The organism is Reyranella sp. GW821-FHT14A01, assembly GCF_058803965.1.
Genome location: NZ_JBXAPM010000001.1, coordinates 554,909 through 608,996 on the forward strand (window position 1 = coordinate 554,909; position 54,088 = coordinate 608,996).

Here is a 54,088-nt window from a genome sequence, read left to right on the forward strand (position 1 = left end):
CAGGCTCGGCAATTTGCTGATTTCCGTTTCCTAACCCAGATTGCGTTGTCATCCTGAGCGCAGCGAAGAATCCTTCGCTGCGCTCAGGATGACACTGAGTTTTGGGAGGAAAAGAAAAGTGAAAGTTACCGACGTCGTCTGTCACATCCTGAGCTGCAAGGTCGACAAGCCCTTCGTCTCGGCGCGCGGCTGGGTCTATGGCACGCGCTCGACGTGTCTGGTCGAGATCACGACCGACGAGGGCATCACCGGCTGGGGCGAGTGCTACGGGCCCGCCGCGGTTGCCAAGACCTTCATCGAGACGCAGTACAAGGCGCGGGTGGTCGGCAAGGATCCGTTCGACGTCGAGGCGATCTGGGAAGACCTCTACAACAGGATCAAGGATTACGGCACGACCGGCATGGCGATCTCGGCCATTTCCGGCATCGACATCGCGCTGTGGGACATCATGGGACGCGCCGTGAACAAGCCGGTGCACAAGCTGATCGGCGGTGCCTATCGCAGCGAGGTCATTGCCTACGCGACCGGCCTCTACTTCATCGACATGAAAAAGCTGATCGAAGAGGCTGTCGAGGAGGCGATCGAGTTCAAGCACGCGGGTTTCCAGGCCATCAAGATGAAGATCGGCCTGGGCGACCTGAAGCTCGACACCCGCCGCGTCACCGCGGTGCGCGAGGCGATCGGCCCGGACGTGAAGCTGGCGGTCGACGCCAACCACTGTTTCTCGGTGCCCAATGCGATCAAGCTCGGCCGCATGCTGGAGGACCAGGACATCCTCTGGTTCGAGGAGCCGGTCAGTCCCGAGGACCATGACGGTTATATCGAAGTGACGCGCGCCCTCGACATGGCGGTGGCCGGTGGCGAAAACGATTTCACCCGCTGGGGCTTCCGCGACATCATCGCGAAAAAGGCGATGGACATCGTGCAGCCCGACCTCTGCGCGGCGGGCGGCTTCTCGGAATGCCGCAAGATCGCGACGCTCGCTTCGGCCTTCGGTGTCGAATGCGTGCCGCACGCCTGGGGCTCGGCCATCGGCCTCGCCGCGACGGTGCAGTTCCTCGCCGCATTGCCCGACCAGCCGCCGGCCTTCCGCCCCATGCCGCCGATGCTCGAATTCGAGCAGACGCCCAACCCGCTGCGCGATCACCTGGCGCAGGTGCCGATCGAGCAGAAGAAGGGCATCGTGACGGTACCGACGGGCCCGGGTCTCGGCATCGAGATCGATCGTGAGGTGCTGAAGAAATACAAGGTCGCGTGACGCACTGACGATGCTCGCCGCACCTTGTCATCCCGAGCGTAGCGAGGGACCTTTGCGCGGCAGTTGTTAAGGGTCCCTCGCTTCGCTCGGGATGACAAAGATATGAAAATCGTCGACGTAAAGGCCTATCCGACCAGCTATCGCGTGCCGAAGGAACTGCAGGTGTCGCTCGGCATCGGCACCATGACCAAGCGCGACTGCGTGATGGTCAAGGTCACGACCGAGGACGGGATCGTGGGCTGGGGCGAGAGCCATCACGCGCGCTCGCCGGGCAGCATCGGGCACCTGATCAACACGACGCTGAAAGGCTTCGTGGTCGGCATGGACGCCACCGACACGGTCGGCATCTGGGCCAAGATCTACAAGTTCCAACTCGGCAGCCACGGCATGGGTGCGGCCACCGCCATGGCGATGAGCGGCCTCGACCAGGCGTTGTGGGACATCAAGGGCAAGGCCGTGGGATGGCCGCTCTACAAGCTGCTGGGCGGTTCCAACAAGCCGGTGCCGGCCTATGCCGGCGGCATTTCGCTGGGTTATCAGGCGCCGGAATCGCTGGCCGACGAGGCCGGGCCGATGGTCGCGGCGGGCTACAAGGCGCTGAAGCTGCGCGTCGGCGACAGCGTGAAGAACGACATCGCCCGCATGACGGCGGTGCGCAAGCGCTTCGGCGACGACATGGTCCTGCTGACCGACGCCAACACCGGTTACACGGTCGAGGATGTGCGACGCGTGATGCCGGCGATGGATGAGCTCGGCATCGCCTGGCTGGAGGAGCCGTTTCCGGCGCACGACCATCGCTCCTACGCGATGGCCAAGGGCTGGGGCGTGACGCCACTGGCAGCCGGCGAGAATCACTACACGCGCTTCGAGTTCCACCGCATCATCGAGGACGGCAACATCTCGATCCTGCAGCCGGACCTGTCAAAGAGCGGCGGCATCACCGAGGTGCAGCGCATCGCGGCCGCGGCCTCGATGTGGAAGCTGCCGATCCATCCGCACAGCTCGATGACCGGCCTGAACCATGCCGTGTCGATCCACTTCCTGGCGTCGATCGACAATGGCGGTTACTTCGAGGCCGATCTCTCCGTGGCCAACAAGTTTCGCGACGAGCTGGGCAGTTCGCCGTGGGAAATCGGCAAGGACGGCAACGTCCGCCCGCTCGACAAGCCCGGTATCGGCGTCGAGATCGACGAGAAATTCCTGATCGCCCACCCGGTCATCGAGGGGCCGGGTTACGTCTGATCCTTACGTCGCCGGAATGAGATCCGACGCCTTCTCCGCGATGGCGTTGGTCGCGGCGTAGGTGTTGCCCGACACCATCGTCGGCATGCAGGAAGCGTCGGCAACGCGCAGCCCCTCCAGCCCGATCACGCGCATGCTGAGCGGATCGACCACGGCCATCGGATCGGTGCCGAGCTTGGCGGTGCCGACCGGATGATAGGTCGTCGAGCCGGTGGCACGGGCATGGGCCATCCACTGCTCGTCGGTCTGGACGGCCGGTCCCGGCAGGTTCTCCTCGATCACGAAGCCGCTGAGCGGCGGCGTGGCGAGGAGCTTGCGCAGGTACTTCATCGCCGCCAGCAGCGCGTCGCGGTCGTGCTGGACGGCCAGGTAATTCGGCTGGATCTCGGGCTTGGCCGTGGGATCGGCGGTGGTCGCCTTGACGTGGCCCGTGCTCTCCGGCCGGAGCTGCGAGACGCCCAAGGTCATGCCCGGCACGCGATCGAGTTCCGAGGTGCCGTAGCGGCCGGGCATGTAGCTGGCCGGCGCGAAGTAGAGCTGCATGTCGGGTGTGGCAAGGCCCGGCCGCGTCTTGAAGTAGCCGCCGGCATGGCTGGGCGCGGCCGTCAGCAGGCCCTTGCGCGTGAAGGCATAGCGCAGCACCTCAGCTACCAGCGGCAGGCCGCGGCTCTTCTCGTTCAATGAGCCCGCACCCTTGACCAGCGCCGAGACGCGCACGGCGTAATGGTCGCGGAAGTTGCGGCCGACGCCCGGCAGCGCGTGCTTCACCGCCACGCCGATCTCGCGCAGGTCGTCGGCGTTGCCGATGCCCGAGATCTGCAGGAGCTGCGGCGTGTTGATGGCGCCGCCGCTCAGGATCACGTCGCGGCGGGCGCGGATCGACTTCGATTGGCCGCCCTGGCGATAGGTGATGCCGACGGCCTTCCTGCCCTCGAGGTCGATGCGCTCGACCAGCGCGTGGGTGATCACCTTGAGGTTCGCCCGGCCCATCGCGGGACGCAGATAGGCGTCGACCGGGCTCCAGCGCCGGCCGCCGTGCATCATGTTCTGGTAGAGCATGGTGCCTTCCTGGTCGCCGCTGTTGTAGTCGGCCGAGCGCTTGAGCCCGAGCGTCTCGTTGGCGTCCATGAAGGCGTCGCTCAGCACGTGCGGGTCGCGCTGGTCCTCGATGAAGAGCGGGCCCGAGCGGCCACGCGTCTCGTCGCTGCCGCCGGCGCGGCTCTCGGCGCGCTTGAAGTAGGGCAGCAGGTCGTTCCACGACCAGCCGCGGCAGCCGAGCTGCGCCCAGGTGTCGTAGTCGGCCGACTGGCCGCGCACATAGAGATGGCCGTTGATCGAGCCCGAACCGCCCAGCACCTTTCCGCGCGGGAACCTGATCTTGCGGCCGTCGATGTGCGGGCCGGGCGCGGTCTCGTAGCCCCAGTTGAGATTGTCGTTGTAGACCGTCTTGTTGAAGCCGGCCGGCACCTTGATCCAGATATGGTTGTCCTTGCCGCCGGCCTCGATCACCGCGACCGTGTTCTTGCCCGAGGCCGACAGGCGATTGGCCAGCACGCAGCCCGCGGCGCCGGCACCGACGATGACGTAGTCAAACTCTTCCATGGCGTTTCCCCTTAATTCTTAGGCGGCGACCACGAGAGTCGACGCCAGTTGGCGGACCGACTTCACCATCGCCATGGCGACCAGCTTGCCGGTCTTGCGGTTCTCTTCGCTGACGGTCACGTCTTCCATGAAGGTGAAGCGGCCGAACGCTCCTTTGGCTTCCAGCTCGACGATGTGCGTGGTGATGGTGGGATCGGCCACGATGACGACGCGGGTCTTGTCGAGGCCGAGGCCGGCGATCGCGGCGGCGGCCGAGATGTTCACGTTCTGCGGATAGAGGCGGGCGCCCTCACGCACCGGTCCGTCGAACACCGTGTGCGGCGCCTTCAAGGCGTCGAGATCGACCAGTGTCTCGGCAACGGTGCCCTTCCAGGCCGACGGATCCTTGCGCACCGTGACGGTGACGCTGTCCAGCCCGCCGACCGCGGCGCTGCTCAATATGTCGAGCGCGCCGATGCCGCCCGACGGCAGGATGAGGCGTGCGCCGTTTGCCTTGGCGGCGGCCAGCAGCCGATCGAACAGCGCCGTATCGGTGAAGGCGCCGACGGAGGTCACTAGGAAATCGGCGCCACTCTCGAGCACGCGCTGTCCGTGCGTGCGAACGGCCTCGTGGCCGGCGCATTCGGCCACGGCATCGAAGTCGTGGGCGAAGAACCGGTCGGGCTCGTGGGTCAGCACGCCTTCCGTTCGCGGCCGGCGCACGAGCACAGAGACCAGCTCAATGTTCTCGAGGCCGGCTGCTTCGACATGCTTGCCGATCGCGCCGTAGCCGATCATTCCGAGCTTCACGAGAGGCGGGCCTCCACCCAGCGGGCCCAGGCGATGAGCTGGTCGTCGCCGCGCAGCGGCGCGATCAACTGCACCGAGAGCGGCAGGCCGAACGGTCCGGCATTGAAGGGCAGGGCAATGCAGGGTGTGCCGAGCAGGGTCCAGAAGCGATTGAAGATCGGATCGCCGGTGTAGCCGAGACCTGCCGGTGCTTCGCCACGGGCGGTGGGCGCCAGCAGGAAGTCGAAGCGCTCCCACACCTGGGCGAGATCGGCCAGCGCCCGGCCCTTGCGCTTCCTGGCATCGGCGAGTTGGGCACGCGTGACGCCGTCGCCCACTTCGAGGCTCGCCGTCAGGCTGGGCGACAGGAGATGGGGGAAGCGGGCGCGTTCCGGGCCGTAGTGATGGGTCGCTTCCTTGGTCATCACCCGGTTGTGCGCGGTGATGAGCGGCCCCCAGCTCTCGGGCATTTCCCAATCGCGCACCTTGGCGCCGCCGGCCCGCAAGGTGCGGGCGGCGAGCTCGATGTTCTTCCTGTTGTACGGCTCGGCCTGGTCCCACCACAGGGTGCGGCAGAAGCCGATCCTCGGCGCGTGTAGCGGCGGGTCGGTCGGGGCATGGCCGTAGGCGGCGCGGATCAGCGCGAGGTCGTTGGCCGTGCGCGTGAAGAAGCCCAGCGTGTCGAGGCTCTTTGCATAGGTCTTGATGCCCGTCGTGTCGGCCCAACCGTAGGTGCCCTTGTAGGCCACGATGCCGTTGAAGGCGCCGGGCCGGATCACCGAACCCGAGGTCTGCGTGCCGTAGCCGACGGGCACCATCGTATCGGCGACCGCGGCCGCGGAGCCGGAGGAGGAGCCGGCCGGCGTGTGGCGCAGGTTGTGCGGATTGTGCGTCTTGCCGGCATGGGCGCCGGCGAATTCCGTCGTCACCGACTTGCCGAGCACGATGGCGCCGGCATTCACGAGCTGCGTCACGCAGGCGGCGTCACGGCCCGCGACGTGGTCGCGATAGATCGGCGAGCCGCAGGTGGTGGGCAGGGTCTTGGTCGAGATGATGTCCTTCACGGCGAGCGGGATGCCGTGCAGCGGCCCCACCGGCCTGGCGCGCTTGTCGAGCATGTCGGCGCGCTTGCGGGCGCCGTCGGCGTCGAGCGCCTCCCAGGCGTGGACCTGGCCCTCGCGCTGCTCGATGCGGTCGAGGCAGGCTTCGACGAGATCGCGCGCCTTCAGGCGCTTCTGCGACATGCGCAGGACCGCTTCGCTCGCCGACAGTCTGTTGGGCGATTTCGCCATGCGCTCGTTCCCCTTTCGGTATGTTGGGCGCATGATGGCCGAGCCCCGCCCGGAAAGGTAGCCGTTCATGCCCCAGGGTTTGCCCTTCAAGGTCCAGAAGCTCGGCCATGCGGTTGTGAACGTCGTCGATCTAGACCGGTCGCGGCGTTTCTATACCGAGGTGCTGGGCTTCAAGATTTCCGACGTCTATCCCGGCAACATGATGCCGGGCGGCATGGTGTTCCTGCGCTCCAACGGCGATCACCATTGCCTGGCACTCGTGGGTGGCGCGCCGGCCACGGACGCCCAGGCGCGCACGTTGCACCATCTCGCCTTCGAACTCGCGACGCTCGACGAGGTGTTCCGTGCCCGCGATCACCTGAAGGCGCACGGCGTCGAGATCGTCTACCAGGGCCGCCGCCGCGCCGGCTGCCAGGTCTCGGTCGAGTTCCTCGATCCCGACGGCCACCATCTCGAACTCTACTGGGGCGTCGACCAGATCGGCTCCGACGACCGCCCGCGTCCGGCCGAGGAATGGCGCCAGACCATGACCCTGGAAGACGCCGTGCGCATCGCGCCGCCGGGGCAGGACACGACCTTGCACGATTCCGAACTCAAGAGGCGCATTTCCGATCGTTAGGCTGGCATGCCGCTTGCTGCCGGGAGCCCGTACTCAAGGAGGGCTCCATGGACATCGGTGTGTTCATTCCGATCGGAAACAATGGCTGGCTGATCTCCACCACGTCGCCGCAATACATGCCGAGTTTCGATCTCAACCGGCAGATCGTGCAGAAGGCCGAGGGTTACGGGCTCGATTTTGCCCTGTCGATGATCAAGCTGCGCGGCTTCGGCGGCGAGAGCGAGTTCTGGGACCATAATCTCGAATCCTTCACCCTGATGGCCGGCCTGGCCGCGGTGACCGAGCGCATCAGGCTCTATGCCTCGGTCGCGGTGCTCACCATTCCGCCCGCCATCATCGCGCGCATGGCCTCGACCATCGATTCGATCTCGCACGGGCGGTTCGGCGTCAACATCGTCTCGGGCTGGGCCAAGGACGAGTACGAGCAGATGGGCATGTGGCCGGGCGAGAAGTACTTCGGCTACCGCTACGACTACTCGACCGAGTTCGTGACGGTGATGAAGGAACTCTGGGAGACCGGCACGTCCGACTTCAAGGGCAAGTACTTCCAGATGTCGGATTGCAAGCTCTCCCCGCGGCCGAAGACGCCGATCAAGATCGTCAGTGCGGGCCAGAGCCCGCGCGGCATGGAGTTCGGCGCGACCTACTGCAACTACAACTTCACCCTGGGCAAGGGCGTGAACACGCCGACCGCCCATGCGCCGACCAACCAGCTGATGGTCGAGGCCGCCGCCAAGACCGGCCGCGACGTCGGCAATTACGTGCTGATGATGGTGATCGCCGACGAGACCGACGAAAAGGCGATGGCGAAGTGGAAGCTCTACAACGACGGCGCCGACATGGGCGCATTGGCCTGGATGTCGGGCCAGGCCGACGCCGATCCCAATGCGGACGATGGCGGCACGGCCAAGCGCATCTCCGCGCCGGAGGGCGCCATCAACTTCAACATGGGCACGCTTGTCGGTTCCTATGCCAGCGTGGCGAAGATGCTCGACGAGTGCGCCACCGTGCCCGGCACCAAGGGCATCATGCTGACCTTCGACGACTTCCTGGCCGGCATGGACCAGTTCGGCCAGCACATCCAGCCGCTGATGAAGAGCCGCAGCGACCGGCTCGTCAAAGCTGCTGCCTGACTTTCGCTTGGACCTGCTACCATGGTCGGATGACGACCATGGAAAGCCCCGAGCGTTGGCGACACCACGGGCCGATGTCCGAGCCCGGCAGCGGAGCCTTGAATTTCGACGGATTGCCCGTCGATGTCGGTGTGCTGTGCCGCATCGTACAGGGCATCCTCATCCATTCGGACTGGCTCGCGGCCTATGGGGCGAATGAAGCGCAGTTCCGGACTGTCTCACGCGAGACCTTGCCGCTGGCTGGAAGGTTGAAGCAGATCGCCGATCTCGATGGCTCTGCGTTGACGGCAGAGCGGGTCCTCGACCGGCGCGCGGTCGGCACCTGCCGCGACTACGCGTTGATCCTCTGCGGCATGCTGCGCCAGCAGGGCGTGCCGGCGCGCGTACGATGCGGCTTCGCCGCCTACTTCCGCCGGGAGTGGGAGGATCACTGGATCTGCGAGTATTGGCGCGACGGAAGCTGGCGCCGCGCGGATGCCCAACTCGATCGCGTCATCGCGCCGAAGCTCGGCGTCAGCTTCGATCTCACCAATTTGCCCGATGACATGTTCATCACCGCCGGCGAGGCTTGGCGGCGCTGCCGTGCGGGCGAGGCCGACCCGATGAGCTTCGGCCATGGCGAGCAGGCGGGCGGCCTGTGGTTCACGAGGGTCAACGTCATGCGCGACCATCTCTCGATGAACGGGCGCGAGACTTCCGATTGGGACACGTGGCGGCAGGCGACGGCCGCCCATCACATATTGTCGGACAGCGAGTGCGCCGAGGCCGACGGGATCGCCGCCCATCCGGCGGCGCCTTCGTCCGAACCACGCCCGCCGTGGCTCGCTCCCACGAGAGGTCTCAGGGCTTCGGCTTAGCCCCCATCCAGCCCTTCACCGTCTCGCGGAAGCGCTGGAACGCTACGTAGAGGCCCGGGATCACGAAGATGCCGAGGAACGAGGCCGCGATCATTCCGCCGAACACCGCGGTGCCGACGGCGCGCTGGGTGGCCGCACCCGCGCCCGAGGAGATGACGAGCGGCACCAGGCCCAGGATGAAGGCGAAGGACGTCATCATGACGGCGCGGAACCGCAGGCTGGCGGCCGTCGTCGCCGCGGTCACGATGTCGGCTCCCTTCTCGCGTTCGGCCATCGCGAACTCGATGATCAGGATGGCGTTCTTGGCGGCCAACGCGATCAGCACCACGATGCCGATCTGGGCGAAGAGGTTGTTGTCGAGGCCGGCGATCAGCAACGCCGTCACCGCCCCGAAGAGCCCGACGATGACCGACAGCAGCGCTGCCACCGGGATCGCCGTGCTCTCGTAAAGGCCGACCAGGAACAGGTAGGCGAAGACGACGGCGAGGCCCAGGATGAAGCCGGTCTGGCCGCTGGCCGCCTTTTCCTGCAGCGCCGTGCCCGTCCATTCGTAGCCGTAACCGTTGGGGAGCGTGCGCGTCGCGAGTTTCTCCATCGCGGCGATGGCGTCGCCCGAGGAGTAGCCGGGGGCGGGGGCGCCGTTCACGACCACGGAGCGCAGGTTGTTGTAGCGCACGACCGAGGAAGGCGCGGTCACCATCTCGATGTTCGCCACCGCCTGCAGGGGCACGAGTTCGCCGCTCGCCGAACGCACGCGTATGCGAAACACGTCGTTCACCTTGCTGCGGTCGGCGGCCTCGGCCTGCACCTTCACCTGCCAGGTCCGGCCGAACAGGTTGAAGTCGTTGGTATAGGCGCCGCCCAGCGCGGTCTGCATGGCGGAGAAGATGTCGGAGATCGAGATGCCCAACGCCTGGGCGCGCTCGCGGTCGAGCTTCAGATTGATCTGCGGCGTCGAGGCGCTGTAGGTCGTGTAGACGCCGGCCAGCTCCGGCACTTCCTGCGCCGAGATCATCACGCCGCGCGACACGGCGGCGAGGTCGGTTGGCGAGGCGCCGGCGAGCGACTGCACGACGAACTCGAAGCCCGCCGAGTTGCCCAGCCCCATGATGGGCGGCAGGTTGAAGGCGAAGACGTTGGCCGAGGCGATCTGGCTAAAGGCGATGTTGAGTTCCTTCAGGGCACTGAATACCGAGAGCGAGGGATCCTTCCTCTCGGCGAACGGCTTCATCTCGACCACGACCAGCGCGCGGTTGGGCAGCGCCAGCCCGTCGATCATGCTGTAGCCCGAGACGGTGAAGACGCTCTGCTTCCACGGCCGGTTGGCGATGGTCTTCTCGACCTCCTGGACGGCCGCCATGGTGCGATTGGTCGAGGCCGCGTCGGGAAGCTGCACCTCGGCCATGAAGGCGCCCTGGTCCTCGTCCGGCAGGAAGCCCGAGGGCACCCTGGAGCCGATGCCGCCGGTTGCGGCGGCGAAGCCCACGACCAGGAGAAGCGCCACGATGCCGCGACGCGCCAGCGGCGTGACCAGCTTCGTGTAGCCGTCGCGCGTCCGGTCGATGCGGCCCTGCATCCAGCCCATGACGCCGGTCGGCTTCTTGCGGTGGCGCAGGATCAGCGAGCAGAGCGCCGGCGACAGCGAGAGCGCGTTGATCGCCGAGATCACCATCGAGACCGACACGGCCACGGCGAACTGGGCGTAGAGCTGGCCCGAGATGCCGGGGATGAAGGCGGTCGGGATGAACACCGACAGCAGCACCAGGGTGATGGCGATGATCGGCCCGGTGACCTGGCCCATCGCCTTCTCGGTCGCCTGGGCGACCGTGAGTTCGGGCTCGTGCTCGAGGATATGCTCGACCGCCTCGACCACGACGATGGCGTCGTCGACCACGATGCCGATGGCCAGCACCAACGCCAGCAGCGAGATCGTGTTGGCCGAGTAGCCCAGCGCCAGCATGACGGCGAAGGTGCCGATCAGGGCGACCGGCACGGCGATGATCGGGATCAGGGTGGCGCGCAGGTTGCCGAGGAAGATGAAGACGACGATCGCCACGAGGACGAAGGCCTCGATCAGCGTGTGGATCACGCTCTCGATCGTGGCCTCCACGAACACGGTCGTGTCGTACATCACGTTGTAGGCGACATCCTCGGGGAAGCGCGGTTCCAGCGCCTTGATCGCATCGCGCACGCCCTGGGCGGTGGCCAGCGCGTTGGCGCCGGGGAGCTGGTAGATCTGGATGCCGGCGGCGGCCTGGCCGTTGTAGCGGCCGATCTGGTCGCTGGTCTTGGAGCCGAGCTCGACCCGGGCGATGTCCTTGACCCGCACCAGCGCGCCGTCGGACTTGGCGCGCACCACGATGTTCTCGAACTCCTCGACCGTGACGAGGCGGCCTTGCGTGGTGATGTTGAGCTGGAAGCTGACATCGTCGAGCAATGGCGCCGCGCCCACCAGGCCGACCGCGGCCTGGACGTTCTGGGCCTGCACCGCCTGCACCACCTCGTTGGGGGTGATGTCGAGGCTCGACATGCGCTCGAGGTTGAGCCAGATGCGCATGGAGTAGTCGAGCGCGCCGAACAGCGTGGCGTCGCCGACGCCCGGCACGCGCCGCAGCGTGTCGAGCAAGGTGATGGTCGTGAAGTTCGACAGGAACAGCGCGTCGCGCGTGCCCTTGGGCGAATAGACGGCCACGACCTGCAGCAGAGCCGAGGATTGCTTCTTGGTGGTGACGCCCAGCCGCTGCACCTCGGGCGGCAGCAGGGCGATCGCCTGGTTGACCCGGTTGGTGACGTTGACGGTGTTGAGGTCGGGGTTGGAGCCGACCTCGAAGCTGACGCTGAGCGCATAGCTGCCGTCGCCGCCCGACGTCGACTTCATGTAGATCATGCGCTCGACGCCGTTGACCTGCGCCTCGATGACCTGCGCCACGCTTTCCTCGACCGCCTGCGCCGAGGCACCAGGATAGGTCGCGGTGACGCGGACCTGCGGCGGCACGATGTCGGGGAACTGCGCCACCGGCAGCGCCATCATGGCGATGACGCCGGCGATGGTGATGACCGTGGAGATGACGAAGGCCAGCCGCGGCCGGCGGATGAACAGCGACGAGATCGTCATGGCTTATTGCTTCTGCGTCGAGGCAGAGGGGGGCGCCATGGTGGGATTGACCGTCATGCCCGGCCGCACGCGCTGCTGGCCCTGGACGATGACCTTCTCGCCGGCCTGCAGGCCGGAGGTGATGGCCGTCAGCCCGTCGCGCGAGACGCCGGTCTTGATACGCTTCTGCTCGACCACGTTCTTGTCGTTGACGACGAACAGGTAAGCGCCCGTCTGGTCCTGGGCGATGGCGGCCTGCGGCACGGCGACCGACGTCGGCACCTTGTCGCCTTCCATCACCACCCGCACCGTCTGGCCGTCGGTCAGCAGGCCGCCCTTGTTGTCGAAGGTGGCGCGCACGATCTGGCCATCGGTCTTGGCGTCGACCGTATTGTCGATGAAATCGATCTTGCCCTTCTCAGGGTAGATCGAGCCGTCGGCCAGCCTGAGACGGACCACGATGGAATTCGGGTCCGTGGCCTGCTCCCGCCTGGCGTCGAGCAGTTCGCGCTGCGTTACCGGGAAGAGGATGCGGATCGGATTCTCGCTCACCACGGTGGCCAGCACGCCCGAATCGGGACTGACGAGGTTGCCCGGCGAGAAGGCGGCGCGGCCGACGCGGCCATCGATCGGCGACTTGATCTCGGTGTAGGAGAGCTGGAGCTCGGCGTCGCGGAGCTGCGCGCTGGAGTCCTCGACCTGCGCCTTGGCCTGGAGCTGCTCGGAGAGCCGCAGGTCGTAGGTGACCTGGGTGCCGGTGTTGGTGCGCAGCAGCTCGGCGGCGCGCTTCAGCTGCACCTCGGCGTTGGCCAGCGCCGCCCGCGCGGCATCGAGCTGGGCCTTCTTCTGGTCGACCGAGGCCTGGTAGGTCTCGGGTTCGATGGTGAAGAGGACCTGGTCCTTCTTGACCTGGTCGCCGTCGGCGAACTTGCGCGGTCCGAGAAAGCCCTTCACCCGGGCGCGCAGCTCGACCTTGTCGACGGCGGCGACCCGGCCGATGAACTCGGCCTGGTCGGCGATCGGCTTCATCTCGGCGGGCTGGACGAGGACGGCGGGGGGTGGGGCGCCTTGCTGTGCGAGAGCGGGCGCCGTGCTGCAGGCAGCCCAAAGCACCGCAGCGACGAGCATGGATGCCGTCGAACGCCGGTCTTTCATCGTCAACCCCACTCAAAACTACGTTCGGAACATTGCCTTAATTCGCCCAAATCGTCACGGCAATTCAGGGTCGAGATGGGCCTTGCAACACAGCGCGTGATCGGGGAGGAGTCGGGAATGGCGGCATGGCGGTGGTTGGCTATCGTTGTCGCGACGGCATGCGCCGCCGCGTCGTTCAATGTTGCCGCCCAGACACCGCCGCAAACGCCCGCCACCCCGGCGCCGTCCCAGGCCCCAGCCCAGACGACCGGTCAGAACGCCGGCCAGATGCAGCGCAGCGCTTTCACCAATCCCGCCGAGTACGACAGTTACATGACGGCGCTGAACACCAAGGATCCCGCCCGCAAGGCGCAGGCGATGGAAGTGTTCATTGCCTGGTATCCCGGCAGCGTGTTGCGGCTGGACGCCCATGAGCAGGCCATCTCCGCCTGGCAGGCCGCCGGCCAGCCGGCCAAGGCCGACGTGCTGGTCGCACGCCTCCTGCAGGTCGATCCCGACAATGTGCGCGCGCTGGCCAATCGGGCCTATGTCGGACGTCTGAAAGCCTCGGGCGGCGAAGCGGGGGCGCTGGCGGCGGCGGTCACGGCATCGGAGCGCGGCCTCGCGGTGATGCCCAAGTGGCAGAAGCCCGCGCTGCTCGACGATGCCGGCTTCGAGCAGGTCAAGGAGCAGATGGCGGGCGTCTTCAACGGCGTGCTGGGCTTCGCGGCGCTGCAGGCGAAGGACTACGACAAGGCGCGCGACTATTATCGCCTGGCCGTGGCCGCCGACCCGACCAGCCTGCAGGACGTCTATCAGTATTCGGTGGCCCAGCTCGAAGGCTCGCCGGTCGATGCGCTGGGCTTCTGGTACGGTGCCCGGGCGATCGCCATCGCCAAGGCTGCGAGGAACGACTCGGCGGCACAGGACATCGATCGCTATGTCCGCTCGCGCTACAGCGTCTATCGCGGCAGCGAGGAGGGCTGGGACGGCATCGTGACGCGGGTTGCCAATGAGAGCGCACCGCCCGCCAACTTCAAGAAGTCGATCCCGCGCGCCATGACGCCGCCCGAACGGGCGCTGGAGATCCTCGAGGACAACGAGCCGTCCAAGCTGACGCCGGCGCAATGGGTGCTCGTGCTGCGCCATCGCGACGTCAGCCCGGCCAACAAGCGCGCGGCCGAGGCGGTGTGGAAGGCAATCGGCGACAGGCAGCAGGGCGGCCAGCGGCTGAAGCTTGGGATGAAGGTGATCTCCGTCACGCCCGAGCGCATCGAAGGCGCGATCACAGAGGAAGCCCAGGCCGGCAATCTCGTCGACCTGGAAGTCGTGATGACACGCCCGCTCAGCCCGCCGCCCGCGGTCGGCTCCAGGATCTTCATGTTCGGCACGCTGAGCGAGTACCGGACCCAGCCGTTCCTGTTCCGCCTGACCCGCGCCGAGCTGGCGCCCGAGTCGCTGCCGGTGGCCGGCGGCCCCTGCGCCGATCCGCGGCCGCAGATGTGCACCAAGGATTATCGCCCGGCCTGCGGCCAGCTTCGCGATGGCACGCGCAAGACCTACAGCAACGCCTGCAGCGCCTGCAGCGATCCGCAGGTCGTGACGCAGGGCGCCGGCGCCTGCCCCTGAGCTTCGTCAGAGGCCGGGCAGGATCCTCGGCCAGGGCATCTGCGGCGGCGTAACGAAGGGCACTTCTTCTTCGGTCGGAGTCTCGCCGGGCAGGCAGTCACGCTCCGACGGTTCTTCCGCTGGCGTCGGCCAGACGGGGGCCGGCTGCGGCGGCCGGTGGGTTTCCACGACGTCCATGACCACGTCCTCCTCGAGCAACATGGAATGTGCCGTTCGAGATAGTCGGCCGGCGGCTTCCTTCAAGGGAGGCTTGCCGCGACCTCGCGGAATTGATACTTAAGTGAATGCTTAACAATAATGCGTCAGCTTCCCTGCCGCTCGATCTGGCCTTCCAGGCCCTGTCCGATCCGGCGCGGCGGATCATGGTCGAGCGGTTGAGCCGGGGACCGGCGTCGGTGAGCGAGCTGGCACAGCCGCTGGACATGACCCTGTCGGCGGTGGTGCAGCACCTGGCCGTGCTCGAGGCGAGCGGCCTGGTGCGCTCCCAGAAGGTGGGGCGCGTCCGGACCTGCCGTATCGAACCCGAAGTCCTGACTGCGGCCGAACGCTGGATCGGCGAGCGGCGCGCGAGCTGGGAGCGCCGCTTCGACCGGCTCGGTGCCTTGCTGGCCGAGACCAAGCCAAGGAGGAGATCGTGACCAAACGTTCGACCACGCACGCCACCTTCACCATCGAGCGGCGCTTTCCCGCCGCGCCCGCGCGCGTCTTCCATGCCTATGCCGATCCCAAGGCAAAAGGACGCTGGTTCGTCGGCCCCGAGGACTGGGAATCGTCCAACCACACGCTCGACTTCAGGGTCGGTGGCCGCGAGAGCGTGAGCGGCGGCCCGCCGGGCGGGCCGGTTCATACCTTCAACGGTCTCTATCAGGACATCGTGCCGAACGAGCGCATCGTGATGAGCTACGAGATGTACATGGGGGAGACCCGCATATCGGTCTCGCTTGGCACCACCGAGTTCAGGCCGGACGGCAAGGGAACGAAGCTCGTCTACACCGAGCAGGTCGTGTTCCTCGACGGCCACGACAGTTGCAGCGCCCGCGAGGAAGGTACGCGGGGCCTGTTCGACAATCTCGCGGCGGCGCTTGAGCGCGAGGCGGTGAACTAAGCGCTTGAGTAAAAGCTAAGGATCCTTCGCTCCGCTCAGGATGACAACCGCTTGAAAACAGGTGTCATCCTGAGCGAAGCGAAGGATCCTTACTCTTCTTCAGTGCGCCATCAGCAACGGCACTCGGCAGGACGAGATCACCTTGCCTGTGGCGCCACCCAGGCCGAGGAAGCTCAGCACCTGGCCGCGGCCATAGGCGCCCATCACCAGCAGGTCGGAGCCCTTGCCGTGCGTGTAGTCGAGCAGGGCGCGGCCGCGCGCGCGACCCGACACCGCGCCGGGATCGATGGCGTCGATGGTGGTCTTGATGCCGTGGCGGCCGAGATTGCGCGCGAGGTAGGAGGCGCCGACATCGTCGGCCTTGGAGCCGACGACCAGGATCGTGATGGCGCTCGCCTTGGCGAGGAAGGGAAGGGAATATTCAACGGCGCGGGCGGCCTGGAAGCTGCCGTTCCATGCGACGATGACCGAGTCGAAGCCGCCGGTGCCGGCGTTCGGTGGCGCGATCATGACGGCTCGGGCGCATTCATGGATGGCGGCCTCGACGGTGGCGGGCGCGACGTTCTCGGGATCGGAGCCCGGGCGGCCGAGCACCAGCAGGTCCGAGCAGCGGCCCATCGCAACCAGCGTGTCGAGCGTCGCGGTCTCGGCGGCGGTGTAGGTCGAGCCGGCATTGGCGCCGAGCACTTCCTTGTAGGCACGCTCCGACTCCTTGGCGCGCTCCTCGAGGCGCTCGTCGTCGAGGTTCATGATCAGGGGCATCGCCTCGCCGCTCATGGCCAGGCCGCCGACGGCACCTCCGGCCGGGCCGACCGGCAGGTGCAGCGCGTCCACGGTGGCGTCGAAAATGCCGGCGACACGGGCGGCCAGCCGGAACGACATCGCGGCATCGGGACCGCCTTCGGACACGGCCAGAATCGACTTCAACATATGGACTTCCCCCAAGGGTCTTCAGGACGCGCGATTAAGGAGCGGCGGCGCGTCCGGTGCAAGCCAACTCTTTCGGTCGGCGGCTTTGGCCGCAGTTCACGAGGCGCGTGCGGCCTGCGCGAGACCGGTCATGAGTTCGGCGACGCCGCTCAACTCCTGCCCGGCATTGCGCGCGCCCTGCAGCACCTGTTCCAGCGAGCGGCCGTTGGCAATGGAGGCCGCGCCCCACAGCAGCGCCGAGCGCATGCCGCTCTTGCAATAGGCCACGATCCGGCCATCGCCCGAGGCCAGCAGGTCGGCGAAGGCGCGGACCTGGTCGGGCGTCGCGCGCGGGCCGGGAAAGGGCAGGTCGAGGAATTTCAGTCCGGATGCTTCGGCGGCGGCGCGCAGGTCGGCCGTCCTGGGCTGGCCGAAGAAGGCCTCGCCATCGGGCCGGTTGTTGACCACCGCGACGAAGCCCGCCGCGGCGAGCTCCTTCATGTCGCCGGCGTCCAGCTGGCCGGAAACGGAAACCCTGTCGTCGACCGGAAGGAGGGAAAGGCTCATGTCGACAACTCCCGTTTGCGAATCCAGTGAATGAAAGGAAGGGCCAGCAGCACCATCCAGAGCTTGCCCAGGATCTGGCCGGCCAGATATTCGAGGCTGCCGAAGGCCAGCCACAGGAAGAGGATGCTGTCGGCGATCAGGCCGACGACGCTCGAGGCCAGGACGGCCATCACGAGGCCACGCGATTGCAGCGGCGTGTAGACGGCGAAGTCGGCCAGTTCGGAGAGCAGGAAGGCCGCGGTCGAGGCGACGAGGAGCTGCGGCGGCGCGACGGCGCCCGACAGGGCGGCCCCCGCCACGATGGCGGTGAGCGCCACGCCGCGGCCGAGCCTTCGCTGCACGAGGTCGCGCAGGACCAGCGCCAGCCCGATCATCAGTACGCCCGACGGCGCCATCAGCGGCTTGTCGTCCGGACCCCAGGGCCAGACCGGCACCAGGCACGGTCCCTGCGGCACGCAGACGGCGCCGACATTCCCGATCATCCAGTTGGCGAGCGGAATGCAGGCGATGAAGCCCAGGAAGTAGGCAAGGCCCACCAGCTTGGCCCGCTTGGACAAATTCATGCCCGCGCTCCTAGCAGGTCCGGCGGGTGCGTGGAACCCGCGCGGAATGGTTGCGTTCTAACGCACACAATTCAGGAGATTCTCATGCAGCCCATCGCCCGCCGCTCGATCTTGCTCGGCATCGCCGCCTTGCCGGCCGTCTATGCCACCCGTGCCTTCGCTGTCGATGCGCTGCCGGACTCGCGCTTCGTGGGCTTCGCCCAGCAGTTCAATGACTTCGAGATCGCCTCGGGCCGGCTGGCGCTTGCCAAGTCGGGCAACGAGAACATCCGCGGCTTCGCCACCCGTATGGTCGCGGACCACACCGAGGCCGCGCAGGTCCTCACCCGGTCGCGTTCGGAAGCCGGCGTCTCCTACGCGCCCGATCCCAGCAACACGCCGGGTTGGGTCGCCACCTTGCAGCGCCTGAACGTGCTCGAAGGCGTCGAATTCGACACGGCCTACGCCAACGCCCAGCTCGCCGCGCACATCGATGCCAATGCCCAGTACGGCGCCTACTCGCAGGACGGCGGCAACGGCACGCTGCGCCGCTATGCGCAGAACCAGCTACCGAACATACAGCGGAACCTCACCGGCGCCCGTCAGCTCGCGGGCGGCCGCTAGCCTTCATTAGATCGAGGGCGTGCCCTCGCGCCAGGCCTGGAAGCCCCGCTTGCGCAAGCTGCACGCGGGGCATTCGCCGCAACCGTAACCCCAGTCGTTCCGCGGGCCGCGCACGCTGTCGTAGCAGGTGTGCGTGTGTTCCAGGATCAGGTCGACCAGCGGCGGGCCGCCCAGCTCGTTGGCAAGGCCCCAGGTCTCGGCCTTGTCGAGCCACATCAGCGGCGTGTGCAGCACGAAGCTGCGATCCATGCCGAGATTGAGCGTCACCTGCAGCGCCTTGATCGTGTTGTCGCGGCAGTCGGGATAGCCCGAGAAATCCGTCTCGCACATGCCGCCGACCAGGTTGCGGATGTTGCGGCGCCAGGCGATCGCCGCGGCGAAGGTGAAGAACAGGAGATTGCGGCCGGGCACGAAGCTGTTGGGCAGGCCGTCCTTCTCCATCGCGAAGGCGACATCGCGGGTCAGCGACGTGTCACTGATTTGTCCCAGCACGCCCATGTCGATGAAATGGTCTTCGCCCAGCCGGTCCGCCCATTGTGGGAAGAGGCGCCGGACCTCGTTCAGCACCACCAGCCGTTGATCCAGCTCGATCCGGTGCCTCTGACGGTAGTCGAAAGCGACCGTCTCAACATGTGTGAATCTCTCTAGCGCCCAGGCCAAACACGTGGTGGAATCCTGACCGCCGGAGAAGAGGACGAGGGCCGATCGAGTATCGTTCATGAGGGGCTTTATCGCCCGCAACTTCGCTCCGCGCCACAGCGTTGGCTTGTTTACCAGACCTATCGACCACAGAGGGGGGAAGCCATGTTCGTCTCCGATATCCTGTCGCGTAAGGGCGGTCTTGTTTACACGATCACGCCGGGTACCTCGGTCGCCCAGATTTCCCAGCAACTCAGCACACGTCGCATCGGCTCGGTGCTGGTGCTCGACGCCGAGGGTTCGGTCGCCGGCATCGTCTCGGAGCGTGACCTCGTGCGTGCCTTCGCGAGCCATGGCGCGGCCGCCATGGACTTCGAGGCGGGCAAGATCATGACGCGCGACGTCGTGACCTGCGATCCCGACGATTCCATCGACCATGTGATGGAGCAGATGACGCGCGGACGCTTCCGTCACCTGCCGGTGGTGCGCCATGGCGAGCTGCTCGGCCTCGTCTCGATCGGCGACGTCGTGAAGGCTCGCCTCGAGGAAGCCCGTCACGAGACCGAGGCGCTGAAGGCCTACATCGTCGCCGGCTGACCGGCGACGCCCGCGTTGCTACGCGGCCCGACAAGGCCGCGTAGCGGGCGAAAGCTTTACTTGGCCTTGCGCGGATCGTCGTTGGGATCGACGTAGGTGATGCCCTGCGGGCCCATGCCGTGGAGCTGAAGCTCGGTCTCCTCGGTGAACCAGGCATAATGCGTCATGCCCTTGGCGACGAAGGAGTAGCCGCCGGCCTTCACCTTCTCGCCCTTCTTCTCGTCGAGCTTGTCGCCGGTGCCGATGTTGAAGCTGCCGGACAGCACGGTGACGTTCTCGTCGTTGGGATGGGTGTGCGCCGGAATCCTGAAGCCGGCCGGCACCTTCAGGCGCACGACATACAGTCCTTCCTTGGTCGGGTCGCCCTTGACGATGGCGAACTGCGCGCCCTTGCCGTACGCGGCCGGCGCGACCCATTTCAGCGCCTCGGGCTGGACGGTGGCGTGATGATCGTCGGCCGCCCGGACGTACAGCGGGACGGTGAGCGCGAGCAGGCTCGCGGCGACCAGAAACTTTTTCATGATGTCCTCCTGCGGTCTGGCATCGATGCGTACAGACTGCAGGGCCGATCGATCCGTCACCATGACCGGGATACCTGAAGTATTTGCCGAAACGCCGCTTTGGTCGTTAGGGTCCGCCAAATCCTCGGCGGAGATCGCATGTCGTTACCTCTTCAAGGCAAAGTCGCGCTCGTGACGGGCGCGGGCAAGAATATCGGTCGCACGATCGCACTGACCCTGGCACGCGACGGCGCGGCCATCGTGGTCAACGGCCGTTCGGACAAGGCGGCGGTCGATGCCGTGGTGGCCGAGATCGAGGCGGCCGGCGGCAAGGCGCTGGCGGCGATGGGCGACGTGTCCGATCCGGCCGTGCCGCCCCGCATCGCGGCCGAGGCCGCGGCGAAGTTCGGCGGCGTCGACATCCTGGTCAGCAATGCCGGCCTGCGCCGCCAGACCTCCTTCCTCGACATGTCGTTCGACGAATGGCGCGAGATCATGTCGGTGGCGCTCGACGGCGCCTTCCTGCTGGGCAAGGCGATCGTGCCGCAGATGGTGGCGCGCGGCGGCGGGGCCTTCGTGGCCCTGTCCGGTATCTCGACCCATGTCGGCACGCCCAACCGCTGCCACGTCTCGGCCTCCAAGTCGGGCCTCGAAGGGCTGATGCGGGCGCTGGCGGTCGAACTGGCGCCGCACAGGATCACCTGCAACGCGCTGGCGCCGGGCGCCATCGACACGACGCGCGGCGCCTCGGCGGGCGCGGCGCCGGCCAATCGCGTGAACCGTCCCATTCCCTTGAAGCGCTTCGGCACGGTCGAGGAGATCGCTTCCATGGTGCGGCTGCTGGTCGGGCCGGAGGGCACCTTCATCACCGGGCAGACGATCCATGTGAACGGCGGCGAGTTCCTGACGTGAGGAACCTGATCACCGACGTCCCGGGCGTGCTGGTCGGCAACGCCCAGGACATGCGCGCCGCGACCGGCGCCACCGTGGCGATCTTCGAGCAGGGCGCGGTCGCCAGCATCTCGACCCTGGGCGGCGCGCCGGGCGACCGCATGGGCACGTCGCTCGAACCGGAAATGGTGGGGCAGGCGATCGACGCCATCGTCCTGTCGGGCGGCTCGGTCTATGGGCTCGACGCGGCCGGCGGTACCTCGGCGGTGCTGTGCCAGCGCGGCCAGGGCCGGACCTTTGGCGGGATCGCGATTCCGGTCGTGGCGCAGGCAATCCTGTTCGACCTGATCAACGGCGGCGAGAAGGACTGGATGCGCGAGCCGGTCAAGCACAAGCCGCCCTACTGGGATCTCGGCCGCGATGCCGCGCTGGTCGCCGCAGAGGATTTCGCGCTGGGCACGGCCGGCGCCGGTGTCGGTGCGACCACGGCCGGATTGAAGGGCGGCCTGGGCTCGGCCAGCATGAAGACCAGCCAGGGCTTCACCGTCGGCGCGCTCGTGGCGGTGAACGCGGTGGGCGCGGCCACGATCGGCGGCAGTGCGCATTTCTGGGCCGGCGCCTACGAGCAGGGCGACGAGTTCGGCGGTCTCGGCTGGCCGCAAAAGCTGCCCGACGATGCGCTGAAGCTGCGCTTCAAGGGCCAGCCGCTGCCGGTGACGGCCACGACCATCGCTCTGGTTGCCACCGATGCAAAGCTCACCAAGGCCGGGTGCAAGCGCCTCGCCATCATGGCCAATGACGGCCTCTCCAAGTCGTTGCGGCCGGTTCATGCGCCCAACGACGGCGACACGGTCTTTGCGGCGGCGACCGGCCGGGCCGGGGCGGGCGGCGATCCGAGGGTCCTGATGGAACTGGGTACGGCGGCGGCCGACTGCCTCGCGCGCGCTGTGGCACGGGGTGTCTACGAGGCGACGGCGCTGCCTTTCGCAAACGCCCTGCCGGACTGGAAGACCAAGTTCGGAGGCGGCCGGTGATGAGCTACCTGATCGTGTTCGTGGGCGCCGGCATCGGCGGTGCGGCGCGCCACGGCATGAACATCTGGGTGGCGCGGCTGCTGGGCTCGCACTTCCCCTGGCACACGCTGGTGATCAACATCGTGGGTTCGATTGTGATGGGCCTGATCACCGGCTGGTTCGCCGAGCGCGTCGGGGCGGCCGCCCATTACCGGCTGTTCCTGGCCACGGGCGTCATGGGCGGCTTCACGACCTTCTCCGCCTTCTCGCTCGACACGGTGCTGCTGTGGGAGCGGCATGAATATCTGATGGCGGCGCTCTATGTCGGCGGCTCCGTGGCCGGCGCCATCGCGGGCCTGGCCGCCGCGCTCTGGATCATGGGCAAGGCGCTGGCGTGAGCCAGGCCTTCGACGTCGTCGTCCTGGGCGGCGGCGCCGCGGGCTTGATGTGCGCGATACGGGCGGGGCAGCGCGGCCGCAAGGTCCTGCTGCTCGACCATGCCGAGAAGGTCGGCAAGAAGATCCTGATCTCGGGCGGCGGGCGCTGCAATTTCACCAATCTCGAGGCGCGGCCCGAGGCCTTCCTCTCGGCCAATCCGCATTTCTGCAAATCGGCGCTGGCCCGCTACACGCAGCACGATTTCATCGAGCTGGTGAACAGGCACCGCATCGCCTGGCACGAGAAGACGCTGGGCCAGCTCTTCTGCGACGGCTCGGCCCGGCAGATCGTGGCGATGCTTCTCGACGAATGCGCCGCGGTCGGCGTCGACGTTCGGGTCGCGCACAAGGTGACGCGCGTCGAGAAGGCGGACCGCTTCACGGTCGCGACCGACCATGGCGATTTCTCCGCCGCCTCCGTCGTGCTGGCGACCGGCGGGCTCTCGATCCCGAAGATGGGCGCGACCGGCCTGGCGCACGAGGTGGCGCGCCACTTCAAGCTGCGTGTCACCGAGACGCGACCGGCACTGGTGCCGCTCACGCTTCCCGTGCCGGAGATCAGCGGCGTGTCGCTCGGGGTCGAAGCGCGCTGCGGCCGCGCTCGCTTCCGCGAGGCGCTCCTGTTCACCCATCGCGGCCTGTCGGGGCCGGCGATCCTGCAGGTGTCTTCCTACTGGAAGCCCGGACAGGAAATCGTCGTCAACCTTTTGCCCGATCTCGATGCCGCATCGTTCCTGAAGGAGCGCAAGCGCACGCGGCCCAAGGCCGAGCTGCGCACGGTGCTGGCAGAAATCCTGCCGCAGCGCCTGGCGCAAAGCCTTGCGCCCGAAGGCATCATGGCCAATCAGCGTGACCGCGATCTCGAAACACTGGCCGGGCGATTGAATGGCTGGACGTTCACGCCTAATGGAACCGAGGGCTACGCCAAGGCGGAGGTCACGCTGGGCGGCATCGATACCGGCGGCCTCTCATCGAAGACGATGGAGGCGAAGAAGGTGCCCGGCCTCTTTGCGATCGGCGAAGCGGTCGACGTCACCGGCTGGCTCGGCGGCTACAATTTCCAGTGGGCCTGGTCGAGCGGCTGGGTAGCCGGCGAGGCCGTGTAGATGTGGCACTTTCCATCTGAATGACAGGGCCATCGTATGTGGCCCAAAGGTCCCTCACTTCGTTCGGGATGACAGCGTTTTCCGCAGCGGCGCACTGCGCCAACCTCGGTAAAATTGTCATCCCGAACGAAGTGAGGGACCTTTGGTCTCTGCCTTTGAGCGCACGTCGAGAAAGTTTTGGTCAGCGCGCGAAGACCGAGCGTATGTCGGCGATGCGATCCAGCATCAGGATTTTCTTTCTGATATCGTCGGCTGCTTCATGCGGCAGCATCCGCGCGGTCAGGGAGAAGAACTTGCCGTTAAGTTCGTCGCGCGAATAGGGATCCTGGTCGTCGCCGCGATTGGCCTCGACGGCAGCGGTGAGCGTGCGGCCATCGCGCAGCCGGACGTCGACGCGCGCCGGCCGGAACTGCGGGAGCCTGGCCGTCATCGCCTTGTCCTCGACCACGAAGACGCACTTGGCGAGGGCCTGGACCTTCTCGTCGCGCACGGCGTCCCAGGTGAAGTTCTCGACCCGTGACGAGCCGCGCACGAGGCGCGTGGCGACGGCGAAGGGCACCGAGAACTTGCCGGCCAGCGTGTTGCGGGGCGCCTGGTCGTCGAGCTCGGCGGCGTAGAGGTAGCTCGCGACGTCGATCCGCTCGACCGCGTCGGCGGCGACCGCTTCCTTCGCGAGCAGGATGTCGAGCGCATCGAGCGCGCCGTGATTGTAGCGGCAGCAGGAATGGAGCTTGAAATAGTTCTGGTCGATCTGCCAGTCGCGGCCGAGCCCGTCGATCATGCGCGCCGTGTCGAAGCGCTCCGACACGACCTTGCCGAACACGCTGGACAGGCCATCGCGCTCGCCGATGAAGCCGGCCTCGACGAGGTCGATCGCCATCAGGGCCATGCGGTTGGAGATGCCGGCATAGGCGTTTCGCACCGTGCCACCCTCCAGCATGGTGCGCTTGGAGGAGGCAAGCGTCAGGGAGGAGGCGACGTTGATCGTCTCGCGCATCTGCGCCGCGTCGTAGCCCAGCAGCTTCGCCACCGCGACGGCGGCGCCTACCGTGCCCCAGGTGCCGTGCGGATGCATGTTGGGCCGCATCGCGGCGGCGATGCCGATGCGCGCGCCGACCTCGTAGCCCAGCACCAGCGCTTCCATCACGTTCTTGCCGGACAGGCCCTTGATCTCGGCCAGGGCCCAGACGGCGGGCAGCGCGTGGATCGAGGGATGGCCCTTGGCGAAGCGGTTGCCCTCGTCCATTTCGAGGAAGGTGCCGGCGGTGCCGTTCAGGAAGGCGGCGGCGGCCGAGACGGCGGTCTTGCCGGTGCCCATCACCGAGGCCTCGCCCACGGGGCTGACGGTGAGCTTGGCGGTGAGGGCCCGCATCTCGGGCTCGGCCGCGCCGCCCAAGATGGCGCCGACCGTGTCGAGGATGACGTAGGAGGTCTGCTCGACGGTGGCGGGCTTCAGCGTCTCGAAGCGGAAGCCCACCAGGAAGTCGACCAGCGTGTCGAGCCAGAAGCCGCTCACCGGCTCAGCCCATCCTCGTGTCGGCCCATCATCGTGTCAGCGTAGTGCCTGGCGATTTCGCCCGGCGTCGCCTGCCAGACATTGCCGAAGCGCTCGACGCGGCGCAGCGCTTCGTCGAGATATTTTATGCGATGCGCCATGCCCATCAGCCAGGGATGGATCGACAGGCTGAACACCTGGCCGCCCTCGTGATGCAGAAGCTCGAAGGCGTCGCCCACGATGTCGGGATAACGCGTGGTGTTGATGCGCCGCAGCCAGAGCTGCTGCACGTCGTCCCATTCCGGCTGGTTGGGCATCGAGACGAATTTGCGACCCTCGCCGACATGCATCGGATAGGGCTGGTCGTCATTGGGCCAGTCGAGGACGTAATCGATGCCCGCATCGGCCAGCAGCTTCGGCGTGCGCTGGCTCTCGCCATATTCCTGGCCGAGCCAGCCCTTGGGCGCCATGCCCGTGGCCTTCTCGAGCGCGGCGATCGAGGTCGCGATCTCCTCTTTCTCCTCGGCCTCGCTCATCTTCGAGCTGATCATGCGGTTGGCGGAGACGCCGTGTCCGATGATCTCGTAGTTCCGCTTTTTGAACTGCTCCATCAGGAACGGATAGCGCTCCGCCGCCATGGCATTGACCGCGACGCCGGCCCGGATCTGGTAGCGGTCGAGCACGTCGAGGACGCGGAAGATGCCGGTGCGGTTGCCGTACTCGCGCTGCGTCCAGGTGCGGTAGTCGGGATTGTAGACGCCGAACTCGCCGGTGAAGCGGCTGTCCTTCACGATGCCCTCGGGCGGCAGCAGCTCGTAATATTCGAGGTGCAGCACGACGTAGAAGGCGACCCTCGCGTTGCGCGGCCAGTTGAGCTTGGGTCGCTTCGGGTACGGAACATAGTCGTACCAGGGATTGTCCATCCCGGCGGACAGCGGCGGCGGGTTCTTGGAAATGGGAGCGCTCATCCTACGCCTCCTTCCCGAGATGCTGCTGGTAAGGCCCCAGTCCGTTCGCGGTGTACCAGTCGAGGATCTCCTCGGCGGTGCAGACCCAGGCATCCTTGTGCTTGCGGATGTAGGACAGCGCGCGGTCGAGATGCTTCAGCCGGTGCGGCGCCGCCATCATGTAGGGATGCAGCGCGATGCACATCACGCGTCCGTTCTCGCCGCCCTCGCGATAGACCGTGTCGAAATGGTCGATGATCATCTGGGCGAATTCCTCGGCCTCGACCGGCTGGCGGTAGATCATCGCGTCGTTGATATCCATCGAATAGGGGACGTGGATCAGCGTCCCGTGCTTGGTCGCGAGCGGTGTCGGCTGGTCGTCGTGATAGAAGTCGCAGAAATAGTCGAGGCCGGCTTCCTTCACGAGGTCGGGCGTGTTCAGCGTGTTGGAGACGGCGGGCGAGAACCAGCCGCGCAGCTTGCGGCCGGTGAGCCGCAAGTGCGTCGCCTTGCTGTGCTCGATGACCTCGCGCTCTTCCTGTTCTTCGTAGCCCCAGTGATAGCGCGTGTTGAAGTAGCCGTGGCTCATATACTCCCAGCGGCGCGCTTCCATCGCCTCGAGGATCTCGGGATACATCTCGATCACCGACATCGACAGCGAGACGGTGCAGCGGACATTGTGCTTGTCCAGCACCTCGAACAGGCGCCACAGGCCCACCCGGTTGCCGTAGTCGCGGCCGCCATAGCCCAGCACGTCGGGATGCGGCATGCGCGGCCACGGGTTGCGCACGCGGACCTCGGCCGGAAGATATTCATAGTGCTCGATGTTGGGACAGACCCACACAGCGACCCGCGCGTTGTTGGGCCAGGAAAGCTTCGGTCGTTCGACGATCGGGGAATAGCCGAAACGGTAGGGGTCCATCCGCGACGCTCTCTCTTTGTTGGGGGCGAAGTGCAACACGGGGCGCGCCGCACATCAACGGCTCGATGCTCTTCTATCCCCGGCTGCGCGCTCGCGATGGTCGAGACGGTTCGATGGGCGAACCGAACAGGCGTTCCAGGAGCTGGATGAGCGTGCGATCCATCTCGCGACGCGCCGCCTTTTCGTCCTTCGCCTCGGCGATCCACAAAGCGGCTTCGTTGAACGCGCCGGAGAGCAGGAAGGTGATCGGCTCGACATCGAGGCTCTGGTCGGGCCGCGCTGCGAGCACCGCGGTCACGCCCTCGCGCAGCGTGCGCACGCCATGCGGCGCGTCGATCTCGCGCCAGCGATGCCAGCCCAGTACGGCGGGCGCATCGATCAGGTAGATGCGTCGCACCGCGGGATCGAGACAGGCATCGAGGAAGCCGCGCGTCCCGTCGATCAGCGCCTGCAACGGATCGGGGGCGGGCTCGGCCATCTCGTCGATCGAGCCCGCGATCTCGCGCGCGACCTCAACGACGACGGCCTCGAACAGTGCGCGCTTGTCCTTGAAGTGATGATAGAGCGCGCCGCGCGTCACCTTGGCCTGCTTCACGATCTCCTCGGTGGAGGCGGCCTCGTAGCCCGAGGTGGCGAAGATCGACCGGGCCTCCTTCAGCAGGATCGCGCGCGTCGCGGCCAGCCGCTCCGCCTGGGTCCGGGGTCTTGACATACATACAACCTGTATCTAAATGACGACACATCACATACAGTCTGTATGTAAATCGCAACGAAGGAGAGGGCAATGCAGCTCAAGGACTTCTACACCGTGCTTTGCACCGACGACGTCGCCGGCACCGCCGCCTTCTGGGAGAAACATTTCGGCTTCCGCCGCGTCTTCGAGGCCGACTGGTACGTGCATCTCACCAGCACTGCATCGGACAAGGCGAACCTCGCGATCCTCGACTATCGCCACGAGACGATCCCCGCGCCGTTCCGCAAGAAGGCCTCGGGCGTGCTGATCAACTTCGAGGTCGACGATGTCGATGCGCTCTATGCCAAGGCGCGGGCGGAAGGGCTCAGGATCCATCTCACCCTGCGGGACGAGGCTTTCGGCCAGCGGCACTTCATCACCGAGGATCCCAACGGCATCGCTATCGACGTGATCAAGCCGATCCCGCCCAGCGCCGAGTTCGCCCAGCAATACGCAGCGGACTCGCTGCCGCGCTGATCGATGGATAAGGTGTCGCCCGATTTTGCCGATTTCGGGAGGACAAGATGGACGTACGTATGGATGGCCGCGTGGCCGTGATCACCGGCGCGAGCACCGGCCTTGGCCTGGCGATGGCCAAGGAATTCGCCGCGTCGGGCGCATCGGTCGCGCTGCTGGCCCGCAAGCAGGACGCGCTGACCGCCGCCAAGGCCGAAGTGCAGAAGGCGGCCGGCAAGGCCAACATCAAGATCGAGGCCTATTCCTGCGACGTCTCGCAGGCCGCGCCGATCGCCGACACGTTCAAGAAGATCGAGGCCGAGTTCGGCAAGGTCGACATCGTCGTGAACAATGCCGGCATCAGCCACGCCAAGTCGTTCGAGACGGTGACCGATGAGGACTGGCAGGGCGACCTCGACCTCAAGCTGTTCGCTGCGATCCGTCTCGCCCGCGCGGCGATCCCCGGCATGCGCGAGCGCAAGTGGGGCCGCATCGTCAACGTGCTGAACATCGGCGCCAAGGCCCCGACCGCCAACTCGACGCCGACCAGCGTCAGCCGTGCGGCGGGCCTCGCGCTCACCAAGGCGATGAGCCAGGAGCTGGCCAAGGACAACATCCTCGTCAACGCCATGCTGGTCGGCCTGATCGAGAGCGACCAGTGGCAGCGCCGCCACAAGGGGCCGGCCGGTGAGGGCAAGACCTACGAGGAGTTCCTGGCCGGCATGGCCAAGGGCCGCATCCCGCTCGGTCGCATGGGCAAGGCCGAGGAATTCGCCCGCATGGCCTGCTTCCTCTGCTCCGACGCGGGCTCCTTCATTACCGGCGTCGCCATCAACGTCGACGGCGGCGCGAGCCCGGTGGTGTAACTGAAGATATGAGTTAAGGATCCTTCGCTGCGCTCAGGATGACACAAGAGGTGTCATCCCGAACGAAGTGAGGGATCCTTCTCATCTAGAAGTTCTTGGAAAGAAAATAGCGCGTGTTGCCGGGCGGGTAGTCGGGGATCTCCCCGAACACCCGGTAACCGTTACGCTCGTAGACGCGCTTCGCATCGGCGTTGAGCGTCTCCAGCCAGGCGCCGAGGCAGTTGCGGCGCTTCGCTTCGGCTTCGGCCTGTTGCAGCAGCTTCGTTCCGAGTCCCTTGCCGCGCAGTGACTCAGAGATAAACAGCAGCTCGACGAACATCCGGCGAAAGCCGGTGCGGCCGTAGAGGCCACCGAGCAATGTCCCGTCCTTGGCGCGGATCGTGATCGCGAGCGGCGCGCCGTCGATGGGCCCCAGCAGCTCGATATTGAAGGCGCGCAATCCCTGGCCCAGCTCGTCGCGCAAGGTGGCGGGCGGTGCATCGGTCAGCGCGATGTCGAAATCGGTGTCGGCCACGGCAGCGCTTCTAGCGCGGGTGGCCCGGCGGCGTCACGTTCCAATGGTGGCGCAATTCGTCGATATCGTGCTCGACCCAGTCCCAGACGCTCCACTTCGGATCGAAGAGGTCGGTCGTCATCGCCGCGCCGCGCGCCCAGGCGTGCCAGAACTCGTCGGGATCGAGGCCGCCCTTGCCGGCATGGCCGACATCGTTCAGCTGTTCGCCGAAGTGGAAGAAGAAGATCACCGGCAGGATGTGGCCGCTCATCGGATTGAGCGGATGCATGCCGGCGGTGAAGGTCGAGACGAGCAGCTCGCCGCGCGCACTGGTGTCGTAGCCCGAGATCACATGCGTCGAATCGTGCGCCGTGCCGAAGGCGGCGTTCAGCGCCATCGGATCGCCGGGGAAGGGATAGCCGTTGGTCTTGTCGAAGTCCCACAGCGCCTTGCCGAAGCTGCTCTGCGGCAGCTTGCCCAACGCCTCGTAGCGCGCGACCAGGGCCGGATCGGCATTGGTGCCGGCGTAGGGCCGGATCCAGGTGTTCGGGTCGAGACCCTCGGACGAGCGGCTCAGCACGCTGTCGAAGTTCTTGCGCCACATGTCGGCGGTGGCCCAGGCGAGATGGCCCGAGGCTGCCTCCACGAGATCGGTGAGATAGTCGGCCTCGATGTCGAGCGCGCGGGAATATTCCAGCACGCGCTTCAGCTTCTTCGAGTCGAGCGAGCCGTCGACCATCGCCATGATGGCGAGATACTTCACCGCCTCCTCGGCGAGCGACCGGTCCGTCAGGGTCGCGACCAGGTCGGCGGGCTCCGCCGCCGGCAAGGTGCCGAGATCGGTGAGTCCGTGGCGGCGCAGGAGATAGCGTCCGGCCGCCAGGATGCTTGCCGTGTCGGCGTAGGTGATCGAATGGCCGCCGGCCAGCGCCACCTGGCGCATGGCCCCCAGGATGGCGTCGCTTTCGCGGTGGCCGACAGCGCGCACGCGTTCTAGCGCAGCGGCTCGAGGATGCTCACATAGTTGGCGACCGCGGCGCCGCCCATGTTGAACACGCCGCCCAGCCTGGCCTTCGGCAGTTGCAGGCCTTCCGGCGCGGTGCCGGAGAGCTGCATGGCCGTCATCACGTGCATGCTGACACCGGTGGCGCCGACCGGATGGCCCTTGGCCTTGAGGCCGCCCGAGACGTTGACCGGCAGCTTGCCGTCGCGCTCGACCCAGCCCTCGTGGATGGCGCGCTCGCCTTCGCCCGGCGCGGTGAGGCCCATCGCCTCGTATTCGATCAGCTCGGCCGAGGTGAAGCAGTCGTGGCTCTCGACGAAGGAGAGGTCGAGCAGGTCGAGATGCGCGGACTTCAGTGCGCGCTGCCAGGCGAGCTGCGGCCCCTCGAACTTGATGATGTCGCGCTTGCTCATCGGCAGGAAGTCGTTGACGTGCTCGGCGGCGCGGAAGGCGATCGCCTGCTTCATGCCCAGCGCCGTGCCGACGTCGGTCAGGATCACCGCCGCCGCGCCATCGGTGACGGGCGAGCAGTCGGTGCGCTTCAGCGGGCCGGCGACGAACGGGTTCTTGTCCGATGGCGTGCGGCAGAACTCGTAGGCGAACTCCTTCTGGAAGTGGGCGTACGGATTCTTGGCGCCGTTCTTGTGCGCCTTGACCGCGATCTTGGCGAGCGCGTCGGACTTGTCGCCGTAGCGCTGGAAGTAGGCCGAGGTGATCTTGCCGAAGATGCCGGCGAAGCCCGCTTCGATGGTGGCTTCCTCGGCGACATACGACGCCTTGATCAGGACTTCGCCGGCTTGTGCGGAGTTGAGTTCGGTCATCTTCTCGACGCCGACCACGAGGACGAAGCGCGCCTTGCCGGCGGCCAGCGTGTTGAGGCCCATGTGGATCGCGGCCGAGCCGGTGGCGCAGGCATTCTCGACCCGGGTCGAGGGCTTGAAACGCAGGTCGGGATGGGTCTGCAGCGGCAGCGAGGAGTGGAACTCCTGCCGCACGAAGCCGCCGTTCATGTTGCCGACGTAGATCACGTCGACGTCCTTGGGCTCGATGCCGGCATGGGCGATGGCCTCGGAGGCCGCCTTGACGATCAGCGACTCGCTGGTCTCGCCGTCGAGCTTGCCGAATTTGCCGTGGGACCAGCCAACGATGCATGCGGTCATGGAACTCTCCTTGTTCGTGGCGGCGACCCTAGACGCGGTCGTGCGGCGGGTCGAGAGGCGCCAGTCTGTGCATATACACATATATCGCAGTTCGGACGGCGCAAGAGGCCCGCGCAAGGCCCTCGCGACGCCCAAATTCCGCCGCGCGGCGGGTGTTGACTGCGACCTTCAAAGGAGCCTCACTGCCCTATGGCCGACGCCCTGCCGCCTCCCGAGCGTTCGATTCCCACGCAGTCCATCCCCGTTGCGCAGCCCGCGCCGCGCTGGCCCTGGATTCTGGGCGGGCTGGTGGGTGGCTTCTTCCTGCTCGCCGCCGGTCTGGGACTGGGCTGGTATCTTTTTTACCGTCCGATCGTGAACGTAGCCGTCCAGTTGCCTGCGCCCCCGGCACCGCCTGCACCGGCCGGTCCCGATGCCGCGCAGGTGAAGGCGCTCGAAGAGCAGATCGAGAAGCAGAAGACCGCGAACAAGCAGATCGAGGATCAGATCGCGGCGTTGAAGGATCGTCTTCGCGCCGACGTCTGCACGATCAAGGATCCGGCGGGCAAAGCACCTCCGGCCGCGACGCCCGCGCCGGCTGGTCAGAAGACCTAAACGTAACAAAAGAAACGTTGCTCAACACAAGAGCTAGCGCCACTCTGCACTGACAGTTCAATTGGTCGGGCGGGGGATGGTGAGGCTGGCTGTAACGCGATGGCGGGGAGCGGCGGTAACCGCCGGCCTGGCCCTTTTTATGGGCGCCTGCGACCTCAAGCGGGCCGCCGTGATCGATCCCAAGGGCCCGATCGCGCTGGCCGAGCGTGATCTTCTGTTCGACGCTTTCTGCGTGATGATGCTGGTGATCGTGCCGGTCATTGTCCTGACCCTGTGGTTCGCCTGGAAGTACCGCGCCTCCAACACCAACGCCAAGTACACGCCGACCTGGGCCAATTCGGTCCGGATCGACGCCCTCACCTGGCTGATCCCGGCCCTCATCGTCATCGCGGTCGCCGTCCTGCTGTGGCGCAGCACCCACCGGCTCGATCCCTACCGCCCGATCGAATCCAAGGAGGCGCCGTTCGACGTCCAGGTCGTGGCCCAGGACTGGAAGTGGCTGTTCATCTATCCCGACCAGGGCATCGCCGTGGTGAACCAGCTGGTCTTTCCAGCGGGCCGGCCGGTCAGCCTGCGCATCACCTCCGACACGGTGATGAACTCCTTCTACGTGCCGCAGCTCGCCGGGCAGATCTACGCCATGGCCGGCATGCAGACGCGCCTGCAGATGCTGGCCGACCAGCCCGGCACCTTCGTCGGCCGTAACAGCCAGTACAGCGGCGGTGGCTACTCGCAGCAGCATTTCGAGGTCCAGGCCATGAGCCAGGCCGACTTCGACGCCTGGGTGGCGCGCGCCAAGCAGGGCGGGGCGCGGCTGGACGCCACGACCTACCCGGCGCTGGCTGAAAAGAGCCGGGCCAACCCCATCACCTATTATTCGACGGTCGAGCCCAAGCTGTTCGACTCGATCCTCGACAAATACAGGCATAGCGGCCACGCGCAGTCCGCGCCGGTCCGGAGATAGGTGATGTTCGGCAAACTGACGATCGAGGCCCTGCCGTTCTACAGCCCCATCGCCGCGGGCGGCGCCCTCATCACCGTGGGTGGCGCGCTGCTGGTGGCCGCCGTGCTGACCTACCTGAAGGCCTGGAAGTATCTCTGGACCGACTGGCTGACCAGCGTCGACCACAAGCGCATCGGCATCATGTATGTGGTGCTGGCGCTGATCATGCTGCTGCGCGGCTTCGTCGACGCCCTGATGATGCGCGCCCAGCAGGCGATAGCGCTGAACAGCGGCGGCTACCTGCCGCCCGAGCATTTCGACCAGATCTTCAGCTCGCACGGCACCATCATGATCTTCTTCATGGCGATGCCGTTCATGACCGGGCTGATGAACGTCATCGTGCCGCTGCAGATCGGCACGCGCGACGTGGCCTTCCCGTGGCTGAACGCCGTCAGCCTGTGGCTGAGCTCGGCCGGTGCCGCGCTGGTCATGGTCTCGCTGGTCATCGGCAAGTTCTCGACCGCCGGCTGGACCGGTTACCCGCCCTATTCGGGCATCGAGTACAATCCCGGCGTCGGCGTCGACTACTGGATCTGGGCCATCCTGATATCGGGCATCGGCTCGACCATGTCGGGCATCAACTTCATCGTGACGATCCTGAAGCGCCGCGCGCCGGGCATGACCCTGATGCGCATGACGCCCTTCGTGTGGACCGCGCTCATCGCCTCGATCCTGATGGCCTTCGCCTTCCCGGCGATCACCGTGGCCTGCGGACTCCTCGCCCTCGACCGCCTCGCCGGCATGCACTTCTTCACGAATGCGCATGGCGGCAACATGATGAACTACGTCAACCTGTTCTGGATCTGGGGCCATCCGGAGGTCTACATCCTGATCCTGCCGGCCTTCGGCATCTTCTCCGAGGTCGTGTCGACCTTCTCGCGCAAGCGCCTGTTCGGCTACGAATCGCTGGTCTATGCAACGGCGGCGATCGGCGTCCTGTCCTTCACCGTCTGGCTGCACCACTTCTTCACCATGGGCTCCAGCGCCGGCGTCAACGCCTTCTTCGGCGTGATGACCATGATCATCGCCGTGCCGACCGGCGTGAAGATCTTCAACTGGCTGCTGACCATGTTCCGCGGCCGCATCGAGTTCCACCCGTCGATGATGTGGAGCATCGCCTTCATGGTGACCTTCGTGATCGGCGGCATGACAGGTGTGCTGCTGGCGATCCCGCCGGCCGACTACCTGATGCACAACACGACCTTCCTGATCGCGCACTTCCACAACATGATCATCCCGGGCGTGCTGTTCGGCTACCTCGCCGGCTACATGTACTGGTTCCCCAAGGCCTTCGGCTTCGCCTTCGACCGCAAGTGGGGACTGGGCGCGTTCTGGTGCTGGACCATCGGCTTCTATCTCGCCTTCATGCCGCTCTACCTGCTCGGCCTGAAGGGCATGCCGCGCCGCATGGAGAACTACAACGACCCGACTTGGCAGCCCTACCTGATGGTCGCCGCGTTGGGTGCCGTGATCGTCCTGTGCGGCCTCGGCTGCATGGTGATGCAGCTCTACGTCTCGATCCGCGACCGGAACAAGACGCGCGACCTGACCGGCGATCCGTACAACGGCCGCACCCTGGAATGGTCGACCTCGTCTCCGCCGCCCGCGTACAATTTCGCGGTGATCCCGACGGTGAACGACCGCGAGCCGTTCCTGGAGATGAAGGAGAAGGGCATCGCCTACCAGCGGCCGGCCGCCTACGAGCCGATCCGCATTCCGTCGAACACGCCGATCGGCGTGATCCTCGGCGCCTTCGGCTTCGTCCTGGGCTTCGCCATCGTCTGGCACATCTGGTGGCTGGTGGTGGTTTCCGGCCTCGTCATGTTCGCCGCCGTGATCGTGCGCTCGTCCAATGACGAGCAGGAGTTCACGCTCTCGGCCGCCGAGGTGAAGGCCATCGAGGACGAACGCTTCCGCCTGCTGGGGAGCCGGCCATGAGCGTCGCCCATATGAGTGAACACGAGCGGGAAGAGATCGAGGTCCACGAGCAGCGGGCGCTGGGCTTCTGGCTCTACCTGATGGGCGATGCCGTGATCTTCGCCCTGCTGTTCGCGACCTACGCCATCATGATCCCCGGCACCGCCGGCGGTCCCACGGGCAAGCAGCTCTTCGAGCTGAACAATGCCGCGATCGAGACGGCGCTGCTGCTGGTCTCCAGCATGACCTTCGGCTTCGCCAGCCTGCAGGCGAAGTCGGGCAATCGCGGCGCGGTGCTGCTGTGGCTGGCGATCACCTTCGTGCTGGGCGCGGGCTTCGTCTTCCTCGAGGTGCGCGAGTTCGCCGGCCTGATCGCCAAGGGCGCCGGCCCCGACCGCAGCGGCTTCCTGTCGGCCTTCTTCACCCTGGTCGGCACGCACGGCGTCCATGTCACCATGGGCCTGCTCTGGATCGTGATCCTGGGTGCTCAGGTCGCGCTGAAGGGCCTCACGATGCCAGTCGCTTCGCGGCTGCACCGGCTCGGCCTCTTCTGGCACTTCCTCGACATCGCCTGGGTCGGCATCTTCTCCATCGTCTATCTGCCGGGATTGCTGTGATGGAACACCAAACCCCGCACGCCCTTCGCTCCTACCTGATCGGCTTCGTACTGGCGGTCGTGCTGAGCGCCGTCCCGTTCTGGCTGGTCTACACCCACGCCCTGCCGCCGCAGCGCACCTTGCTGGTCATCGGCATCGCCGCCGTGCTGCAGGTGCTGGTCCATCTGCGCTTCTTCTTGCACATCAACTTCACGACCACGCCGCGCGAGAACGTGCTGGCGCTGGTCTTCACCTGCATCCTGCTCTTCCTCATGGTGGGCGGCAGCTTCTGGATCATGTTCGATCTGCACAGCCGCATGCTGCTCTAGTCAGCGACAGTTCAGATGGCACAAGCCAAGTCGAAAATGACACCGCTCCTCTTGTGGGAGTGGATTGTCGGCCTGTCTCCCGTCGCGGCGACGATCCTTGCCTATGTGGCGCTCACGCAACTGTCGTTCGAAGAGGCGGCGGTCGGCTTCACTGCCGGCGCCCTCGACGGTCTCTGCGCGGCCGGCATGCCGGCCTTCTGGTGCCGTACTCCGAAGCCAGTGACCCTCCTGACGGCCGTGCAGTTCCTGAGCTTCCTCTGGTTCCTCGTCGCCTCGGCCTACATGTTCTGGCGGGTGCGCTTCGGGCCTTACCGGAAGCCTCCGGCCTACATTCCCGGCTCGGCGTCGTTCTTCGAGATGGTGAGCTGGGCCGCCATCTGGCTGTTCATGCTGATCGGCGGCCAGATCTTCCCCTATCGCGGCATGCCGCTGGCCGAACCCAGCCTGCTCTTCTCCATGCTGGCCCTCAGCCTCGCCATCCTGTCGCTGCGCATGCTCGCGGTCAGCCTGCGGTTCCGTCACTGACGTCTCAATGGAGTGCGCCACTCCAGTGGCGCTCATGTCTTGCCGATCGAATACGCTTGAGCGCCACTGGAGTGGCGCGCTCCATTGAGGCTCGGTGCGAGATCAGAACGTCTTGGAGATACCGATGATGACACGGCTGGCGCAGTTCTGTGTGCCGAGGCAGTCCTGGACGCTGAGGTTGGTGCCGGTATAGGCGGCGGAGAGGTCGAAGCCGTAGACCGAGACGACGAGGCCGAGCTGCCAGTCCCAGTAGTTGTTGTTGGGAATGCCGTAGTTGACGAAGCGCTCGACGTATTGATTGCCGATGGTGCCGAAGGCCTTGAAGGCGACGTTCTCGTTCACCTGGATGAAGGGGAGCGGCACGGTGACGGACGCCCACTTGTACCAGGCGTTTCCGGAGTTGGCGAAGAAGTTGGGGCTGTAGCGGACGGCGGCGCTGACCTGGGCGACGCCGAAATCGTAGCCGGCGACGAGGCCGAACTCGTTGAAGTCGTAGGAGAGATTGGCCGGGGCGCCGAGGTAGTTGTAGCGGATGTAGCCGAGGTCGAAGGTGAGCTTGTCGTCGAGGAGCTTGAGCTTGAGGCCGGTGACGACGTCGATTTCGGCCCATGTGCCGGTGCCGGGGAAGTCGACGTTGGAGCCCCAGGCGCCGAGATAGGCGGTGAGGGGGACCTTCTCGCTGACCGGGGCGGTCTCGTAGCCGAGCGAGCCCTGGACGGCGACCTGGCGCTGGGTCTGCGAGATACCGCGATAAGAGTACTCATTGAGAACCGCCAGGCTGGCCGCGAAGGTACCGCCGAACGGCGCCTTCCAGCTTTCCTTCTCCGGTGGGGCGACTTGCGGTGCCTGCGGATCCGGCGTGCCTTGCGCATAGGAGGCGCTCGACACGATCATCGCCACCATTGAAATCAAGCTTCTGCCGATCATCCATTGTCTCCCTGATGTCGGCCGCACCAAACGCCGCCGGGGCCTAGGAAATCCAGAAGAGTGACGAGGGAAAGTCATAGGATTCCCATAAAGGCAGACGCTACTGTCGAGAGCGGAGGCGCCTCTTCATGAAGCTGTTCAAGGACGAGCTGCACGACGATTTCGGCACTTGGCCGCTTGCCTACATCCGCTATGGCGGACCGGATTTCGGCGAGATCGCCGCGGTCGCCGAGGCCGTGGGGGACGGTGATGACTCCGCCTTTCATGCGGCATGGGTCGCGACCGGCGACCGGCTGGCGGCCGAAGCGCAGGACGTCCTGGCGAAGGGTCATCGCAGCTCCGCGCGGGAACTGTTCCTGCAGGCGAGCGCCGCCTACGCCGCCTCGTATCATCTGCTCTTCGGCGCGCCGGTCGATCCCCGGCTCGTTGCGGCCTTCCGCAAGCAGATCGACGCTTTCGACAAAGGCCTGGCGCTCGGCGACCCGCCCGTCCTGCCGCTGCGCATCCCCTTCGAGGGGCGGTCACTGCCGGCCTATTTCATTCCCGCCGCGGGCCGCGCAGACGAGGTCCGGCCGCTCGTCATCCAGGTGGACGGCTACGACGCCACGGTGACGGACCTCTACTTCGCGTCGGCCGTCGCGGCCTCGCAGCGCGGCTATCACTGCCTGATCTTCGACGGGCCGGGGCAGGGCGAGATGCTCTACGAGCACGGGCTGACACTGCGGCCGGATTGGGAGACGGTGGTGCGGGCGGTCGTGGATTTCGCCGTGTCGCTGCCGACTGTCGATCCGGCGCGGATTGCGCTCAGCGGTGCGAGTCTCGGCGGCTATCTTGCCCTGCGTGCGGCCACGGGTGAGCCGCGTCTCGCCGCCTGCATCGCCGATCCGGGCCTGTGGAGCGTGGCCGGGGCGGCGCGGGTCTTTGCGAATCATCTCGGCGCCGACCTTGCTCCCGGTGCCAGCCTGACGACGCTCGACCAGGGTATCCTCGACAGGATGTTCGCGATCATCCAGGCGGATCGCGGCCTGCGCTGGAAGATCGTGCAGCGCGGCTTCTGGGCCAATGGCGCGACCGATCTCCGCGACTATCTCCGCCTCATCGAGGGGTTTACCCTCGAAGGCCGCATCGAGCAGATCGAATGCCCCGTGCTGCTCACGCACGCCGAAAATGACGATTTGGCCTCGGAGACCGGGACCGTGTTCGACGCCCTGCGCTGCCCGAAGAAGATCGTCCGCTTCACGGCCGCCGAGGGGGCCGGCGATCACTGCGAGATGGGCAACCGCTCGCTGCTGAACCGGCGCGTCTTCGATTGGCTCGACACGGTGCTGGTCTAGGAAAGCGAAAGGTCCCTCGCTTACGCTCGGGATGACATTGTTTTTGTCATCGGCGCACCTGCGCCAGTACCAACAAGATTGTCATCCCGAGCGTAAGCGAGGGACCTTTGCCTCTCGCGAAATTCCTATGAGTTTCCTATGCCGGTGGCTTGCCCGCCGGCTCGAATTCCTACGCCTAAAACCCCTTCTATGGCGGCGAAGGAGTTCTCCATGCTCGACATCCTGTTTTTCGGCGGCGGCCTCGTGCTGTTCTGCCTGCTGATCGCTTACGAACGCCTGTGCCACAGGTTGTGAGGCGGCCATGACCTTCGATTACGTTCTGGGCGGCGCGCTTGCCGCCCTTTTGCTCGTCTATCTCACGGTCGCGCTGGCGCGGCCGGAGAAGTTCTGAGGCTGTCATGACTCTCAACGGCTGGGCGCAGATCGCGCTCTTCTGCGGCCTCGTGCTGCTGCTCACGCGGCCGCTCGGCGGCTATCTCGACAATGTCCTGGCGGGACGGCGCACCCTGCTGTCGCCGGTGCTGCGCCCGATCGAACATGGTTTCTATCGCCTCGCCGGCATCGATCCGGCGGAGGAGCAGAGCTGGTGGGTCTATGCCCGCGCCATGATCGTCTTCCACATCGTGGGCTTCGCCTTTCTCTACCTGCTGCTGCGCTTGCAGGACCTGCTGCCGCTCAATCCGCAAGGCATGAGCGCTGTGCCGCCCGACCTCGCGGGCAACACGGCCATCAGCTTCCTGACCAACACCAACTGGCAGAGCTACGGCGGCGAGACGACCATGAGCTATCTCTCGCAGATGGTGGGCCTCTCGGTTCAGAACTTCCTGAGCGCCGCCACCGGCATCGCGCTGGCCGTTGCGCTGGTCCGCGGATTCGCCCGCACGGAATCCAAGGGCATCGGCAACTTCTGGGCCGACATGGTGCGCGCCACGCTCTACGTGCTGCTGCCCTTCTGCATCCTGCTGACGATCTTCTACGTCTGGCAGGGTGTGCCGCAGAACCTGTCCTCCTATGTCGAGGCGACCACGCTCGAGGGCGCCAAGCAGACCATCGCGCAGGGGCCGGTGGCCTCGCAGCTCGCCATCAAGATGCTGGGTACCAACGGCGGTGGCTTCTTCAACGCCAATTCCGCGCACCCCTACGAGAACCCCACGGCCCTCTCCAACCTCATCCAGATGCTGTCGATCTTCGTGATCGGCGCGGCGCTCACCAATGTGTTCGGTCGCGCCGTCGGCGACGAGCGCCAGGGTTGGGCGATCCTGGCCGCCATGAGCGTGCTGTTCCTGGCCGGCGTCGTCGTCTGCTACTGGGCCGAGGCCGGCGGCAACCCGCTGATCGGGGCGCTCGGCGTCGACAATACGGCCGGCAACATGGAGGGCAAGGAAGTCCGCTTCGGCGTCGCGCTCTCCACCTTGTTCGCGGTGATCACCACGGCCGCCTCGTGCGGCGCGGTGAACGCCATGCTCGACAGCTTCATGCCGCTCGGCGGCATGATCCCGCTGATCAACATGCTGCTGGGCGAGATCATCATCGGCGGCGTCGGCGCGGGCCTCTACGGCATGCTGCTGTTCGCCATCCTGGCGATCTTCCTGGCAGGCCTGATGGTCGGCCGGACGCCGGAATATGTCGGCAAGAAGATCGAGGCGCGCGAGGTGAAGTTCACCATGCTGGCGATCCTCTGCGTGCCGCTGGCGGTCCTGGGCTTCACGGCGCTGGCCACCGTCGTCCCGGCGGGCCTGGCCGGCCCGGCCAATGCCGGACCGCATGGCTTCAGCGAGATCTTCTATGCCTATACGTCGGCGGCGGCGAACAACGGCAGCGCCTTCGGTGGACTGACGGCCAACACCGTCTTCTATAACGGCACACTCGCCGTTGCGATGATGGTCGGCCGCTTCGCCATCATCATCCCGATGCTGGCGGTTGCGGGCTCGCTCGCCGCCAAGCGCAAGGCCGCGATCTCGGCCGGCACGTTTCCGACCCATGGCGGGCTGTTCGTCGGCCTGCTGGTCGGCGCCGTCCTGATCGTCGGCGGTCTCACCTTCCTTCCGGCCCTGGCCCTCGGCCCCATAGCGGAGCATTTCGCTCTGCTGGCCGGCTCGCTGTTCTAACGAGGCGTCATCATGAGTAAGCGCGACAAGTCGCAGTCCCTGTTCGACCCTGCGATCCTGAAACCGGCCCTGCTGGGCAGCTTCACCAAGCTCGACCCGCGCGAGCTGGTGAAGAACCCGGTGATGTTCACCGTCGAGATGGTGGCGCTGGCCGCGACCATCCTCACCGTGCGCGACATCGCGACCGGCGTGACGGGCAGCGGCTTCCAGATCCAGCTCGTGATCTGGCTGTGGGTCACCGTCCTGTTCGCCACCTTCGCCGAAGCCGTCGCCGAAGGCCGCGGCAAGGCCCAGGCCGACACCTTGCGCCGCATGCGCAGCGAGACCATGGCGAAGGTCCTGCTGGGTGTCGGCGACACGTTCGAACCGCGCCGCGCCCATACGCTGAAAGTGGGCGAGAAGGTGCTGGTCGAGGCCGGCGACCTGGTGCCCGGCGACGGCGAGATCATCGAGGGCGTTGCGACGATCGACGAATCGGCCATCACAGGTGAATCGGCGCCCGTGATCCGCGAGGCCGGCGGGGACCGCTCGGCCGTCACCGGCGGCACGCGCGTCCTGTCGGACCGGATCAAGGTCCGCATCACGGCGGAAGAGGGATCGAGCTTCCTCGACCGCATGATCGCCCTGGTCGAAGGCGCGGCGCGCCAGAAGACGCCCAACGAGCTGGCGCTCAGCGTCCTGCTGGCGGGCCTCACGCTGATCTTCGTGCTGGCGGTGGTGACCATTCCGAGCTTCGCGACCTATGCCGGCGGCGCCGTCTCCGTCGTCGTGCTGATCGCGCTGTTCGTCACCCTGATCCCGACGACCATCGGCGCGCTGCTGTCGGCCATCGGCATCGCCGGCATGAACCGGCTGGTGCGTTTCAACGTGCTGGCGACCTCCGGTCGCGCCGTCGAGGCGGCGGGCGACGTCGACACGCTGCTGCTCGACAAGACCGGCACCATCACGCTCGGCAACCGCCATGCGACGCAGTTCATCCCGGTGACGGGCGTGACCGAGGACGAGGTCGCGCGGGTGGCGCAACTTGCCAGCCTCGCCGACGAGACGCCCGAGGGCCGCTCGATCGTCGTGCTTGCCAAGGAGAAGTATGGCCTGCGCGGCGTCGACGTGGCCGAGTTGCACGCACAGTTCGTGCCCTTCACGGCGCAGACCCGTATGAGCGGCGTCGACCATGAGGGCGCGGTGATCCGCAAGGGCGCGATCGACTCGGTGCTCGAGCATGCACGGTCGCTCGGCATCACCCCGCCGGCCGAGGAGGTGAACCGCATCGCCTCGACCGTCGCGAAGGAGGGCGGCACGCCGCTCGCCGTGTCGCGCAACGGCAAGATCCTGGGCGTCGTCTATCTCAAGGATATCGTGAAGGGCGGCATCCGCGAACGCTTCGCCGAGCTGCGCGCCATGGGCATCCGCACCGTCATGATTACCGGCGATAATCCGCAGACCGCGGCCGCGATCGCGGCGGAAGCCGGTGTCGATGACTTCCTGGCGCAGGCCACGCCCGAGGCCAAGCTGCGCCTGATCCGCGAGGAGCAGGCCAAGGGCAAGCTGGTGGCGATGTGCGGCGATGGTACCAACGATGCGCCGGCGCTCGCCCAGGCCGATGTCGGCGTGGCCATGCAGACCGGCACCAACGCCGCGCGCGAGGCCGGCAACATGGTCGACCTCGACAGCGACCCGACCAAGCTCATCGAGATCGTGGCCATCGGCAAGCAGTTGCTGATGACGCGCGGCGCGCTCACCACCTTCTCGATCGCCAACGACGTGGCGAAGTACTTCGCCATCATCCCGGCGATGTTCATCGCCTTTTACCCGCAGCTCGGCGTGCTGAACGTCATGGGCCTGGCGACGCCGCAGAGCGCCATCCTGTCGGCCATCATCTTCAACGCCCTGATCATCGTGGCGCTGATCCCGCTGGCCCTGCGCGGCGTCCAGTATCGCCCGAGCGGCGCTGCGGCCCTGCTGCGGCGCAACCTGCTGATCTATGGAATCGGCGGTCTGATCGTGCCCTTCGTCGGCATCAAGCTGATCGACGTCGTGGTCGCGGCGACCGGCCTCGCCTGAAGGAGAAAGTCATGCTTCGTCATTTCCGTGCGTCCCTCGTCATGCTGGTCCTGATGACCGTGCTGCTGGGCATCGCCTATCCGCTGGCCATGGTCGGCGCCGCAGGGGCGATCTTCCCTGCCCAGGCCGGCGGTTCGCTCATCCAGAAGGACGGCAAGGTCGTGGGGTCGAGCCTGATCGGCCAGTCCTTCGCCGGCGAGACCTACTTCCATGGTCGTCTGTCGGCCACGACCGACACCGATCCGGCCGATTCGACCAAGACCATTGCCGCGCCCTACAACGCCGCCAACTCGATGGGCTCCAACCTCGGTCCGACCTCCAAGGCCCTGATCGACCGCGTCAAGGAGGACGCCGACAAGCTCGGCAAGGGCGTGCCGGTCGAGCTCGTCACGACCTCGGGCAGCGGCCTCGATCCGCATATCTCGCCCGAGGCGGCTTCCTGGCAGGTCGCCCGCGTCGCCAAGGCGCGTGGCTTGCCGGAAGCCCAAGTGCAGGCGCTGGTGGCGCAGAATACCGAAGGCCGCATGTACGGCCTGCTGGGCGAGGCGCGGGTCAACGTGCTGCAGCTCAACCTCGCCCTCGACGCGCTGCCCAAGCGGTGACAATGATCCGGGTGCATGGCCACCGCCGTTGACGATCTCCGGCCCTCGCCCGACGCGCTCCTGAAGGCGGCGGAGAAGGAGTCGCGCGGCAAGCACAAGATCTTCCTCGGGGCCGCGCCCGGCGTCGGCAAGACCTGGGAGATGCTGTCGGCCGCGCACCGGCGCGTCGCTGAGGGTATCGACGTGGTGGTGGGCGTCGTCGAAACGCACCGCCGCGCCGAGACCGAGGCCCAGCTCACGGGCCTCGAAATCGTGCCGCGCCGGTCCGTCGAGTATCGCGGCCGCACGCTCGAGGAAATGGACCTCGACGCCATCCTGAAGCGCCGCCCGGCGCTGGTCCTGGTCGACGAACTGGCCCATACCAACGCCGAGGGCAGCCGCCATCCCAAGCGCTACCTCGACGTCGAGGAGCTGCTGGCGGCCGGCATCGATGTCTATTCGACCCTGAACGTCCAGCACATCGAGAGCCTGAACGACGTGGTGGCCCGCATCACGCGCATCCGCGTGCGCGAGACAGTGCCCGACCACGTGGTCGATGCCGCCGACGAGGTCGAGCTGATCGACCTGACGCCGGCCGACCTGATCGCCCGCCTCGCCGAGGGCAAGGTCTATGTCCGCGACCAGGCGCAGCGCGCGCTGCGCCACTATTTCTCGCCGGGCAACCTGACGGCACTGCGCGAGCTGGCGCTCAGGCGCACCGCCGTCCGGGTCGACGAGCAGATGCGCAGCTATATGCGCGAGCATGCCATCACCGGGCCCTGGGCGGCGGGCGAGCGGGTGATCGTCTGCCTCGATCCCGGGCCGGGCGCGGCCAATGCCGTGCGCGCGGCCAAGCGCAGTGCCGACGCGCTCGATGCCGAGCTGATCGCGCTCTATGTCGAGACCGACCGGCATGCGACCCTGTCGGAGGCCGAACATGCGCGCCTCGCCGACGCTCAGCGGCTGGCGGCCCAGCTCGGCGCCGAGATCGTGACCCTGCCGGGCCGCTCGGTCGTCGAGGAGATCGTGGCCTTCGCGCGTTCGCGCAACGCCACGCGGGTCGTGGTCGGCAAGTCCCGCCGCTCGCGCTGGTTCGAGCTGCGTCATGGATCGGTGGTCGACGAGCTGGTGCGCTCGGGCTCGGGCCTCGCCGTCGAGGTGGCGCCATCGGCCGAGGGCGAGCAGAAGAGCGGCCCGCAGGATTGGCTGCGCGACGTGCCGACGACGCCCGGCCCCTATCTCGAAGGCACCCTGGCGACGGCAGTAGCGACGGCGGCCGGTGTGCTGATCGACCGGCTGATCGTGCTGCCCAACATCTCGCTGGTCTATGTGCTGCCCGTGCTCTTCTCGGCGGCCCGCCACGGTCTGGTGCCGTCGCTCTGGGTCTCGGCGCTGAGCGTGGCCTGCTTCAACTTCTTCTTCCTGCCGCCGCTCTATCAGTTCACGATTTCCGACCCCGCCAATGTGATCTCGCTCTTCCTGTTCGTCGTGGTGGCGGTCATCGCCAGCGCGATGGCGGCTCGCACGCGAACGCAGACCGATTCGGCGCGTCGTGAAGCGCGGACAACGGCCGGGCTCTACGCCTTCAGCCGCAAGATCGCGGGTGTCGTCGATCTCTACGATCTCCTGTGGATCGTGGTCTCGCATCTCGCCCGGCTGCTCAAGGCCGAGGTGATCGTGCTGATGCCGCAGGACGGCGCGCTTGTGACAAAGGCGGCCTTTCCGCCGGACGGCGCGCTGAGCGACGCCGATCTCGCCGCCGCGCGCTGGTCATGGGATGCAGACCGTCCCGCGGGCCGCGGCACCGACACCTTGCCGGGCGGGCGCTGGTTGTTCGCACCCATCCGCACCAGCCGTTCGGCGATCGCGGTGATCGGCGTCCTGCCGCAGAAGGAAGGCCATCAGCTCTCCGCCGGCGAACGCCGCCTGCTCGAGGCCGTCGGCAACCAGGCCGCCGTCGCGATCGAACGCGTGACCCTGGCCGAGGATATCGACCAGGCCCGGCTGGGCGCGGAGCGCGAGCGCCTGCGCTCCTCGATGCTCACCTCGGTGTCGCACGACCTGCGCACGCCGCTCGCCTCGATCATCGGGTCGCTGTCCAGCCTGCGCAGCTTCGGCGAGCGCTACGACGCTGCGGCGCGCGAGGAGTTGCTGGCGACGGCGCAGGGCGAGGCCGAGCGGCTCGACCGCTTCGTCGGCAACCTGCTCGACATGACGCGGCTCGACGCCGGCGCCATCGTCCCCAAGCGCGAGGCCGTCGAAGTGGGCGACCTGATCTCGACCGCACTGCGCCGCGCCGCGCCCCTGCTGGCCGGCCACGAGGTTTCCAGCATCGTGCCGCCGGGATTACCGGCCTTGTCGCTCGATTTCGTGCTGGCCGAGCAGGCGCTGTTCAACCTGCTCGACAATGCCGCCAAGTACTCCGAGCCCGGAGGCCGCATCACGATCGAGGGAAGGCAAGATGGCGAGCGCGTGGAAATCGCCGTGCGCGATGAGGGGCCGGGCATCGCCGAGGCCGACCTCGATCGCATTTTCGAGAAATTCTATCGCGCCGAGTCGGGGGACCGGCGACGCGCCGGCACCGGCCTGGGCCTCGCCATCGCGCGTGGCTTGGTCGAAGCCATGGGCGGCACTCTGACGGCCCACAATCGAAATAATCGCAATAATCGAAACAATCGAAACGGACTCGGAGGGTCGGAATTCGTGGTGAGTTTTCCGGTATCTGGAAATGACGGCTGACGGCGCCACCATCCTGATCGTCGAGGACGAACCGCCGATCCGCCGGTTGCTGCGTACGACCTTGGCCGCCCATGATTATCGCACGCTGGAGGCCGGCACGGGTGCCGAGGCGCTGCAGGCCGTGCGGCACTATCGGCCCGACTTGGTCCTGCTCGATCTCGGCCTGCCCGATCGCGACGGGCTCGAGCTGATCGCCGATATCCGCAAGCTGGCACCCGTGCCCATCGTCGTGCTCTCGGGCCGCGGCGAGGAAGCGGCCAAGGTGGCGGCCCTCGATTCCGGTGCCGACGACTATGTCACCAAGCCGTTCGGCGCCGAGGAGCTGATGGCGCGATTGCGCGCCGCGCTGCGTCACAGGCTGCAGGAGCAGGGGGCGGACCGCGGCTTCGCCAGCGGCACGCTCAAGGTCGACCTGGTGCGCCGGCTGGTCGAAAGGAATGGCGAGGCGGTGAAGCTATCGCCCAAGGAATACGACATCCTCGAACAACTCGTGATTCACGCCGGCAAGGTGCTGACGCATCGCCACCTGCTGCGCGAAGTGTGGCGCGACGAGACAGTCGATCCGCAATATCTGCGCGTCTACATCCGCCAGCTCCGCCAGAAGATCGAGATCGATCCGGCCTCGCCGCAGCATGTCCTTACCGAGCCGGGCGTGGGTTACAGGCTGGTCTAGGCCGCGCGCGGTTGGTGAGGGTGCGACGCCGAGGCGAAGCGCCGTGCCTCGTCGCGTTCCACCGGCTCGATGGTTTCGAGAATGCGCGCCAGCTTCTGGTCGGCGAGGGGCCCGAGCGGCGTCAGGGGCAGTCGAAGACCGTCGCCCATCAGGCCGAGGCGATGCAGCGCCCGCTTGAGCGGAATGGGATTGGCCTCGAGGAAGAGCGCGGCATTCAGCGGCGCCAGCAGATGTTCCAGGCGCGCGACCTCCTGCGTATCCTTCGCATCGCAGGCCCGCTGGAGGGCAGCACACAGGGCCGGGGCCACGTTGGCCGTCACCGAGATGCAGCCGTCGCCGCCGGCTTTGCGGAAGGCGCCCTGGGTCGGGTCGTCGCCCGACAGCAGGAGGAAACCCTTGCCCAGGCGACGGCGCAGGCGCGGCACGCGAGGAATGTTGCCGGTGGCATCCTTGAGGCCACGGATCCGTGGCAGGTCTGCGAGGCGCCGCACGGTGACGTCGGCCAGCGCGCAACCGGTGCGCGACGGCACGTCGTACAGGATGATCGGAAGATCCACGGCGTCGTGGATCGCCTTGAAGTGAGCCACGAGACCGTTCTGGCTGGGCTTCAGGTAGAACGGCGTGACGCAGAGCAGCGCGGAGGCGCCGGCCTTTTCCGCCGACCGGGCCAGTTCGACCGCGGTGCCCGTGTTGTTGCTGCCGGCGCCGGCGATGACAGGAACGCGGCCGGCACTGGCCGCCACCGTTCGGGCGACGATCTGGTGCTGTTCTTCCTGGGTCAGCAGCGGCGCCTCGCCGGTCGTACCGCAGGGCACCAGGGCCGACGTGCCGCGCTCGATCAGCCTGTTGCACAGGCCCGTGAGTGCATCGAAATCGACCCTGCCGAAGCGGTAGGGCGTGGGCAGGGCCGCGATCGAGCCTCGTGCGCGGATGATGATGTCGAACATTAATCGCCTCCTGGCGAAAACGGACTAAGGCAGGACCTTGTCGAGCAGGGAATGGATGTACTGCGTGTCGCCGCGGCTCTGCTCGAACAGCAGGTAGCGCGTGGCCAGGGCGGCCGCGGCGAGGAGCACGACGCTGAGCAGCAGCATCGCGACCCGGCCGACAATGGCCAGAGGATGCGGTGTCATTTACGCCGCGTGTGCAGGAGGCAGTGGTGCGAGAAGGAGTCGACCCGCGACATGGTCGAACGAAACGACGTCGAGGCCTGCGCGCACGGCGCGATCACGCAAGATGGTGAGACTGCTGCGGCAGGCGCAGTCCGTGCCTTCGACGATGACGCGGCCTTTTGCACCGGCGCGGCGGCGCGCGGCCTGCAGGGCCTCGCAAAGTTCGTCCTCGTTGGCGACGTCGACGATCCAGGCAAGGTCGGTGGCCTCGCCATCCGGGGAGGCCGCGTCGGGACGCAGGCTGCGCACGCAAGGACAGCCACGGCGCATCAGGGCGAGAAGAAAGGGGAGCGTGTGGTGGCCGATGACGGCGACGCTCGCCGTGGGCGGCAGGTGTGCGACCGCCATGACTTGATCGACGAGGGTTTCCGACGGGTCGTCGGGGGCAAAAGACGGGATGTCGAGCATGCAAAATTCCTCTGGGACGCCTCCGATATGGCGGAGGGTCCCGTAGGAATTCGAGAGGACCGGAAGCGACCCGGCATAGCCCCGCCATAAAGACGGGGCCATTCGCCGGAAGGGCTACTTCGCGACCTTGGCGCCCGTCGCGACGTTGATCACGGAGCCGTCCTCGAGGCTGAGACGATAGATCTCGCGCAGCACGTTGCCGGCGAAGCCCAGCTCGACGATCGACACGGTCTTGAAGGCGGTCGGGATGCCGTCGGGCAGGATCTGGTTGAACTCGACCGCCGTCTGGTCGAAGGCTGCCTGGATCTCCGGCGTGAACTTCGCCATCGAGTAGACCAGCGTGTTGTGCGGATTGTGCGGCCGCAGTTCCTTGCCGTCCTTCACGGTGTTGATGCCGCTCACGCCCACCGTCCGGACGAGTTCCTTGCCGGCATCGCCCATCGCCGCGTAGACCGGTCCGGTGACGCGCGGCAACGGGCCGTCGCGCAGCGGCGTGAGGGCCGGGGTGGCGAGGGTGTTGAAGGCCATCATGGCTTCGAAGCCCGCGCCTTCCTTCACGATGCCGAGGTCGAGCCACCAGGGATGACCGGCGCCCTTGGCGGCTTCGGTCGTATAGAAGGTCTTCAGCGTGACGTTCAGGACCGGCGGCAGCTTCGGCATCGCCTTCAGCATTTTTTCCGGCGTCGTCGGATCGGCGTTATGGATATGCAGCACGGTGACGTGCGGAATGTTGAAGCGCAGCGCTTCGTCGATCAGCTTGGCGTTCAGAAGCTTCTCGCGCAGCAGCCCGCCGATCGTGATGTTGAGGAGATCGTTCACCTCCTTCGGCAGCGTATAGACCAGACCGAAGGTGCGCTTATGTTCGCGGAAAGTGGGAGTGCCGATCGAGCTGTTGTCGATTGCGCCCTGGGCGAAGGCAGGTTGAGTGGCCATCAGCGCCGAACCGGCGAGTGCGAGAGCGGTCAGTCCGGTGACGATGTTGAGCTTCATGAGAATCTCCCCGAGAAACACAGATGCACATTAGGTGCAATTCGCGTGCCTGTCGCAAGAAGATCCTAGAAAGCGCACTCCGCTCGCATGGCCGGCGTGATCGGATCGGCCGGCATGTTGAGCTTGCAGTGATAATCGAACGAGGCGCGATACTGATCGGCGATGCGGGCCTTGGCCTGGATCGGCAGGACGTAGCGGTTGTTGCGACGGTCGATCTGCAGGCGGCTGTAGCCGATGTTGGTGCCGTCGGCGAAGTAGGCGTCGAAGAAGGAGTGACCGGCCGTCGAGGTGAACTCGACGACCAGGATGACGCCGTCGACGCACTCGAAGCGCGGGCCACTCTTCAGGGTGCCGGTCTCGGTGCTCTTTCCCGAGGGGCCGGAGATCGTCCAGTTCGACGTCGCGCCCGCCTTCGAGGTTTCGGCGTGCAGGAGGCCGCAGGTCAGATTGCTCGGTGGTGGCGGGCTTGCAGGCTTATTGGCCGCCGTTTGGGCCTGCGCCGGCCCGGCGAGAAGCATCGCCGTCACCGGCAGCCATGGGCTCAACTTCATTTGGGGAGACCGTCCAGCGCCTTCTTCGCATCGGCATCGTTCTGTGCCGCTGCCTGTTGTAGCCAGACTTTGGCCTTCGTTGCATCAGCAGAAAGCCCGGCGCCGCCCTTGGCGAGCAGCAGGCCGAGCTTGCGCTGGGCCTCGGCGAGGCCGGTCAGCGCGGCGCGCTCGTACCAGTCGGCGGCCTGCGTGCCGTCGTGCGGGAAGCCCGCCTTGGGCGGAGTCGTCGGATCGTAGAAGGACGCAAGCTCGAGTTGCGCGGCAGCACTTCCCTGTTCGGCAGCCTGGCGGAACACCAGGAACGCTGCCGCGAAGTCCCCCGCCTTGGCGAAATCGCGCGCCTTGGCCAGCATCGCATCGGGGGTGGGCTTGGTCGCGAGATACTCGGCGACTATCTCGCGCACCGACTTCTTCGGCGGCTCCGGCATCGCCGGCTGCAAGGGCGTCGGCGCGGGCGGCGGGGCCGCGGCAACGACCGGTTCCGGCGGATTGAGATGGTTGGTCCAGTAGTAATAGCCGCCGCCCGCGGCGAGCAGCAGCACCACGGCCGCGATCATCCAACCCGTCGCACCGGAACGCTTCGGCATATCGGCCATCGGATCGCGCGCGGCCCGCAGTTCGGGGCGCGGCGGCGGAGGCGGTGGCTCGGGTGCGATCTCCAGGGGCGGCGGCAGGTCCGGTTCGGGCGCGGGCTGCTGGCGGCGACGCAGCCGCACCGTGTCGTCGTAGAGGCCCGACGCACCGGCCGCGCCGGAAGTCAGCATCATGGGCCAAGCCACGACCGTCGTTCCGACCACGCCGATATCGGGCTCGCGCACCCTCAGCCTTATGGTAGCGATGCCCGCGAGACGGTCGCAGATCTCGGGGCCGAGATGGAACTCCAGCACCTCGCCCTTGCGCGTCACCTCGTCGGGCATCAGCCAGGTCTCGGTGCGCCGCCAGCCGTCGTCGGCCAGATGCGACTCAGGCCCCTGCTGACGCTGGATCGATATCGTGAGCCCTTCGGGCGCGGCGTCGAGCTCGCTCACGCGCAGCAGCGCGTGGCCGGGCTCCGGCAAGGGGGCAATGGTCGCGCGGACGGGCATCTCTCGTCCTTAAGCCTCAGGCGGCCACGGTGCGCAAGATGGCACCCAGCCGGTCGTTCTGTTCCGGCGTGATCTCGCGGCCACCCTCGTAGCCGACATTGTCCATGGCAAGCTGCAGGAAGGCGCGCATCCAGTCCTTGCAATAATCGGCGTAGATCGGCGCCGGATTCTCGCTGAGCTGCGGGATGCCGTCGACCATGATGGTCGGCTGCTCGAACACGCGGCGCACCGGCGAATTCGGCGGCAGGCCGGGACGCTGGTCGAGCGGCAGCTTGTCGAAGCCCAGCGCGCTGACATAGCCGTTGAGTGCCGAGGAGGCGGTGCGCACCTGGCGCTCGGCGATCTCCTCCCACTTGGCGTTGGCGGCATTCTCCAGCGCGCGCACCTCGTGGGACAGCTGGTCGATCAGCTTCAGGCGATGGGCGCCGACGATCAGCTCGTCGATCAGCCAGCCGAGATGCTGGCGGTCGACGCCGTAATGCGACAGCGCCTTCTCGTCGGCGCCGACGCGGCGCATGTTCTCCAGCCAGTATTCGGACGCTTCGCGGGCGAAGCGCTCGGCGCGATCCTCGATCACGCCCGCGGGCGGCGCGGCGCGGCCCGGCTCCTCACCGAATACGTCGGCGAAGATGGCGCCGATATCGACGGCGGCGCCGGTCGACTGCGCGGCGGCGGCCGGTCCCTTGCCGTTCTTGCCCAGGCCTTCGTCGGAGGGCCGGGCGGTGGCGATGCGGAAGTAGATCTCGCGCAGGGCCGTGTCGGCGACCTGCAGCGAGGCCATGAGTTCGCCGAACAGCTGCTGCTGGATGACGTTGGCCAAGCCGCGCAAAACCGTATGGATGAGGTCGCGCTTCTTGGCGCGCGCATCGCCGTCGGAGGCGCTGTGGAAGCCGGCCAGCCGGTCGACCAGGCGGCGCAGCTGGACGTCGAGCTGGCCGCGCACCTGCGCGCGCTTGATGGCGGGATCGCAGACCGGGATCAGGCTTTTGACCAGATGCGCCACGCCGCCATCGTTGGCGCGGAACGCCTCGTCCCAGGCGCGGGCCGGATCGGCGAAGTGGCGGCGCACATCCTCGTTCTCGACGAAGTGACGGCGCAATTCGCCGGCGCGCTGGGCGAAGGAATCGGCGATGCCGACCTCGCGGCCGCCGTCATAGTCCATCAGCCGCTCGTCGATGACGGTCGGATTGCGCAGCCAGAAGCTGTTGTCGAACGGCTTGCCGTTCCAGTTCAGCGGCCACTCGCCGCGGAAATTGTTGACCAGCGAATTGCCGAGACGCGCGCTCCAGCGCAGGCGGCGCGATTCCTCGGTCTCGCCGGCCTTCTGCTCGAACTCGCGGTCCATCTTGGTCAGCACGAGGAACAGCGCGTTCTTCTGCCTGGCGCGGTCCGCCGGCGTGGCGCCGATCGTCTGGTCGATCCACGCCGTCATCATGTCGGAGAGGTCGCGGACTTCCTGGTTACCGTCGGGGATGCACAGCAGGATGGCGCTGAGCTCGCGCTCGGCCGAGTAACGCTGGAAGAGATAGGCGACCTTGCCGCGCAGCAGCAGCTCGCGCAGCGGGTTGGCGCCCTCGGCCACGCCCTTGGTCTTGGCCACGTCGTCGAGGTTGGCGAGCTTCAGGCGCGAGCGGGCGCCGGGAAAGTCGAGCAGGTCGGTGTGGTCGAAGAAGTCCCACGGCTTCTCGTCGATCGCGACGTTCAGCTCGGCGGTGAGGGCGCAGACCAGCGAGCGCGGCAGGCGGGCGTCGGCCGAGGAGCGGCCATCGGCCTGCTTGGGACGCACCAGCAGCGGATCGTCATCGTCGGCGCCGAGACGATCAAGCGTCAGCACGTCGACGATGCTCTTCTCGCGCGGGATCAGCGCGTCCATGCCGAGCAGCGCCTCGGGCGCGTGGCCGAGCTTCTGCAGCCCGTCGTAGAGCGTGAGATAGAGATCGGTGAAGGGCTGGAAATCGTACCACAGGACCGACCAGAGCCGGGCGCGGTCGTGACCCGACAGGCGCGGCGCCAGATCGATCGCCTCGCGCCAGAAGTCGGTGCGCAGCTCGGCGGTCACGCCCGCGAAGAAGGTGTCGAAATACTCGATCAGGTCGAGCACGTCGTCGGAATCGAGATCGCCGACCGGTGTCGGTGCCGCCTTGGCACGCAGCTCGGTCAGGCGCTTGCGGATCGCGGCACCATCGGGTCCCACGAACTCGGCCTTCTGGTGATCAAAGTCGAGCAGGAAGGAGTTGCCCAGGATCTTCACGATGTCGGTCTGCGTGAGCAGCCGCACGCGCACCGGGAACTCGGCCGAGCCGTCGCTGAGGCCCAGGCCAAAGCGCGTCACCAGGCCGGTCGACTCGCGATTGCCCGGCGGGTTGATCTCGCGCAGGAAGTCGTAGGCCTTGTCGGCAAAGCGAGCCTGCAAGGGCCGGCCGTCACGGCTCGCCAGGATCGAGACGAGATAGGACTTGCCGGCCTGGCTGGGACCGAACACGCCAACGCACATGCGCCGCCGCGCGGCGCGGGCGAGCTTGCGGCTCTGGTTGCGAACCTTCTGCAGCTCGCTCACCAGCGACGGCGCCTGTTGCGCCACGGTCGGCGACTGTTCCGCGGCGCCCTTGAGCCACGCCACGCCCTCGCTGGCAGCAACGGCCAGCGCTTCGCAGTCCTGAGCCAGCTTGAGATCGACTGTGTCCATGATCTTTCCGAGGGTCCTTAACCTGTCTTGAGCATGCCCGTGTCGAGCCAGTAGCCCTCACGGCGCGGCAATGTCTGCAGGCGGAGAGTCAGGCGATCGAGCGCCACGGCACGGCCGTCGCGATTGGTCACCTGACGCAGACGGAAACGTTCGACATCCCCCGAGTCCTTGTCCTT

The 54,088-nt window shown here is 66.7% G+C and carries 57 protein-coding genes (2 of these 57 cut by a window edge); 30 read left to right on the forward strand and 27 right to left on the reverse strand.

Annotated features, from left to right (window positions below; genetic code table 11):
- From AC1ROX_RS02695 to AC1ROX_RS02705, 3 genes are all read left to right on the forward strand, one after another.
- On the forward strand, window positions 1-34 hold the 3' end of the coding sequence (locus tag AC1ROX_RS02695) for a hydantoinase/oxoprolinase family protein (RefSeq protein ID WP_493122114.1). The gene continues 2,012 nt to the left of window position 1, outside the view; the window shows 34 of its 2,046 coding nt (coding positions 2,013-2,046); its start codon lies off the left edge, out of view; the stop codon is at window positions 32-34.
- Window positions 35-118: 84 nt separating this feature from the next.
- Entirely contained in the window at window positions 119-1,258 is a 1,140-nt protein-coding gene (locus tag AC1ROX_RS02700; RefSeq protein ID WP_493122116.1) for a mandelate racemase/muconate lactonizing enzyme family protein, read from the forward strand.
- 102 nt (window positions 1,259-1,360) lie between these two features.
- Entirely contained in the window at window positions 1,361-2,500 is a 1,140-nt protein-coding gene (locus AC1ROX_RS02705; protein WP_493122118.1) for a mandelate racemase/muconate lactonizing enzyme family protein, read from the forward strand.
- A gap of 3 nt (window positions 2,501-2,503) precedes the next feature.
- Here the strand turns inward: AC1ROX_RS02705 and AC1ROX_RS02710 are convergent, their stop codons facing one another.
- The 3 genes from AC1ROX_RS02710 to AC1ROX_RS02720 are packed head-to-tail and all read right to left on the reverse strand — an operon-like array spanning window position 2,504 to window position 6,162.
- Window positions 2,504-4,102, reverse strand: coding sequence for a GMC family oxidoreductase (locus tag AC1ROX_RS02710; protein WP_493122120.1), 1,599 nt, complete (start codon window positions 4,100-4,102; stop codon window positions 2,504-2,506).
- 18 nt (window positions 4,103-4,120) lie between these two features.
- Window positions 4,121-4,891: an aspartate dehydrogenase gene (locus AC1ROX_RS02715; RefSeq protein WP_493122122.1), complete on the reverse strand. Its 771-nt coding sequence runs from the start codon at window positions 4,889-4,891 to the stop codon at window positions 4,121-4,123.
- On the reverse strand, window positions 4,888-6,162 hold the full coding sequence (locus AC1ROX_RS02720) for an amidase (protein ID WP_493122123.1): 1,275 nt from the start codon (window positions 6,160-6,162) through the stop codon (window positions 4,888-4,890). The genes AC1ROX_RS02715 and AC1ROX_RS02720 overlap by 4 nt, the downstream gene beginning before the upstream one ends.
- 67 nt (window positions 6,163-6,229) lie before the next feature.
- Between AC1ROX_RS02720 and AC1ROX_RS02725 the strand changes: the two genes are divergently transcribed.
- From AC1ROX_RS02725 to AC1ROX_RS02735, 3 genes are read left to right on the forward strand one after another with little or no spacing between them, the layout of a single operon-like run.
- Entirely contained in the window at window positions 6,230-6,781 is a 552-nt protein-coding gene (locus AC1ROX_RS02725) for a VOC family protein (RefSeq protein WP_493122125.1), read from the forward strand.
- A 47-nt stretch (window positions 6,782-6,828) separates the two neighbouring features.
- Window positions 6,829-7,914 (forward strand): pyrimidine utilization protein A, encoded by a 1,086-nt coding sequence (gene rutA, locus AC1ROX_RS02730; RefSeq protein WP_493122127.1) that lies wholly within the window; start codon window positions 6,829-6,831, stop codon window positions 7,912-7,914.
- Between the two features lie 38 nt (window positions 7,915-7,952).
- Window positions 7,953-8,771, forward strand: coding sequence for a transglutaminase domain-containing protein (locus AC1ROX_RS02735; RefSeq protein WP_493122128.1), 819 nt, complete (start codon window positions 7,953-7,955; stop codon window positions 8,769-8,771).
- On the opposite strand, the gene AC1ROX_RS02740 is transcribed toward AC1ROX_RS02735, so the two are convergent.
- Both AC1ROX_RS02740 and AC1ROX_RS02745 read right to left on the reverse strand, forming a co-directional pair.
- The gene (locus tag AC1ROX_RS02740) at window positions 8,755-11,886 is read right to left on the reverse strand and encodes an efflux RND transporter permease subunit (protein ID WP_493122130.1); all 3,132 of its coding nucleotides are present in this window, start codon (window positions 11,884-11,886) and stop codon (window positions 8,755-8,757) included. The genes AC1ROX_RS02735 and AC1ROX_RS02740 overlap by 17 nt on opposite strands.
- A 3-nt stretch (window positions 11,887-11,889) precedes the next feature.
- Complete coding sequence (locus AC1ROX_RS02745) at window positions 11,890-13,020, reverse strand: efflux RND transporter periplasmic adaptor subunit (RefSeq protein WP_493122132.1); 1,131 nt, start codon at window positions 13,018-13,020, stop codon at window positions 11,890-11,892.
- 117 nt (window positions 13,021-13,137) lie between these two features.
- Here AC1ROX_RS02745 and AC1ROX_RS02750 point away from each other — a divergent pair, with 117 nt between their 5' ends.
- Window positions 13,138-14,628, forward strand: coding sequence for a hypothetical protein (locus tag AC1ROX_RS02750; protein WP_493122134.1), 1,491 nt, complete (start codon window positions 13,138-13,140; stop codon window positions 14,626-14,628).
- 6 nt (window positions 14,629-14,634) lie between these two features.
- On the opposite strand, the gene AC1ROX_RS02755 is transcribed toward AC1ROX_RS02750, so the two are convergent.
- On the reverse strand, window positions 14,635-14,805 hold the full coding sequence (locus AC1ROX_RS02755; protein WP_493122136.1) for a hypothetical protein: 171 nt from the start codon (window positions 14,803-14,805) through the stop codon (window positions 14,635-14,637).
- A 107-nt stretch (window positions 14,806-14,912) separates the two neighbouring features.
- Between AC1ROX_RS02755 and AC1ROX_RS02760 the strand changes: the two genes are divergently transcribed.
- Window positions 14,913-15,266 (forward strand): ArsR/SmtB family transcription factor, encoded by a 354-nt coding sequence (locus tag AC1ROX_RS02760; protein WP_493122138.1) that lies wholly within the window; start codon window positions 14,913-14,915, stop codon window positions 15,264-15,266.
- Window positions 15,263-15,733 (forward strand): SRPBCC family protein, encoded by a 471-nt coding sequence (locus AC1ROX_RS02765; protein ID WP_493122140.1) that lies wholly within the window; start codon window positions 15,263-15,265, stop codon window positions 15,731-15,733. The genes AC1ROX_RS02760 and AC1ROX_RS02765 overlap by 4 nt, the downstream gene beginning before the upstream one ends.
- A 99-nt stretch (window positions 15,734-15,832) precedes the next feature.
- Here AC1ROX_RS02765 and AC1ROX_RS02770 read toward each other — a convergent pair whose 3' ends face one another.
- From AC1ROX_RS02770 to AC1ROX_RS02780, 3 genes are all read right to left on the reverse strand, one after another.
- Window positions 15,833-16,663: a universal stress protein gene (locus AC1ROX_RS02770; RefSeq protein WP_493122142.1), complete on the reverse strand. Its 831-nt coding sequence runs from the start codon at window positions 16,661-16,663 to the stop codon at window positions 15,833-15,835.
- 96 nt (window positions 16,664-16,759) lie between these two features.
- Window positions 16,760-17,209 (reverse strand): protein tyrosine phosphatase family protein, encoded by a 450-nt coding sequence (locus AC1ROX_RS02775; RefSeq protein WP_493122144.1) that lies wholly within the window; start codon window positions 17,207-17,209, stop codon window positions 16,760-16,762.
- Complete coding sequence (locus AC1ROX_RS02780) at window positions 17,206-17,772, reverse strand: VUT family protein (protein ID WP_493122145.1); 567 nt, start codon at window positions 17,770-17,772, stop codon at window positions 17,206-17,208. Before AC1ROX_RS02780 ends, AC1ROX_RS02775 begins: the two co-directional genes overlap by 4 nt.
- 84 nt (window positions 17,773-17,856) lie before the next feature.
- Here AC1ROX_RS02780 and AC1ROX_RS02785 point away from each other — a divergent pair, with 84 nt between their 5' ends.
- Complete coding sequence (locus tag AC1ROX_RS02785) at window positions 17,857-18,375, forward strand: DUF4142 domain-containing protein (protein ID WP_493122147.1); 519 nt, start codon at window positions 17,857-17,859, stop codon at window positions 18,373-18,375.
- Between the two features lie 6 nt (window positions 18,376-18,381).
- Here AC1ROX_RS02785 and queC read toward each other — a convergent pair whose 3' ends face one another.
- Window positions 18,382-19,095 carry a 7-cyano-7-deazaguanine synthase QueC gene (gene queC, locus AC1ROX_RS02790; RefSeq protein WP_493122148.1) on the reverse strand — a complete coding sequence of 238 codons (714 nt, stop codon included), beginning with the start codon at window positions 19,093-19,095 and terminating at the stop codon, window positions 18,382-18,384.
- 84 nt (window positions 19,096-19,179) lie between these two features.
- Between queC and AC1ROX_RS02795 the strand changes: the two genes are divergently transcribed.
- A complete protein-coding gene (locus tag AC1ROX_RS02795) occupies window positions 19,180-19,611 on the forward strand; it encodes a CBS domain-containing protein (protein WP_493122149.1) in 432 nt (143 codons plus the stop codon).
- Window positions 19,612-19,667: 56 nt separating this feature from the next.
- Here the strand turns inward: AC1ROX_RS02795 and AC1ROX_RS02800 are convergent, their stop codons facing one another.
- Window positions 19,668-20,132, reverse strand: coding sequence for a cupin domain-containing protein (locus AC1ROX_RS02800; RefSeq protein WP_493122151.1), 465 nt, complete (start codon window positions 20,130-20,132; stop codon window positions 19,668-19,670).
- Window positions 20,133-20,270: 138 nt separating this feature from the next.
- Between AC1ROX_RS02800 and AC1ROX_RS02805 the strand changes: the two genes are divergently transcribed.
- From AC1ROX_RS02805 to AC1ROX_RS02820, 4 genes are read left to right on the forward strand one after another with little or no spacing between them, the layout of a single operon-like run.
- Window positions 20,271-21,023: an SDR family NAD(P)-dependent oxidoreductase gene (locus tag AC1ROX_RS02805; protein WP_493122153.1), complete on the forward strand. Its 753-nt coding sequence runs from the start codon at window positions 20,271-20,273 to the stop codon at window positions 21,021-21,023.
- Window positions 21,020-22,036, forward strand: coding sequence for a P1 family peptidase (locus tag AC1ROX_RS02810; RefSeq protein WP_493122156.1), 1,017 nt, complete (start codon window positions 21,020-21,022; stop codon window positions 22,034-22,036). The genes AC1ROX_RS02805 and AC1ROX_RS02810 overlap by 4 nt, the downstream gene beginning before the upstream one ends.
- Window positions 22,036-22,413, forward strand: coding sequence for a fluoride efflux transporter CrcB (crcB, locus tag AC1ROX_RS02815; protein ID WP_493122158.1), 378 nt, complete (start codon window positions 22,036-22,038; stop codon window positions 22,411-22,413). The genes AC1ROX_RS02810 and crcB overlap by 1 nt, the downstream gene beginning before the upstream one ends.
- Entirely contained in the window at window positions 22,410-23,558 is a 1,149-nt protein-coding gene (locus AC1ROX_RS02820) for a BaiN/RdsA family NAD(P)/FAD-dependent oxidoreductase (protein WP_493122159.1), read from the forward strand. Before crcB ends, AC1ROX_RS02820 begins: the two co-directional genes overlap by 4 nt.
- Window positions 23,559-23,739: 181 nt before the next feature.
- On the opposite strand, the gene AC1ROX_RS02825 is transcribed toward AC1ROX_RS02820, so the two are convergent.
- The 4 genes from AC1ROX_RS02825 to AC1ROX_RS02840 all read right to left on the reverse strand — a co-directional run bounded on the left by AC1ROX_RS02825 (window position 23,740) and on the right by AC1ROX_RS02840 (window position 27,634).
- On the reverse strand, window positions 23,740-25,074 hold the full coding sequence (locus AC1ROX_RS02825; protein WP_493122161.1) for an MmgE/PrpD family protein: 1,335 nt from the start codon (window positions 25,072-25,074) through the stop codon (window positions 23,740-23,742).
- The gene (locus AC1ROX_RS02830) at window positions 25,071-26,021 is read right to left on the reverse strand and encodes a polysaccharide deacetylase family protein (RefSeq protein WP_493122163.1); all 951 of its coding nucleotides are present in this window, start codon (window positions 26,019-26,021) and stop codon (window positions 25,071-25,073) included. Before AC1ROX_RS02830 ends, AC1ROX_RS02825 begins: the two co-directional genes overlap by 4 nt.
- Before the next feature lies 1 nt (window position 26,022).
- Window positions 26,023-26,922, reverse strand: a complete 900-nt coding sequence (locus AC1ROX_RS02835; protein ID WP_493122165.1) for a polysaccharide deacetylase family protein — start codon at window positions 26,920-26,922, stop codon at window positions 26,023-26,025.
- 73 nt (window positions 26,923-26,995) lie between these two features.
- Window positions 26,996-27,634, reverse strand: coding sequence for a TetR family transcriptional regulator (locus tag AC1ROX_RS02840; protein WP_493122166.1), 639 nt, complete (start codon window positions 27,632-27,634; stop codon window positions 26,996-26,998).
- 72 nt (window positions 27,635-27,706) lie between these two features.
- Here AC1ROX_RS02840 and AC1ROX_RS02845 point away from each other — a divergent pair, with 72 nt between their 5' ends.
- Window positions 27,707-28,132: a VOC family protein gene (locus AC1ROX_RS02845; RefSeq protein WP_493122168.1), complete on the forward strand. Its 426-nt coding sequence runs from the start codon at window positions 27,707-27,709 to the stop codon at window positions 28,130-28,132.
- A gap of 47 nt (window positions 28,133-28,179) precedes the next feature.
- A complete protein-coding gene (locus tag AC1ROX_RS02850; RefSeq protein ID WP_493122170.1) occupies window positions 28,180-28,977 on the forward strand; it encodes an SDR family NAD(P)-dependent oxidoreductase in 798 nt (265 codons plus the stop codon).
- An 85-nt stretch (window positions 28,978-29,062) separates the two neighbouring features.
- Here the strand turns inward: AC1ROX_RS02850 and AC1ROX_RS02855 are convergent, their stop codons facing one another.
- The 3 genes from AC1ROX_RS02855 to AC1ROX_RS02865 are packed head-to-tail and all read right to left on the reverse strand — an operon-like array spanning window position 29,063 to window position 31,633.
- Window positions 29,063-29,491, reverse strand: coding sequence for a GNAT family N-acetyltransferase (locus AC1ROX_RS02855; protein ID WP_493122172.1), 429 nt, complete (start codon window positions 29,489-29,491; stop codon window positions 29,063-29,065).
- Window positions 29,492-29,501: 10 nt separating this feature from the next.
- Window positions 29,502-30,458, reverse strand: a complete 957-nt coding sequence (locus AC1ROX_RS02860) for a hypothetical protein (protein WP_493122174.1) — start codon at window positions 30,456-30,458, stop codon at window positions 29,502-29,504.
- Between the two features lie 5 nt (window positions 30,459-30,463).
- A complete protein-coding gene (locus tag AC1ROX_RS02865) occupies window positions 30,464-31,633 on the reverse strand; it encodes an acetyl-CoA acetyltransferase (protein ID WP_493122176.1) in 1,170 nt (389 codons plus the stop codon).
- 189 nt (window positions 31,634-31,822) lie between these two features.
- Here AC1ROX_RS02865 and AC1ROX_RS02870 point away from each other — a divergent pair, with 189 nt between their 5' ends.
- From AC1ROX_RS02870 to AC1ROX_RS02895, 6 genes are all read left to right on the forward strand, one after another.
- Window positions 31,823-32,227 (forward strand): hypothetical protein, encoded by a 405-nt coding sequence (locus AC1ROX_RS02870; protein ID WP_493122178.1) that lies wholly within the window; start codon window positions 31,823-31,825, stop codon window positions 32,225-32,227.
- Window positions 32,228-32,366: 139 nt separating this feature from the next.
- Window positions 32,367-33,191: a ubiquinol oxidase subunit II gene (cyoA, locus tag AC1ROX_RS02875; protein WP_493122180.1), complete on the forward strand. Its 825-nt coding sequence runs from the start codon at window positions 32,367-32,369 to the stop codon at window positions 33,189-33,191.
- 3 nt (window positions 33,192-33,194) lie between these two features.
- Window positions 33,195-35,168: a cytochrome o ubiquinol oxidase subunit I gene (gene cyoB / locus AC1ROX_RS02880; RefSeq protein WP_493122182.1), complete on the forward strand. Its 1,974-nt coding sequence runs from the start codon at window positions 33,195-33,197 to the stop codon at window positions 35,166-35,168.
- A complete protein-coding gene (gene cyoC, locus AC1ROX_RS02885; protein WP_493122184.1) occupies window positions 35,165-35,764 on the forward strand; it encodes a cytochrome o ubiquinol oxidase subunit III in 600 nt (199 codons plus the stop codon). Before cyoB ends, cyoC begins: the two co-directional genes overlap by 4 nt.
- Window positions 35,764-36,072 (forward strand): cytochrome o ubiquinol oxidase subunit IV, encoded by a 309-nt coding sequence (gene cyoD / locus AC1ROX_RS02890; protein ID WP_493122186.1) that lies wholly within the window; start codon window positions 35,764-35,766, stop codon window positions 36,070-36,072. Before cyoC ends, cyoD begins: the two co-directional genes overlap by 1 nt.
- A gap of 36 nt (window positions 36,073-36,108) precedes the next feature.
- On the forward strand, window positions 36,109-36,597 hold the full coding sequence (locus tag AC1ROX_RS02895; RefSeq protein WP_493122188.1) for a hypothetical protein: 489 nt from the start codon (window positions 36,109-36,111) through the stop codon (window positions 36,595-36,597).
- Between the two features lie 102 nt (window positions 36,598-36,699).
- Here the strand turns inward: AC1ROX_RS02895 and AC1ROX_RS02900 are convergent, their stop codons facing one another.
- Window positions 36,700-37,524 (reverse strand): TorF family putative porin, encoded by an 825-nt coding sequence (locus AC1ROX_RS02900; protein ID WP_493122189.1) that lies wholly within the window; start codon window positions 37,522-37,524, stop codon window positions 36,700-36,702.
- A 128-nt stretch (window positions 37,525-37,652) separates the two neighbouring features.
- Here AC1ROX_RS02900 and AC1ROX_RS02905 point away from each other — a divergent pair, with 128 nt between their 5' ends.
- The 7 genes from AC1ROX_RS02905 to AC1ROX_RS02935 all read left to right on the forward strand — a co-directional run bounded on the left by AC1ROX_RS02905 (window position 37,653) and on the right by AC1ROX_RS02935 (window position 47,020).
- On the forward strand, window positions 37,653-38,858 hold the full coding sequence (locus AC1ROX_RS02905) for an alpha/beta hydrolase family protein (protein ID WP_493122191.1): 1,206 nt from the start codon (window positions 37,653-37,655) through the stop codon (window positions 38,856-38,858).
- Between the two features lie 301 nt (window positions 38,859-39,159).
- A complete protein-coding gene (kdpF, locus tag AC1ROX_RS02910) occupies window positions 39,160-39,249 on the forward strand; it encodes a K(+)-transporting ATPase subunit F (protein ID WP_296326803.1) in 90 nt (29 codons plus the stop codon).
- 7 nt (window positions 39,250-39,256) lie between these two features.
- Entirely contained in the window at window positions 39,257-40,966 is a 1,710-nt protein-coding gene (kdpA, locus tag AC1ROX_RS02915) for a potassium-transporting ATPase subunit KdpA (RefSeq protein ID WP_493122194.1), read from the forward strand.
- Between the two features lie 12 nt (window positions 40,967-40,978).
- Window positions 40,979-43,027 (forward strand): potassium-transporting ATPase subunit KdpB, encoded by a 2,049-nt coding sequence (gene kdpB / locus AC1ROX_RS02920; RefSeq protein WP_493122196.1) that lies wholly within the window; start codon window positions 40,979-40,981, stop codon window positions 43,025-43,027.
- Window positions 43,028-43,038: 11 nt separating this feature from the next.
- On the forward strand, window positions 43,039-43,629 hold the full coding sequence (gene kdpC, locus AC1ROX_RS02925) for a potassium-transporting ATPase subunit KdpC (RefSeq protein ID WP_493122198.1): 591 nt from the start codon (window positions 43,039-43,041) through the stop codon (window positions 43,627-43,629).
- 15 nt (window positions 43,630-43,644) lie between these two features.
- A complete protein-coding gene (locus AC1ROX_RS02930) occupies window positions 43,645-46,347 on the forward strand; it encodes a DUF4118 domain-containing protein (protein WP_493122199.1) in 2,703 nt (900 codons plus the stop codon).
- Entirely contained in the window at window positions 46,337-47,020 is a 684-nt protein-coding gene (locus AC1ROX_RS02935) for a response regulator (protein WP_493122201.1), read from the forward strand. Before AC1ROX_RS02930 ends, AC1ROX_RS02935 begins: the two co-directional genes overlap by 11 nt.
- Here AC1ROX_RS02935 and dapA read toward each other — a convergent pair.
- The 8 genes from dapA to AC1ROX_RS02975 form a co-directional block, all read right to left on the reverse strand.
- Window positions 47,017-47,967, reverse strand: a complete 951-nt coding sequence (gene dapA / locus AC1ROX_RS02940; protein ID WP_493122202.1) for a 4-hydroxy-tetrahydrodipicolinate synthase — start codon at window positions 47,965-47,967, stop codon at window positions 47,017-47,019. The two genes, AC1ROX_RS02935 and dapA, sit on opposite strands and share 4 nt — an antisense overlap.
- A gap of 24 nt (window positions 47,968-47,991) precedes the next feature.
- On the reverse strand, window positions 47,992-48,153 hold the full coding sequence (locus tag AC1ROX_RS02945) for a hypothetical protein (protein WP_493122204.1): 162 nt from the start codon (window positions 48,151-48,153) through the stop codon (window positions 47,992-47,994).
- On the reverse strand, window positions 48,154-48,600 hold the full coding sequence (locus AC1ROX_RS02950) for a hypothetical protein (RefSeq protein WP_493122206.1): 447 nt from the start codon (window positions 48,598-48,600) through the stop codon (window positions 48,154-48,156). It lies immediately after the preceding gene.
- Window positions 48,601-48,714: 114 nt separating this feature from the next.
- Window positions 48,715-49,590: a hypothetical protein gene (locus tag AC1ROX_RS02955; protein ID WP_493122208.1), complete on the reverse strand. Its 876-nt coding sequence runs from the start codon at window positions 49,588-49,590 to the stop codon at window positions 48,715-48,717.
- 65 nt (window positions 49,591-49,655) lie between these two features.
- Complete coding sequence (locus AC1ROX_RS02960) at window positions 49,656-50,141, reverse strand: hypothetical protein (RefSeq protein WP_493122210.1); 486 nt, start codon at window positions 50,139-50,141, stop codon at window positions 49,656-49,658.
- Entirely contained in the window at window positions 50,138-51,226 is a 1,089-nt protein-coding gene (locus AC1ROX_RS02965; protein WP_493122213.1) for a tetratricopeptide repeat protein, read from the reverse strand. Before AC1ROX_RS02965 ends, AC1ROX_RS02960 begins: the two co-directional genes overlap by 4 nt.
- A gap of 16 nt (window positions 51,227-51,242) precedes the next feature.
- The gene (locus AC1ROX_RS02970; RefSeq protein WP_493122215.1) at window positions 51,243-53,912 is read right to left on the reverse strand and encodes a virulence factor SrfC family protein; all 2,670 of its coding nucleotides are present in this window, start codon (window positions 53,910-53,912) and stop codon (window positions 51,243-51,245) included.
- Between the two features lie 17 nt (window positions 53,913-53,929).
- Window positions 53,930-54,088, reverse strand: partial view of a virulence factor SrfB gene (locus tag AC1ROX_RS02975; RefSeq protein ID WP_493122216.1) — the 3' portion only. 2,808 nt of this gene lie beyond the right edge of the window; only the last 159 of its 2,967 coding nucleotides appear in the window; its start codon lies off the right edge, out of view; the stop codon is at window positions 53,930-53,932.

Excerpts from the sequence above, each read along its gene's own strand:
- AC1ROX_RS02965 (WP_493122213.1), bottom strand. The coding sequence starts at position 51,226 with ATGCCCGTCCGCGCGACCATTGCCCCCTTGCCGGAGCCCGGCCACGCG.
- AC1ROX_RS02720 (WP_493122123.1), bottom strand. The coding sequence starts at position 6,162 with ATGGCGAAATCGCCCAACAGACTGTCGGCGAGCGAAGCGGTCCTGCGC.
- AC1ROX_RS02770 (WP_493122142.1), bottom strand. The coding sequence starts at position 16,663 with ATGTTGAAGTCGATTCTGGCCGTGTCCGAAGGCGGTCCCGATGCCGCG.
- AC1ROX_RS02735 (WP_493122128.1), top strand. The coding sequence starts at position 7,953 with ATGGAAAGCCCCGAGCGTTGGCGACACCACGGGCCGATGTCCGAGCCC.
- cyoA (WP_493122180.1), top strand. The coding sequence starts at position 32,367 with ATGGGCGCCTGCGACCTCAAGCGGGCCGCCGTGATCGATCCCAAGGGC.
- AC1ROX_RS02850 (WP_493122170.1), top strand. The coding sequence starts at position 28,180 with ATGGACGTACGTATGGATGGCCGCGTGGCCGTGATCACCGGCGCGAGC.
- AC1ROX_RS02840 (WP_493122166.1), bottom strand. The coding sequence starts at position 27,634 with ATGTCAAGACCCCGGACCCAGGCGGAGCGGCTGGCCGCGACGCGCGCG.
- AC1ROX_RS02785 (WP_493122147.1), top strand. The coding sequence starts at position 17,857 with ATGCAGCCCATCGCCCGCCGCTCGATCTTGCTCGGCATCGCCGCCTTG.
- AC1ROX_RS02755 (WP_493122136.1), bottom strand. The coding sequence starts at position 14,805 with ATGGACGTCGTGGAAACCCACCGGCCGCCGCAGCCGGCCCCCGTCTGG.
- AC1ROX_RS02780 (WP_493122145.1), bottom strand. The coding sequence starts at position 17,772 with ATGAATTTGTCCAAGCGGGCCAAGCTGGTGGGCCTTGCCTACTTCCTG.
- AC1ROX_RS02900 (WP_493122189.1), bottom strand. The coding sequence starts at position 37,524 with ATGATCGGCAGAAGCTTGATTTCAATGGTGGCGATGATCGTGTCGAGC.
- AC1ROX_RS02905 (WP_493122191.1), top strand. The coding sequence starts at position 37,653 with ATGAAGCTGTTCAAGGACGAGCTGCACGACGATTTCGGCACTTGGCCG.
- kdpC (WP_493122198.1), top strand. The coding sequence starts at position 43,039 with ATGCTTCGTCATTTCCGTGCGTCCCTCGTCATGCTGGTCCTGATGACC.
- AC1ROX_RS02955 (WP_493122208.1), bottom strand. The coding sequence starts at position 49,590 with ATGAAGCTCAACATCGTCACCGGACTGACCGCTCTCGCACTCGCCGGT.
- AC1ROX_RS02725 (WP_493122125.1), top strand. The coding sequence starts at position 6,230 with ATGCCCCAGGGTTTGCCCTTCAAGGTCCAGAAGCTCGGCCATGCGGTT.
- AC1ROX_RS02895 (WP_493122188.1), top strand. The coding sequence starts at position 36,109 with ATGACACCGCTCCTCTTGTGGGAGTGGATTGTCGGCCTGTCTCCCGTC.
- AC1ROX_RS02835 (WP_493122165.1), bottom strand. The coding sequence starts at position 26,922 with ATGGACCCCTACCGTTTCGGCTATTCCCCGATCGTCGAACGACCGAAG.
- cyoC (WP_493122184.1), top strand. The coding sequence starts at position 35,165 with ATGAGCGTCGCCCATATGAGTGAACACGAGCGGGAAGAGATCGAGGTC.
- AC1ROX_RS02865 (WP_493122176.1), bottom strand. The coding sequence starts at position 31,633 with ATGACCGCATGCATCGTTGGCTGGTCCCACGGCAAATTCGGCAAGCTC.
- AC1ROX_RS02745 (WP_493122132.1), bottom strand. The coding sequence starts at position 13,020 with ATGAAAGACCGGCGTTCGACGGCATCCATGCTCGTCGCTGCGGTGCTT.
- AC1ROX_RS02935 (WP_493122201.1), top strand. The coding sequence starts at position 46,337 with ATGACGGCTGACGGCGCCACCATCCTGATCGTCGAGGACGAACCGCCG.
- kdpA (WP_493122194.1), top strand. The coding sequence starts at position 39,257 with ATGACTCTCAACGGCTGGGCGCAGATCGCGCTCTTCTGCGGCCTCGTG.
- AC1ROX_RS02750 (WP_493122134.1), top strand. The coding sequence starts at position 13,138 with ATGGCGGCATGGCGGTGGTTGGCTATCGTTGTCGCGACGGCATGCGCC.
- AC1ROX_RS02870 (WP_493122178.1), top strand. The coding sequence starts at position 31,823 with ATGGCCGACGCCCTGCCGCCTCCCGAGCGTTCGATTCCCACGCAGTCC.
- AC1ROX_RS02945 (WP_493122204.1), bottom strand. The coding sequence starts at position 48,153 with ATGACACCGCATCCTCTGGCCATTGTCGGCCGGGTCGCGATGCTGCTG.
- kdpF (WP_296326803.1), top strand. The coding sequence starts at position 39,160 with ATGACCTTCGATTACGTTCTGGGCGGCGCGCTTGCCGCCCTTTTGCTC.
- cyoB (WP_493122182.1), top strand. The coding sequence starts at position 33,195 with ATGTTCGGCAAACTGACGATCGAGGCCCTGCCGTTCTACAGCCCCATC.
- AC1ROX_RS02970 (WP_493122215.1), bottom strand. The coding sequence starts at position 53,912 with ATGGACACAGTCGATCTCAAGCTGGCTCAGGACTGCGAAGCGCTGGCC.
- dapA (WP_493122202.1), bottom strand. The coding sequence starts at position 47,967 with ATGTTCGACATCATCATCCGCGCACGAGGCTCGATCGCGGCCCTGCCC.
- AC1ROX_RS02740 (WP_493122130.1), bottom strand. The coding sequence starts at position 11,886 with ATGACGATCTCGTCGCTGTTCATCCGCCGGCCGCGGCTGGCCTTCGTC.
- AC1ROX_RS02950 (WP_493122206.1), bottom strand. The coding sequence starts at position 48,600 with ATGCTCGACATCCCGTCTTTTGCCCCCGACGACCCGTCGGAAACCCTC.
- AC1ROX_RS02760 (WP_493122138.1), top strand. The coding sequence starts at position 14,913 with ATGCTTAACAATAATGCGTCAGCTTCCCTGCCGCTCGATCTGGCCTTC.
- queC (WP_493122148.1), bottom strand. The coding sequence starts at position 19,095 with ATGAACGATACTCGATCGGCCCTCGTCCTCTTCTCCGGCGGTCAGGAT.
- AC1ROX_RS02845 (WP_493122168.1), top strand. The coding sequence starts at position 27,707 with ATGCAGCTCAAGGACTTCTACACCGTGCTTTGCACCGACGACGTCGCC.
- AC1ROX_RS02800 (WP_493122151.1), bottom strand. The coding sequence starts at position 20,132 with ATGAAAAAGTTTCTGGTCGCCGCGAGCCTGCTCGCGCTCACCGTCCCG.
- AC1ROX_RS02960 (WP_493122210.1), bottom strand. The coding sequence starts at position 50,141 with ATGAAGTTGAGCCCATGGCTGCCGGTGACGGCGATGCTTCTCGCCGGG.
- AC1ROX_RS02705 (WP_493122118.1), top strand. The coding sequence starts at position 1,361 with ATGAAAATCGTCGACGTAAAGGCCTATCCGACCAGCTATCGCGTGCCG.
- AC1ROX_RS02710 (WP_493122120.1), bottom strand. The coding sequence starts at position 4,102 with ATGGAAGAGTTTGACTACGTCATCGTCGGTGCCGGCGCCGCGGGCTGC.
- crcB (WP_493122158.1), top strand. The coding sequence starts at position 22,036 with ATGAGCTACCTGATCGTGTTCGTGGGCGCCGGCATCGGCGGTGCGGCG.
- AC1ROX_RS02775 (WP_493122144.1), bottom strand. The coding sequence starts at position 17,209 with ATGAGCCTTTCCCTCCTTCCGGTCGACGACAGGGTTTCCGTTTCCGGC.
- cyoD (WP_493122186.1), top strand. The coding sequence starts at position 35,764 with ATGGAACACCAAACCCCGCACGCCCTTCGCTCCTACCTGATCGGCTTC.
- AC1ROX_RS02805 (WP_493122153.1), top strand. The coding sequence starts at position 20,271 with ATGTCGTTACCTCTTCAAGGCAAAGTCGCGCTCGTGACGGGCGCGGGC.
- AC1ROX_RS02795 (WP_493122149.1), top strand. The coding sequence starts at position 19,180 with ATGTTCGTCTCCGATATCCTGTCGCGTAAGGGCGGTCTTGTTTACACG.
- AC1ROX_RS02930 (WP_493122199.1), top strand. The coding sequence starts at position 43,645 with ATGGCCACCGCCGTTGACGATCTCCGGCCCTCGCCCGACGCGCTCCTG.
- kdpB (WP_493122196.1), top strand. The coding sequence starts at position 40,979 with ATGAGTAAGCGCGACAAGTCGCAGTCCCTGTTCGACCCTGCGATCCTG.
- AC1ROX_RS02830 (WP_493122163.1), bottom strand. The coding sequence starts at position 26,021 with ATGAGCGCTCCCATTTCCAAGAACCCGCCGCCGCTGTCCGCCGGGATG.
- rutA (WP_493122127.1), top strand. The coding sequence starts at position 6,829 with ATGGACATCGGTGTGTTCATTCCGATCGGAAACAATGGCTGGCTGATC.